Annotated in this window: 49 protein-coding genes, 2 tRNA genes and 4 pseudogenes (1 of these 55 only partly in view); 24 read left to right on the forward strand and 31 right to left on the reverse strand. The window is 42.7% G+C overall.

The window, feature by feature from the left end:
- Both gatA and gatB read left to right on the forward strand, forming a co-directional pair.
- Nucleotides 1-929: the 3' portion of an Asp-tRNA(Asn)/Glu-tRNA(Gln) amidotransferase subunit GatA gene (gene gatA, locus IG80_RS0109525; protein ID WP_032113805.1), read on the forward strand. It extends 559 nt beyond the left edge of the window; only the last 929 of its 1,488 coding nucleotides appear in the window; its start codon lies off the left edge, out of view; the stop codon is at nucleotides 927-929.
- Nucleotide 930: 1 nt separating this feature from the next.
- A complete protein-coding gene (gene gatB / locus IG80_RS0109530; protein WP_032113806.1) occupies nucleotides 931-2,412 on the forward strand; it encodes an Asp-tRNA(Asn)/Glu-tRNA(Gln) amidotransferase subunit GatB in 1,482 nt (493 codons plus the stop codon).
- Nucleotides 2,413-2,529: 117 nt separating this feature from the next.
- Here gatB and mlaD read toward each other — a convergent pair whose 3' ends face one another.
- Both mlaD and IG80_RS0109540 read right to left on the reverse strand, forming a co-directional pair.
- Nucleotides 2,530-2,991, reverse strand: coding sequence for an outer membrane lipid asymmetry maintenance protein MlaD (gene mlaD, locus IG80_RS0109535; RefSeq protein ID WP_032113807.1), 462 nt, complete (start codon nucleotides 2,989-2,991; stop codon nucleotides 2,530-2,532).
- A gap of 16 nt (nucleotides 2,992-3,007) precedes the next feature.
- The gene (locus IG80_RS0109540; RefSeq protein ID WP_032113808.1) at nucleotides 3,008-3,478 is read right to left on the reverse strand and encodes a Dps family protein; all 471 of its coding nucleotides are present in this window, start codon (nucleotides 3,476-3,478) and stop codon (nucleotides 3,008-3,010) included.
- Between the two features lie 213 nt (nucleotides 3,479-3,691).
- Here IG80_RS0109540 and IG80_RS0109545 point away from each other — a divergent pair, with 213 nt between their 5' ends.
- The 3 genes and pseudogenes from IG80_RS0109545 (at nucleotide 3,692) to IG80_RS0109555 (ending at nucleotide 5,605) form a co-directional block, all read left to right on the forward strand.
- Nucleotides 3,692-3,928, forward strand: coding sequence for a hypothetical protein (locus IG80_RS0109545; protein WP_156962155.1), 237 nt, complete (start codon nucleotides 3,692-3,694; stop codon nucleotides 3,926-3,928).
- A gap of 177 nt (nucleotides 3,929-4,105) precedes the next feature.
- Nucleotides 4,106-5,011 (forward strand): annotated as a pseudogene (gene rfbD / locus IG80_RS0109550) (dTDP-4-dehydrorhamnose reductase).
- Nucleotides 5,012-5,179: 168 nt separating this feature from the next.
- Nucleotides 5,180-5,605: a hypothetical protein gene (locus tag IG80_RS0109555; protein WP_032113811.1), complete on the forward strand. Its 426-nt coding sequence runs from the start codon at nucleotides 5,180-5,182 to the stop codon at nucleotides 5,603-5,605.
- A gap of 27 nt (nucleotides 5,606-5,632) precedes the next feature.
- Here the strand turns inward: IG80_RS0109555 and IG80_RS0109560 are convergent, their stop codons facing one another.
- From IG80_RS0109560 to IG80_RS15225, 9 genes are all read right to left on the reverse strand, one after another.
- Nucleotides 5,633-6,067, reverse strand: a complete 435-nt coding sequence (locus tag IG80_RS0109560) for a hypothetical protein (protein WP_032113812.1) — start codon at nucleotides 6,065-6,067, stop codon at nucleotides 5,633-5,635.
- 412 nt (nucleotides 6,068-6,479) lie between these two features.
- On the reverse strand, nucleotides 6,480-7,292 hold the full coding sequence (locus IG80_RS0109565; protein WP_156962157.1) for an enoyl-CoA hydratase-related protein: 813 nt from the start codon (nucleotides 7,290-7,292) through the stop codon (nucleotides 6,480-6,482).
- Nucleotides 7,293-7,302: 10 nt separating this feature from the next.
- Nucleotides 7,303-8,124: a bifunctional DNA-formamidopyrimidine glycosylase/DNA-(apurinic or apyrimidinic site) lyase gene (gene mutM, locus IG80_RS0109570; protein WP_032113813.1), complete on the reverse strand. Its 822-nt coding sequence runs from the start codon at nucleotides 8,122-8,124 to the stop codon at nucleotides 7,303-7,305.
- A gap of 28 nt (nucleotides 8,125-8,152) precedes the next feature.
- Nucleotides 8,153-8,515, reverse strand: coding sequence for a hypothetical protein (locus IG80_RS0109575; RefSeq protein WP_156962158.1), 363 nt, complete (start codon nucleotides 8,513-8,515; stop codon nucleotides 8,153-8,155).
- Between the two features lie 153 nt (nucleotides 8,516-8,668).
- On the reverse strand, nucleotides 8,669-9,406 hold the full coding sequence (locus IG80_RS0109580) for a hypothetical protein (RefSeq protein WP_032113815.1): 738 nt from the start codon (nucleotides 9,404-9,406) through the stop codon (nucleotides 8,669-8,671).
- A 31-nt stretch (nucleotides 9,407-9,437) separates the two neighbouring features.
- The gene (locus IG80_RS0109585) at nucleotides 9,438-10,493 is read right to left on the reverse strand and encodes a hypothetical protein (RefSeq protein ID WP_032113816.1); all 1,056 of its coding nucleotides are present in this window, start codon (nucleotides 10,491-10,493) and stop codon (nucleotides 9,438-9,440) included.
- Nucleotides 10,493-11,545 carry a type II secretion system F family protein gene (locus tag IG80_RS0109590; protein WP_032113817.1) on the reverse strand — a complete coding sequence of 351 codons (1,053 nt, stop codon included), beginning with the start codon at nucleotides 11,543-11,545 and terminating at the stop codon, nucleotides 10,493-10,495. The genes IG80_RS0109585 and IG80_RS0109590 overlap by 1 nt, the downstream gene beginning before the upstream one ends.
- Nucleotides 11,529-13,097 carry a GspE/PulE family protein gene (locus IG80_RS0109595; RefSeq protein ID WP_032113818.1) on the reverse strand — a complete coding sequence of 523 codons (1,569 nt, stop codon included), beginning with the start codon at nucleotides 13,095-13,097 and terminating at the stop codon, nucleotides 11,529-11,531. The genes IG80_RS0109590 and IG80_RS0109595 overlap by 17 nt, the downstream gene beginning before the upstream one ends.
- Nucleotides 13,098-13,375: 278 nt before the next feature.
- Complete coding sequence (locus IG80_RS15225; RefSeq protein ID WP_156962160.1) at nucleotides 13,376-13,579, reverse strand: hypothetical protein; 204 nt, start codon at nucleotides 13,577-13,579, stop codon at nucleotides 13,376-13,378.
- Nucleotides 13,580-13,625: 46 nt separating this feature from the next.
- On the opposite strand from IG80_RS15225, the gene IG80_RS0109600 reads away from it, so the two are divergent.
- Entirely contained in the window at nucleotides 13,626-15,587 is a 1,962-nt protein-coding gene (locus IG80_RS0109600; protein WP_156962161.1) for a transglycosylase domain-containing protein, read from the forward strand.
- 120 nt (nucleotides 15,588-15,707) lie between these two features.
- On the opposite strand, the gene IG80_RS0109605 is transcribed toward IG80_RS0109600, so the two are convergent.
- Nucleotides 15,708-16,067, reverse strand: coding sequence for a DUF488 domain-containing protein (locus IG80_RS0109605; RefSeq protein WP_032113819.1), 360 nt, complete (start codon nucleotides 16,065-16,067; stop codon nucleotides 15,708-15,710).
- Between the two features lie 70 nt (nucleotides 16,068-16,137).
- Here IG80_RS0109605 and IG80_RS0109610 point away from each other — a divergent pair, with 70 nt between their 5' ends.
- From IG80_RS0109610 to IG80_RS0109630, 5 genes are all read left to right on the forward strand, one after another.
- Nucleotides 16,138-16,752: a uracil-DNA glycosylase family protein gene (locus IG80_RS0109610; protein WP_032113915.1), complete on the forward strand. Its 615-nt coding sequence runs from the start codon at nucleotides 16,138-16,140 to the stop codon at nucleotides 16,750-16,752.
- Between the two features lie 241 nt (nucleotides 16,753-16,993).
- Complete coding sequence (pyk, locus tag IG80_RS0109615) at nucleotides 16,994-18,427, forward strand: pyruvate kinase (protein WP_032113820.1); 1,434 nt, start codon at nucleotides 16,994-16,996, stop codon at nucleotides 18,425-18,427.
- Between the two features lie 2 nt (nucleotides 18,428-18,429).
- Nucleotides 18,430-20,220 carry a M3 family oligoendopeptidase gene (locus IG80_RS0109620; protein WP_032113821.1) on the forward strand — a complete coding sequence of 597 codons (1,791 nt, stop codon included), beginning with the start codon at nucleotides 18,430-18,432 and terminating at the stop codon, nucleotides 20,218-20,220.
- 2 nt (nucleotides 20,221-20,222) lie between these two features.
- Entirely contained in the window at nucleotides 20,223-21,542 is a 1,320-nt protein-coding gene (locus IG80_RS0109625; RefSeq protein WP_032113822.1) for an ABC1 kinase family protein, read from the forward strand.
- Between the two features lie 293 nt (nucleotides 21,543-21,835).
- Entirely contained in the window at nucleotides 21,836-22,486 is a 651-nt protein-coding gene (locus IG80_RS0109630; RefSeq protein ID WP_032113916.1) for a protein-L-isoaspartate(D-aspartate) O-methyltransferase, read from the forward strand.
- 338 nt (nucleotides 22,487-22,824) lie between these two features.
- On the opposite strand, the gene IG80_RS0109635 is transcribed toward IG80_RS0109630, so the two are convergent.
- On the reverse strand, nucleotides 22,825-23,622 hold the full coding sequence (locus tag IG80_RS0109635) for a hypothetical protein (protein WP_032113823.1): 798 nt from the start codon (nucleotides 23,620-23,622) through the stop codon (nucleotides 22,825-22,827).
- A gap of 308 nt (nucleotides 23,623-23,930) precedes the next feature.
- Here IG80_RS0109635 and IG80_RS0109640 point away from each other — a divergent pair.
- Nucleotides 23,931-24,007, forward strand: a tRNA-Arg gene (locus IG80_RS0109640).
- 26 nt (nucleotides 24,008-24,033) lie between these two features.
- On the opposite strand, the gene rnhA is transcribed toward IG80_RS0109640, so the two are convergent.
- Nucleotides 24,034-24,525: a ribonuclease HI gene (gene rnhA, locus IG80_RS0109645; RefSeq protein WP_052046342.1), complete on the reverse strand. Its 492-nt coding sequence runs from the start codon at nucleotides 24,523-24,525 to the stop codon at nucleotides 24,034-24,036.
- Between the two features lie 209 nt (nucleotides 24,526-24,734).
- Nucleotides 24,735-25,697, reverse strand: coding sequence for a 4-hydroxy-3-methylbut-2-enyl diphosphate reductase (gene ispH, locus IG80_RS0109650; protein WP_232224387.1), 963 nt, complete (start codon nucleotides 25,695-25,697; stop codon nucleotides 24,735-24,737).
- A 223-nt stretch (nucleotides 25,698-25,920) separates the two neighbouring features.
- Here ispH and IG80_RS0109655 point away from each other — a divergent pair.
- Nucleotides 25,921-26,127: pseudogene (locus IG80_RS0109655) on the forward strand (biotin/lipoyl attachment domain-containing protein); the annotation flags it as partial.
- A 160-nt stretch (nucleotides 26,128-26,287) separates the two neighbouring features.
- Here IG80_RS0109655 and IG80_RS0109660 read toward each other — a convergent pair.
- A complete protein-coding gene (locus IG80_RS0109660; RefSeq protein WP_032113824.1) occupies nucleotides 26,288-27,283 on the reverse strand; it encodes an NAD(P)H-dependent flavin oxidoreductase in 996 nt (331 codons plus the stop codon).
- The gene (locus IG80_RS0109665; protein WP_052046318.1) at nucleotides 27,243-28,523 is read right to left on the reverse strand and encodes an aspartate kinase; all 1,281 of its coding nucleotides are present in this window, start codon (nucleotides 28,521-28,523) and stop codon (nucleotides 27,243-27,245) included. The genes IG80_RS0109660 and IG80_RS0109665 overlap by 41 nt, the downstream gene beginning before the upstream one ends.
- Nucleotides 28,524-28,658: 135 nt before the next feature.
- On the opposite strand from IG80_RS0109665, the gene ubiG reads away from it, so the two are divergent.
- Nucleotides 28,659-29,399 (forward strand): bifunctional 2-polyprenyl-6-hydroxyphenol methylase/3-demethylubiquinol 3-O-methyltransferase UbiG, encoded by a 741-nt coding sequence (gene ubiG, locus IG80_RS0109670; protein ID WP_032113825.1) that lies wholly within the window; start codon nucleotides 28,659-28,661, stop codon nucleotides 29,397-29,399.
- Nucleotides 29,400-29,475: 76 nt separating this feature from the next.
- Here the strand turns inward: ubiG and IG80_RS0109675 are convergent, their stop codons facing one another.
- The 5 genes and pseudogenes from IG80_RS0109675 to pdhA form a co-directional block, all read right to left on the reverse strand.
- Nucleotides 29,476-30,702 (reverse strand): MFS transporter, encoded by a 1,227-nt coding sequence (locus tag IG80_RS0109675; protein WP_052046319.1) that lies wholly within the window; start codon nucleotides 30,700-30,702, stop codon nucleotides 29,476-29,478.
- Nucleotides 30,703-31,141: 439 nt separating this feature from the next.
- Nucleotides 31,142-31,486, reverse strand: a complete 345-nt coding sequence (locus tag IG80_RS0109680) for a hypothetical protein (protein ID WP_032113826.1) — start codon at nucleotides 31,484-31,486, stop codon at nucleotides 31,142-31,144.
- A gap of 154 nt (nucleotides 31,487-31,640) precedes the next feature.
- A complete protein-coding gene (locus IG80_RS0109685; RefSeq protein WP_032113827.1) occupies nucleotides 31,641-32,885 on the reverse strand; it encodes a pyruvate dehydrogenase complex dihydrolipoamide acetyltransferase in 1,245 nt (414 codons plus the stop codon).
- A gap of 11 nt (nucleotides 32,886-32,896) precedes the next feature.
- Nucleotides 32,897-33,874 (reverse strand): annotated as a pseudogene (locus IG80_RS0109690) (pyruvate dehydrogenase complex E1 component subunit beta); the annotation flags it as partial.
- Between the two features lie 24 nt (nucleotides 33,875-33,898).
- Nucleotides 33,899-34,918 (reverse strand): pyruvate dehydrogenase (acetyl-transferring) E1 component subunit alpha, encoded by a 1,020-nt coding sequence (gene pdhA / locus IG80_RS0109695; RefSeq protein WP_232224389.1) that lies wholly within the window; start codon nucleotides 34,916-34,918, stop codon nucleotides 33,899-33,901.
- Nucleotides 34,919-35,099: 181 nt separating this feature from the next.
- Between pdhA and IG80_RS0109700 the strand changes: the two genes are divergently transcribed.
- From IG80_RS0109700 to waaC, 4 genes are all read left to right on the forward strand, one after another.
- The gene (locus IG80_RS0109700; protein WP_032113829.1) at nucleotides 35,100-35,771 is read left to right on the forward strand and encodes a hypothetical protein; all 672 of its coding nucleotides are present in this window, start codon (nucleotides 35,100-35,102) and stop codon (nucleotides 35,769-35,771) included.
- Between the two features lie 71 nt (nucleotides 35,772-35,842).
- Nucleotides 35,843-35,918 (forward strand) — tRNA-Glu (locus tag IG80_RS0109705).
- A 210-nt stretch (nucleotides 35,919-36,128) separates the two neighbouring features.
- Nucleotides 36,129-36,419 (forward strand): RNA recognition motif domain-containing protein, encoded by a 291-nt coding sequence (locus tag IG80_RS0109710; protein ID WP_032113830.1) that lies wholly within the window; start codon nucleotides 36,129-36,131, stop codon nucleotides 36,417-36,419.
- 495 nt (nucleotides 36,420-36,914) lie between these two features.
- Nucleotides 36,915-37,928: a lipopolysaccharide heptosyltransferase I gene (waaC, locus tag IG80_RS0109715; RefSeq protein WP_198027348.1), complete on the forward strand. Its 1,014-nt coding sequence runs from the start codon at nucleotides 36,915-36,917 to the stop codon at nucleotides 37,926-37,928.
- A 353-nt stretch (nucleotides 37,929-38,281) separates the two neighbouring features.
- On the opposite strand, the gene rfaE1 is transcribed toward waaC, so the two are convergent.
- The gene (gene rfaE1, locus IG80_RS0109720) at nucleotides 38,282-39,739 is read right to left on the reverse strand and encodes a D-glycero-beta-D-manno-heptose-7-phosphate kinase (protein WP_032113831.1); all 1,458 of its coding nucleotides are present in this window, start codon (nucleotides 39,737-39,739) and stop codon (nucleotides 38,282-38,284) included.
- Between the two features lie 292 nt (nucleotides 39,740-40,031).
- Here rfaE1 and infC point away from each other — a divergent pair, with 292 nt between their 5' ends.
- The 4 genes from infC (at nucleotide 40,032) to IG80_RS0109735 (ending at nucleotide 41,906) form a co-directional block, all read left to right on the forward strand.
- Complete coding sequence (infC, locus tag IG80_RS0109725) at nucleotides 40,032-40,574, forward strand: translation initiation factor IF-3 (RefSeq protein ID WP_052046321.1); 543 nt, start codon at nucleotides 40,032-40,034, stop codon at nucleotides 40,572-40,574.
- Nucleotides 40,575-40,583: 9 nt separating this feature from the next.
- Nucleotides 40,584-40,796, forward strand: coding sequence for a hypothetical protein (locus tag IG80_RS14715; protein ID WP_052046322.1), 213 nt, complete (start codon nucleotides 40,584-40,586; stop codon nucleotides 40,794-40,796).
- 89 nt (nucleotides 40,797-40,885) lie between these two features.
- On the forward strand, nucleotides 40,886-41,050 hold the full coding sequence (locus IG80_RS15230) for a GNAT family N-acetyltransferase (RefSeq protein WP_156962164.1): 165 nt from the start codon (nucleotides 40,886-40,888) through the stop codon (nucleotides 41,048-41,050).
- 85 nt (nucleotides 41,051-41,135) lie between these two features.
- Complete coding sequence (locus tag IG80_RS0109735; protein ID WP_032113833.1) at nucleotides 41,136-41,906, forward strand: hypothetical protein; 771 nt, start codon at nucleotides 41,136-41,138, stop codon at nucleotides 41,904-41,906.
- Between the two features lie 94 nt (nucleotides 41,907-42,000).
- On the opposite strand, the gene IG80_RS0109740 is transcribed toward IG80_RS0109735, so the two are convergent.
- From IG80_RS0109740 to fsa, 4 genes are all read right to left on the reverse strand, one after another.
- Nucleotides 42,001-42,267: a F0F1 ATP synthase subunit delta/epsilon gene (locus tag IG80_RS0109740; protein ID WP_032113834.1), complete on the reverse strand. Its 267-nt coding sequence runs from the start codon at nucleotides 42,265-42,267 to the stop codon at nucleotides 42,001-42,003.
- 73 nt (nucleotides 42,268-42,340) lie between these two features.
- Complete coding sequence (gene coaD / locus IG80_RS0109745) at nucleotides 42,341-42,826, reverse strand: pantetheine-phosphate adenylyltransferase (protein ID WP_032113924.1); 486 nt, start codon at nucleotides 42,824-42,826, stop codon at nucleotides 42,341-42,343.
- A 5-nt stretch (nucleotides 42,827-42,831) separates the two neighbouring features.
- Nucleotides 42,832-43,617 carry a thioredoxin domain-containing protein gene (locus IG80_RS0109750; protein ID WP_032113835.1) on the reverse strand — a complete coding sequence of 262 codons (786 nt, stop codon included), beginning with the start codon at nucleotides 43,615-43,617 and terminating at the stop codon, nucleotides 42,832-42,834.
- Nucleotides 43,618-43,702: 85 nt separating this feature from the next.
- Nucleotides 43,703-44,353: a fructose-6-phosphate aldolase gene (gene fsa, locus IG80_RS0109755; RefSeq protein WP_032113836.1), complete on the reverse strand. Its 651-nt coding sequence runs from the start codon at nucleotides 44,351-44,353 to the stop codon at nucleotides 43,703-43,705.
- A gap of 79 nt (nucleotides 44,354-44,432) precedes the next feature.
- Here fsa and priA point away from each other — a divergent pair, with 79 nt between their 5' ends.
- Complete coding sequence (priA, locus tag IG80_RS0109760; RefSeq protein WP_032113837.1) at nucleotides 44,433-46,400, forward strand: replication restart helicase PriA; 1,968 nt, start codon at nucleotides 44,433-44,435, stop codon at nucleotides 46,398-46,400.
- A gap of 79 nt (nucleotides 46,401-46,479) precedes the next feature.
- On the opposite strand, the gene IG80_RS0109765 is transcribed toward priA, so the two are convergent.
- Entirely contained in the window at nucleotides 46,480-47,337 is an 858-nt protein-coding gene (locus IG80_RS0109765; protein ID WP_198027349.1) for a class D beta-lactamase, read from the reverse strand.
- Nucleotides 47,338-47,622: 285 nt separating this feature from the next.
- Here IG80_RS0109765 and IG80_RS15235 point away from each other — a divergent pair, with 285 nt between their 5' ends.
- Nucleotides 47,623-47,796 (forward strand): hypothetical protein, encoded by a 174-nt coding sequence (locus tag IG80_RS15235; RefSeq protein WP_156962165.1) that lies wholly within the window; start codon nucleotides 47,623-47,625, stop codon nucleotides 47,794-47,796.
- Here IG80_RS15235 and IG80_RS0109770 read toward each other — a convergent pair.
- The 3 genes and pseudogenes from IG80_RS0109770 to IG80_RS0109780 form a co-directional block, all read right to left on the reverse strand.
- Nucleotides 47,793-48,047, reverse strand: coding sequence for a hypothetical protein (locus IG80_RS0109770; protein WP_032113838.1), 255 nt, complete (start codon nucleotides 48,045-48,047; stop codon nucleotides 47,793-47,795). The genes IG80_RS15235 and IG80_RS0109770 overlap by 4 nt on opposite strands.
- 497 nt (nucleotides 48,048-48,544) lie before the next feature.
- A complete protein-coding gene (locus IG80_RS0109775; RefSeq protein ID WP_032113839.1) occupies nucleotides 48,545-48,847 on the reverse strand; it encodes a hypothetical protein in 303 nt (100 codons plus the stop codon).
- Nucleotides 48,847-49,064, reverse strand: a pseudogene (locus IG80_RS0109780) (RHS repeat-associated core domain-containing protein); the annotation flags it as partial. The gene IG80_RS0109775 and the pseudogene IG80_RS0109780, both read right to left, overlap by 1 nt.

Consider the following 49,064-nt stretch of genomic DNA (forward strand, 5'->3'; position numbering starts at 1 on the left):
GTCAGCCAGCGGCCTATTGCGGTTTAGTTGGGATTAAACCGACGTACGGTCTTTGCTCTCGCCGCGGCATGGTGGCGTTTGCATCTTCTCTTGATCAAGCAGGCCCTCTCACTCACACGGTGCGCGATGCCGCTTTAATGCTCCAAACAATGGCAAGTTATGATCCGTGGGATGCCACCTCAATTGACCAACCAAAACATGACTTTTTGGGCAATCTCACCAATGACATTAAAGGGTTAAAGATTGGCATTCCAAAAGAGTACCTCGAAAATCTCCCCGCCACGACAGCAAAAATCGTGGAACGAGGAATTGAATGGGTGAAGAGCCGTGGTGCGACGGTTCATGAAGTAAGTCTGCCAACCACACCTCATGCATTGCCGACCTATTACATTATTGCTCCAGCTGAGGCGTCTTCTAACCTTGCTCGTTATGATGGTGTTCGTTATGGGTTGCGCGTTGATAGCAGCACCTTGGACGAGCTTTATGAGAATACCCGCTCTGCTGGTTTTGGTTCTGAAGTCCAACGCCGGATCATGATTGGGACTTATGTATTATCGGCAGGTTATTATGACGCCTATTACCTGAAAGCACAACGCCTCAGAACTTTGATTGCCAATGACTTTGCGCGGGTCTTTACCGGCGTTGATTTGTTGCTGACTCCTACGACGCCAAGCTCAGCTTTTGCGATTGATGAAAAGCCAACAGATCCGGTCACCATGTACTTAAATGACATCTTCACTGTTACCGTGAACTTAGCGAATCTTCCAGGCATTTCCATTCCTGCTGGTTTGGATGAAAAAGGACTCCCACTTGGCCTCCAGCTGATTGGACCCGCGATGTCTGAACAACGCCTGTTGAACGCCAGTTTAGCGTTGGAAGAATGTGCTGATTTTGCGTCTCAAGTCAATGATCTAAGAAAGGTCGCCTAACATGTCTGACACAACAAATTACATTGAAGGTCGTACAGGTCTTTGGGAAGTAGTAATTGGGTTAGAAGTTCATGCGCAAGTGAGCTCCAAAACTAAATTATTTGATGGTTGCTCCACTGAATTTGGCGCTGAACCTAATACTCAAATTGGTTTTTTTGGCAGTGCCATGCCAGGCATGCTCCCTATTTTGAATAAGGTATGCGTTGACCAAGCAATTAAAACCGGTCTGGGAATTAATGCCACCGTCAACCAACTTTCTGTTTTTGATCGCAAGAACTATTTTTATGCCGATCTTCCGTGTGGCTATCAAATCTCCCAGTTCACCAAACCAATTGTCAGTGGTGGTTACCTGGATGTCGATTTGGATAATGGCGAGACAAAGCGCATTGGGGTCACCCGCCTCCACCTCGAAATGGATGCTGGCAAAAGCACCCACGACCTTCATCCTAGCAAAACCTACATTGACCTCAACCGTTGTGGCATTGCCCTCATGGAAATTGTGTCTAATCCGGAGATGCGCACCACCATGGAAGCGATGGCTTATGTGAAAAAACTGCGGACAATCTTGCGTTATCTTGGCACTTGTGATGGCAACATGGAGCAAGGCAGCATGCGCGTTGACGCCAATATTTCGCTTCGTCGTCCAGGCGCCCCCCTTGGTACTCGTGCTGAAATTAAGAACGTGAATTCCATCCGTTTCCTTGGTCAAGCATTAGATTATGAAATTGGCCGCCAAATGGAAATTCTGGAAGATGGTGGCGAAATCGTCCAAGAAACGCGGCTGTTTGATGCGGGTAAAGGAATCACTCGTTCCATGCGCAGCAAAGAAGATGCCCATGATTATCGCTATTTTCCAGATCCTGACTTGCCACCACTTCGCCTTACCAGTGCCCGCATTGAGGCTGTAAAAGCAACCTTACCTGAGTTGCCTGACGCCAAGCAAAAACGTCTGATGGATGAGTTTGACCTCCCAAAATACGATGCATCTGTTTTGGTTGGAGAACAAGAAATTGCACATTTCTATGAAGCAGCAGTTGCGGCAAGCAAAGCTACAAACAAAGCCCAAGCGGCCAAACAAATTGCTAACTGGCTGATGGGCGAAGTCTTTGCTGCTCTTAACCGTGATGGCGGTTCAATCACCACTATGACCTTAACTGCAGCGCATTTAGCAGAATTGGTCGACCTGATTTTAGACGACACGATCTCTGGCAAAATTGCGAAAGACGTGTTTTTAAAGCTTTGGGAAACTGGTAAAGCCCCAAGCCAATTGGTTGATGAATTAGGATTGAAACAAATCACTGATACGGGTGCCATTGAACAAGTCATCGATACCATTCTTGCTCAAAACGAAGATAAAGTTGCAGACTACCGTTCTGGTAAACACCAGCTTTTCGGCTTCTTCGTTGGTCTGGCAATGAAAGCCACCCAAGGAAAAGCTAACCCTGGCATCGTCAACGATATTTTAAAGAAAAAACTTGGTTAAAATAAGGGGAGGCTAAGCCCTTCCCTCTCCCCTTTATGTCTTCGTAGCTTTAAAATTTATAAGCAAATCTGATGAGCCCTAAGATGACAGCTGGAGGGGGGAACTTAGTTTTTGCGTTTATTTAGGATCACTTTTAGCATTACTACTGCTAAATAAATATTTTCCAATCAATGCCTCAAAACTTAAAGCCGATTGTGTGTGAATCACGGCGTCCCCATTCTGAAGACTTTCTTCAGCGCCACCAGGGACAAGGGCAATATATTTTCCTCCCATAAAACTTTCGCTGACAATCTCAGCTGAAGAATCTGTGGGAATACGTAAATTAGAAGAAACTGTAAACGAAACAACAGCCAAAAAGGTTGATGGTTCAATTTTTATATTAAAAATTTTACCAACCTTAACGCCGCTTATCTTAACATCGTTGCCAACAACGAGCCCATCAATACGATCAAACTTAGCATGCAGCATAACCCCCTTTTCTGAAACAGTGGAACTGGCCCGATAAGCGATACTCAAAAAAATTCCAGCTACCGCTAAAACGATAGCGCCCATAATGGCTTCAACAACGTTTGATTTCATAACTTAATTAATTTTCTTATTCTAAATGACTACGCAGCATCCATGCATGCTTACTTAAAAGACGAATGCGTTCAACCAATAAATCTGAAGTGCCCACATCGCGTACTGAGTCAGCAATATCCATTATCTCAACACTGCGGCGAATGAGTAATTCATGGTCCAATGTTAATTCTCTTACCATGTCTAGCGCTTCAGGTGAACCAGTTTCTTCTTTAATAGCACTGACAGAGACATATTCAGCAAAGCTGGCAGGCGCATAAAACCCTAAAGCACGAATTCGCTCAGCAATATCATCAGCTCCTGCTTCAAGATCACCATATATGTCCTCGAATAGCTTATGCAATTGTGAAAAGAGGGGCCCCACAACATTCCAATGATAATTCCTTGTTTTCAAATACAAAATTGTTGTATCTGCCAGAATGCGAATCAGCCCATCACTCACAACTTTGCGATCTTTTTTGTCAAGACCGACATCCATTATCGACATTTTGCCTCTCCTTCAATAACCCAACTAAACTCCAAAAAACAGCCTAGAAGATGTTAGTTTTTCAGATAAAGTTACTATACCACACAAATCCTAATTTTTTGTAAAATTCGCTTCTGTACCCAACTGATATTTTATTAAAAATTTACTATTTTTTAATTCCAATAAGAAACACTTAAAGAGGTAACAATATAAAATTTGGGCTTACTGATTGAGATGAGAAGTATTTTCTGGCAATGCCTTATTTTTAGTCTTTGCAGTGTGACCGCTGGCTGCGATTTTTTGCGCCCTAATTCTGAAGACCTCCTCAAGCTGGGATGGGCCAAACAACCTAAATGCCCTAAAGAACCTACCCCCCTTTATTGCTATGAGACCCTGGGCCGAACTGTCTGTCACTCTGCCCCTCTTGATAATCAGAATCGCCTGAGTGGCTATTATGGCCCAAAACCTTAGATTCTTTCGCCCTTAATTCCCACAAAAATTCTTGCATTGGTGGATTGGGAAATTAAAGACGTTTCAACTTTAGCGCTTTACTTCAAGAACGACTAAGTAACCTAAAAAGACTCTAGGCATAAAATTATATTTTCATTACAATGAGCAGAAACTTTATAATAAAAGTCTTATCCCCAGATGATCGTCAAACAAAAGAAAAAAATTATTATTACTGGGGCTAAAGGACAGTTAGGCGCTTCTCTTTGCCGCTTTCGGTGGCCAGAATCTTATTTCATTTACCCGCTAGATCATTCTCAGCTTGATATAACGGATATGGATGCCATTGAAAAGGTGTTGTCTGCTTTGAAGCCAGATTGCATTGTAAATACAGCCGTTTATGGTATGGGGGAAGGGGCAGATACTGAAAAATCATTTCAAACTAATAGTCTTGCTTTATTATCTCTAGCCTCATTTTGTAAAAAAAACCAAATTCCGTTGATTCACTTTTCAACAGACTATGTTTTTGACGGGCAGCAAAAATCTCCTTATAGGGAACAGGATTCTAAAAACCCCTTGAACGTGTATGGGAGCAGTAAATATGCAGGTGAGCTTATTGTTCAACACATTGCCCCTCTCCATATTATTTTAAGGACTTCTTGGCTATATGGCTCTTTAGGAAAAAACTTCATGCGTTGGATTTGGGAATCAAGCCATATGGAAAAAGAACTAACCATTATTAATGATCAAATTGGCTGCCCGACAAACGTGTTAGACGTGGCAGAGACGACAATTAAAATGGTCTGCCAACAGCTAGAAAAACCTCTGGCAGAGGGATGGGGTCTTTATCATTTATGTGGTTAAACCCCGACTTCATGGTATGAGTTTGCTGTATTTATTCTCGATGAAATTTCTAAATATAGGTCTGTAAAGCTAAAGATCAGTCCTATAGCAACGAAGGAGTACAGAGAGAAGTTTCCTAAAATTATCTTGAGACCTCTCTCCTCTGTTTTAAATTGTGATCGAATTCGAGAACAGTATTCAATCCCCCAAAAATGTTGGAAAGAAAGAGTAAAACAAGTTTTAAAGGATTGGGAAACCTTTTAGGGATATCCTCTTGAAAAGATATTCCCAGTTTTAAAGAATACATTTTAAGGAAGCTTTCTGAGAAGAGTAATGCCTCCTCTTTCTTGCCCTTCCCTCCTCACTTAATAATCATATTTTAAGCATTTCCTTCTATATTAATAATAAAATATTCTATTTATTAGGTAGTACATGGAAAACATATTTAAGGCGAGGTATTTTAAACAAGGATTGTTAATAACCGCATTCGCAGTACTAAGTAGCGGCCTCTCCCATTCTTTTCCCCAATTACAGCTCTTACAACAGCAATTACAAGCCGCTCAATCAACACTAGGCCAAGAGCAAGCTGCCCATCAACAAGTTTTACAGAACTTTAACCAGTGCCAGGCAGATAGAGCCGCTGCCGAAAATCAAGCTGCTCAGCTTCGTGGTCTTCTACAACAAACCGACGTGGATCACACGGCGGCTCTCCAACAAGTACAAGCCGTTCATGCAGCCGATCTCCAACAGCAACAACAACAGGTACAAGCGGCTCTTGCAAGGGAACAACAATTACAAGCCGCCCTTCAACAAGCTCAACAGGGTGGAGGTAGTCCTCAACAAATAGCCGTCTTGTAACAAGAAATTCTTCGCTTACAAAATCAGTTAAATCAAGCTGGAGGAGGTAACCCCGGAAATGCCGTTATAGCCAGCGCGCGCAGTGATCGCATAGCCAATACCTCTGGTAAAAATTGCGACTTGGTTACCGTTAAATCCCGGTGTTAAATCTCTAAAAACACTTTGTTCATAAGGACCATAGGCAAAGGATCCCTCCAGAGAAAACACTAAATTTGTATGGCAGGGTACATAACGATAGCCTGCAAATAAAGCGGCCTCAAGACTTGTATCCCTCATTCTCTTATTAGGAAAAAGGGTGAGAGTGAACAAGTTATTACTAATAGAATCTGTTCTTTTACCAAAAAGTTGGGAGACACCAAAGCTTGTTCCTACATAGACCCCCTTATCGTGGAGAGAAGCAGAGGCAACTGAAGAAGTAAAACCTAAAGTAATACCAGCTAACATAATAGATTTAAAAGCCATATTCACGGAGTCTATCTTTCATACTGAATGTCTTAATATTTTTTAATACAAATTTTATTTAAATGATAGATACTGTTCAATGTTTCTTATATTAAGATAAGCAATTTAATTACGGGAGAGAGGTGGTTAGAGACCCAAGGGATATATTAAGGGCGAGAGAGCTAGGTTCTGTGCACCTAATTCATGCAAAGATAATTTTGAGACATTTTTAGCTGAAAATGAGGCCAAATTTCGATGTCGTCGTTTATCTACTTCGAGAAATTTAGGGAAATTTGCAAGCAAATAAGGCCAAAATGAATTGTGGGAAACGAGGTACACAGAGCCTAGACGTTTTGAAGAATATCTCCCCCGCCTGGCTGTCTCCCTTGAACTTGGTTGGAGAGAGACAGGCGGAAGGATTTCTAAACAATCTTTAGCGGTGTTTGAAGGTTGCCGGCCGCTTTTCCGCAAAGGCTGCCATGCCCTCTTGGCGATCTTCCAGGGCAAAGGTTGACTGGAATAATCTTCTTTCAAAGCGAATGCCACCAACAAGTTCGGTTTCTGTTGTATGACGAATTGCCTCTTTAATCATCCGCACTACAGGAGCTGAAAAATGAGCGATCTTTGTTGCCGCTGCTAATGTTTCTTTAAGCAAGTCTGCATCTGGGTATACGCGTGAGACAAGGCCAATTTGTTCGGCTTCTTTAGCCTGAATGATCCGTCCAGTGAGGCACATTTCCATGGCTTTTGTTTTACCAATAAGCTGGGTCAACCGCTGTGTTCCACCAGCACCAGGCATTGTCCCAATAGTAATCTCTGGCTGACCAAACTTTGCAGACTCACCAGCATAAATGATATCACACATCATAGCAAGCTCACAGCCACCCCCCAACGCATAACCTGAAACAGCAGCAAGGACTGGTTTTTCACATTGCGCAAGGCGTTCCCAAGGATGAATGAAGTCTTTATCTGTGACATCACTAAAGGTTAAATGGCGCATTTCAACGATATCAGCGCCCGCGGCAAAGGCTTTTTCACTCCCCGTCACCACAATAGCACCGATGCGAGAATCATTTTCTGCCTGGTCGAGAGCCGCATTTAATTGCTGAATCAGTTTTTTACACAGCGCATTGAGGGCCGCTGGACGACTCAGTCGCAACAACATTACTCGATCATGAAATTCAACCTGAATTAATTCTTCGTTTATCATACCTTGCTCGGCCTTTGAACTTGAGACTGCAGACATGGATATCTCCTTATTTTTGGCACCTCGAACAATAAAATGTCGAGCGACCACTTTGAACTACACGACTTATTGTGCCGTCACATTGAGGTGTTTGACAAGCCTCTCCCGCACAATCGTAAACAGAAAAATGATGTTGAAAGTAGCCGAGCTTCCCGTCAATCTGTTTATAATCCTTCAATGTTGATCCGCCCACCGCAATGGCGCGACGCAATACACCCTGAATTTCGGGCAGCAATCGCTGCCAATCTTGTAAGCTGAGTGAGTTTGATTCCCGAAAGGGGCTAATGCCGGCCGCCCATAAACTTTCACAAACATAGATATTTCCCAGCCCTACCAGTCGCTGTTGCTCTAAAAGCGCAGTTTTAATGGGGCGTTTTGAATTTAAAAATAGCTGATGCGTCATCGCTACTGTCAGATCTGGATCGAGAGGCTCTTTGCCTAACTCTTTACAATAAGGACTTGTCTCCACTTGAGCGGTGGGCAACACGGCCATATACCCAAACCGGCGCGGATCATTATAGGCAAGTATCAATCCAGAACTCACTAGCAATAATAAGTGATCGTGCTTTCCTGGAGTCTCTTTTACTTCATGAAATTTGCCGGACATACCTAAGTGAATCAACCATGTATCCGCCGTTGATAGATCTATTAAAATATATTTAGCACGCCGCCGAATTCCCAAGATGGTGGCGCCTTGCAATCGCTCTGGCATTAAGTAAGGAAAAGGATAGCGCAAATTCTCTCTTCTGAGAGTAATCTCTTGGATCTGCTGATCCGATAAAACCTTTGCCAATTCTTGGCACACAGTTTCAACTTCGGGAAGTTCTGGCATTATTCATTATCCTTAACATAGACTTATGTCAATTTTGTGTCGCAGAGCCTAAGCTTAAAACTATCGTTTTTGCGGGCACCCCTCCCTGGTCTGCTGCGATCATTTCAATCCGATCATGACAAACCTTAACTATTTTATATTGGGAGGGGTTTTCCCCATAGGAAAAGCGTTGGCCATTCAACCACACACACCAACTTTCTTCCCCACTAAAAACAATTCCATCTAGGCGAAGCTTGGCATTTCCTGTTTCTTTTAGGGAGGTTTGTGTTGTTAATTTTGCTTCATCTGTTGCCATGCCAATGGCTTCTAATTCTGCCGGACTCAGCATCATTGAATCGGCCATCGCCTGCACACAAAACACAGCATATAGTAAAATTATTCTTATAGTCATGCTTTAAAGATTACCTTTTAGAGAGTTATACCGATCGCCTTTCACCTCCTCCGACGTCATTGCGAGGAAAAAGTGAGGTGGCAATCTCTTGTCCGTATTCGCGAGGAGATCCTCACGCTTTTTTCGAAGGCTAATGGTGATGATTCTGTAGTTTCAATCACGACCGGGATAGTTGAAGATTAACCATTCAAACTCTATCACAGCTTCGACTAAATGTCCTCCTTGACCAGATTTAATCTGTGACAGCAACATATCATCTAAATCGCGACTGCGGTGCAATTTTACCATCTTTATTCCAAGAACTCCAGTGAGTTTGTTTGATAAATGCTGCAGGAAGGCAAAAATCTGTTCATCGCTCATAGCCGTAATTGTAAGGTTTCCAGGTTTAAAGGAAACTCCCTCTTCTGTCGTCAGATCATGGATTTGACCAGTTTTAAGGGTCACTCCGTACACTCGACATAAGGAATAAAACGCCGTCTTCATTTTAATGTTGGTGAAATGAAAACTAGGTATTAAGAGTTGAAACTGTTTCCAGCGTTCAGTTTCTTGTTGGGGAAGTTTTTGCAATTCATTTTCTAAAGAAATTTGCTGATTTAATGCTTGTTTTGACTGATAATAGGGAACAAGAAATAGTGTCAAACTCCCAAAAATAATTCCCATTCCCCCCATCAAAGCAAGCGATAACGTCATCAGTTTTGTGAGCTGCCACAACCCTTTATCTGTAGGTTTTATTTTCACAGCCAAACCCTTAAATATTTCTTCCAAAGCACCATAATGAGCTTTCGAAGAAGGCTGAATGATCTCCTCTCGATGAGAGAAAAAGATTGCCCCGATATGGCCAAAACCTCGCAAGGATGGTATCTGGCTATAACCTAGCTGGATTTTTTTCATCAATTTCTGCCACACACTTTTCACTTTATACTCATCCTGAGTGTTTCTCCCCAAACTGAAGAATATATTGATGCGGCGTTGATTCTGATTCACGAAGTTTGCTGTCCTGTAAGTGGTTTTCAATCCATTCTCGAATGGTCGGAATTTCAGCGAGAAAATAAGGACTTACAACAAATGCGACCGTCCATTCTCCCTGTTGCCACACCATATCTGTTGCGACGATTTTTCCTGGAAATTGGTGAAACAGGTTTTGGATAGCTGCTGCTGAAAATGCCTTGTTTCTCGATTGGAAAGTAAGGAAATCTTTAAATTGTAATAACTTTTCCCGCTCTTCTACCATCAAAGACTGGGAAGGATTTAAACTTGTCCATGGGTTATAATCGATAACAATTGTGCCGGCCATCCATAAAAAATACAAAGACACCGTTACGCTTGTCGCAATCCCCGCCAATAAACTCCCCACAGTTGCTATATACCGCCGACTTTGCCGCTGCTTGGCAGCCAGCCTCTCTATTAAAGGAAAATCTGGGGTCTCCAAGAGAACCCCATGCCTATGATACACCTCTTCGCGCAGATCAGATTCCTCTAAGACTAGCTGGGTCAACTCTTGTTTATTTTCACCACTATCAATTTCAAAGCCATAACGTCGCAGATATAGTGCAACGTCTTTTAATTGTTGCTGATGATTTTGCCCTTTTGACTGATTCCAGAAAGTAAGCCCGTCTTGCCTCAAGTGAAGATATTTTGTATCAGCAAAGGTCACACAGCTGATCCTCTCAAGAGAAGAAGATCCAGAACCAACCAATTGGGGCAAGAAAAAGACCGCGCGAACAATGCAAGGAGAGTCTAATATTCCTCGTACCATTTGCTGCTGCCAGGTAGTGAGATAGATATGCTGCAAACACTGATGTGTCTGCAAAAACTGAATGGGGTTAATGACAAGAAGAAGCGGTTTCTGGACAAGCTCAGGAATCATCTCAAGGCTTTTCCCCTCCAGACGTGCTCCATCTGTCAGCATCATCACCCAATGATCTGTCTCAAGACACATTACCGCCGCATGCGTGAGTTTATTAAACCATTGTCTCATCAAATGTTCCCAATTTGGGCATACATCGGCAGTAAAATGGAAACGATAACCCAAATCAAAATTGTCCCCATTATCATAATGAGCACCGGCTGAATACTTTGAATACGACGGTCCACCTCAATCTTAAATTGAGCCATTTCAAACTCGACGTATTCAGCCAAAATCATTGGCAATCTTCCCGTCTGTTCCCCAAGATCAAAAAGGACTCCCAAGGTTGGATGGCGCTTTAAAACATCCCTTAACGCAATGGAGAGTTTTTCACCCTGAATTAAGCGATTTTTTCCCTCTTGTAATTGAAACGCACGCCACCTATTGGGAACAACCTTGATTGCCTGGTGCAAACTGATAAGCACATCCACACCCGAATCTAAAAGAATTGTAAAAACACGGATAAAAGTAACCATAATCAGTTTATCATAGAGCCTCCCAAATCCAGGTAGATGGAGGAGCTGTTTTTGGAAAAACAACCGATAACTCTCAAGATTTGGCACCTTCAATTTTAAAGTCAGATAACTGATTATTCCCAGCCCCAAAACTCCCGCCATCACATGGGGAACAACTGTCGCAAAACTAAGCAGGAGTCTTGTAGACAGCGGAAGTTCGTGAATGCCGAGTGAGGCAAGGTAGCCCTGCAACTGAGGAATAATATGCTGACACACCAGATAAAATAACAGCCCCATCACCCCCAATAAAATTGATGGATACCGCAGCGCACTCGCAATGGTTTGTCTTGTTTGCAACTGCCATTTTAGGTGCTCAGTAATCATAGAAATGACTTGTGGGTAATCCCCCTTTTTCTCAGCAATCGCAATCATTTCAACCACATCAATACCAAAAATGTCCTTGGCTTGACTCAAAGCATGACTTAATTTTTGACCACTTAAAAGATGAAGCTCAATCGTTCCTAATATTTCTGGCCACGGTTTTTTGTGAAGCACTTTGGCAAGCTCGCGAAAAGCCAATACAAGGGGTAAACCTGCACTTAAAAAATGCTTCAAATAGCTCCAGAATAGGATCATTTCTGGTAATTTGGGTTTAGAGTGAGGCCACATCGATATCTCCCAGAACACGCCGTAATTCTGCCTCGTTGGTTATCTTTGCGTCAATCAATGCTTGTGCCTGCAGCAGTAAAGTCACATGACCTGTCTGCTGCCCCCATTGTTGCAGAAGATGGCGATCAGCTGTCGTGGCAAGAAATTGACGTAAAGCAGCATCCACCAGTTGAATCTCTGCTATCACCCGCCGCCCCCTATATCCACTATTTGTACATGTTAGGCAACCTTTCCCACGACAACTCCCACATAATTGCCGCACCAACCGTTGGCTCATCATACCCAATAAGGTACTTGATAAACTGAGTGGATCTACGCCCAACTCCTTTAATCTCAAAGGAATAGAAGACACATCATTCGCATGTAAAGTTGCCAGCACTAAATGCCCTGTAAGGGAGGCCTGAACTGCTAAATGCGCTGTTTGGCTATCGCGAATTTCTGAAATATAAAGGACATCAGGATCATGCCTCAATAAAGCCCGTAAAACTTCTGCTATCTGCATTCCACCGGGTTGGATTTCACTTTGACGAATACCAGGGATAACATATTCCACCGGATCTTCCACAGTGACTACATTGCGACTGGTCCATTCAATTTCGTTTAATAATGCATAAAGTGTGGTGGTTTTCCCCGATCCTGTAGGCCCAGCAATTAAAAACAATCCTTGGGGCTGTTGAACAAGGTGCTGTAGTCGTTCTGATTGATATTTAGGAAATCCAAGTTGTTGGAGCTGCAGCATTCCTTTTGTTTTACGTAAAACACGAATCACCACACTCTCGTCATGGATGGTTGGCACCACCGATAAACGACAATCGAGAGGTTCCCCGCCAATCATAAAATCAAAGCGGCCATCTTGTGATTTCCGAGTCTCAGAAATATCAAGCTTGCCCACAAGTTTTAAGTACACAGCTAATCGTTGCCAAACATCGGCATGTAATATCTGCTGCTTTTGTAAGATACCGTCAACGCGATAATAGAGCTGGACTAATTTTGGCTCCGGCACAAAGTGGATATCTGAGGCATTTTTTTGAACTGCTTCACTCAAAATTGTATAAAGAAGCGGCTCAACTGCTGTCTCTAGTGTTTTCGGCTGTAGGGAGACTTGCCCTTGATATTGAGCAAAAATTTCTCGCAAAGTAGCAAGGTAAAAAACAAGATCCCACTTGTCACTTAATAAGCGATGTAGCTGATCTTTAATAAAAATATTTTCAGGGTCGGCTAAAGCGATATGGAGTCGATCCCCTTCAGTTCTAAACACCAGAGCATTCAGCTTCATGCCTCTCTCTAAAGGCAATATCTTCAAACACTCTGCGGCCACCTGACCCTTGCTCAAATCAACGTAGGGGTAGTTTAAAAATTCTGCCAGTAATGGATAGAACTCTTCTACTTTTAAAAAACCTAACTCCAAGAGAATATCACCCAACAAGCGGTGATAACGTTTTTGTTCGCACAGGGCTACCTCTAACTCACTCTCACTGACTACCCCTTTTCGGATAAGATAATCGCCTAAACGATCGCGCGGTGGAAGAGAGGAAGAACTGTTGGCATGCATGAGTAAAAATGAGTTATGTTTTTGCTTGAATTTAACGATTTTAATTTTTTAAGCAATCTAATTTTTACTTCCCCCTTTTTTGGAGAAAGGATAAAACTGATTAATTAAAAAGAGGTTGTTTCTTAAAAAAAAATGATTATACATAGACTAAGCTGAGTTCAGCATAAGGGAATTTCTCCCCTATCATCGTTGAACTATAAAAAATTAAGTATTACACTTTCAAGGTTCGTCTTCCAGTTCGATATTGAGTATACAGTGCAAAAAAAACCCCCAAAACTTTACGTCACCGATCGTCCAGCTTTTTCATCGCGTAAAAAAAAGTCGCGTGGTTTTTCGTTGCCCAAATTCAATTTTGTAGGCGTCATAAAAGTCCTTAGTTCTCTTTTTTCGAAGAAAAAAACACACTCTTCCCAAACGCCGTCTAAGCGGCCTAAATCTCCCCGTAAAAAAGGTGGTGATAAATTCTCCATTAAATGGGTCATTTTTAAAACCTTTGCGACTCTATTTATTTGGCTTGGATGCCTTGGCATGATTGGAATTCTATGGTTCAGCTACGACCTTCCTGATGTGAATCATCTCCAGGCAAGCGTTCGCAAACCAGGAGTTACCGTCCAGGCGCAAGACGGCACTATCATCGGCACCTATGGTGATCTTTACGAAGATATGGTCAAAATTAGCGAACTTCCCCCTTATGTACCACAAGCTTTCATGGCGATTGAAGACCGTCGGTTTTACAGCCACTTTGGTGTCGACCTTATTGGTCTTGTTCGCGCAGCCTACACAAACTATAAAGCCAATCGGGTTGTTCAAGGTGGGTCGACTTTAACGCAACAGCTCGCCAAAAATTTCCTTTTTACGCAAGGAATGTATGACATTCAAGATCGGTCACTCCGCCGTAAAGTCCAAGAAGCGATTATGGCGTTGTGGTTGGAATGGAAATTTACCAAAGAACAAATCTTCACCATATACCTCAACCGCGTCTATTTTGGCGCAGGTACCTATGGGATTGAAGCAGCTTCCCGCAAATATTTTAATAAATCTGCTCGCCAGCTGACTGTTTATGAAGCAGCTGTTATTGCTGGCCTTCTTAAAGCACCCTCTCGCTATTCACCAACCAATAGTCCGAAAAAAGCCCGAGAACGAGCCACCATTGTACTCCATCAAATGGCAGACGCGGGTTATATTAAGTCAGTTGGTGAGTATTTGCATCAGCAAGATCAGATGCAGCAAGATCAAATTAACCTGCAAGGCAGCCGATTCTTTGCCGATTGGGTTTACGAAAATATTCCAGGACTTATTGGCGCCTATGACCAGGATCTTATTGTTCTCACAACCTTTGATCCTCGTATTCAAAAGCATGCTGAAGATGCCACAAAAGAAACCATGGAAAAGCTGGCGAAAGAGTATAAGACCACAGAAATCTCGCTGGTTGCCATGACACCTCAGGGTGCTGTTAAAGCAATGATTGGGGGAATGAACTATAATAAGAGCCAATATAACCGCGTCACCCAAGCTTTACGTCAACCAGGTTCTGCTTTTAAACCTTTTGTTTATTTGGCCGGACTTGAGGCAGGCATGAGCCCTGATACCATTTTTTCTGATGACCCAGTGTCTATTGGCAAGTGGGCACCGAAGAACTTCCGGAAATATCAATCTATTGGTGAGATTACGATGCGACAAGCTCTCACCAAGTCCGTCAACACAGTTACTGTCCGCATTGCCTTAGAAGTAGGCGCTAAGAAAATTGGTGGAGTGGCGCAGCGTCTCGGGATTACCAGCGATATGATCCCTGATATGAGTATTAGTTTGGGGACAACTGAGGTAACCTTGTTGGAGCTTGTCTCCGCTTATGCTACCTTTGCCAACCAAGGAAAAAGCGTGTGGGCTTACGGAATTTCTGAAATTCGTAATAGAGATGGTGATATTCTTTATCAGCGCGAAAACGTTACTGAAGATCAAGTAATTGATCCAAAACATGTCCGACAAATGAATGATATGTTGATGAACGTGATAAATCATGGAACAGGCCGTGCTGCGCGCCTTAAATGTGGAAGTCCTGGTAAGACCGAGGGAGCACTCCCCATTCAAGTTGCTGGCAAAACAGGAAGTAATGCGGATAAAGATGCCTGGTTTATTGGCTTCACGCAGGAGCTTGTCGCCGGTATTTGGACAGGGAACGACAACAATGCTCCGATGATCAAAAATTCAACGGGCGGTCGCATACCCGCCCAGACCTTTAGTGCCTTCATGTCCCCCATTACGTGTGACAATCCGCCAGCGGGCTCTTTATTACCTGCAGGGGATTCAACTGATAGCTTCGCCCCTTATGATGAACAAGGCGAACCACTAGCAGAATCAATTGTTGCTGGTAAAGGAAAATCGGTGCCCGATGTCGCTTATGCGCCCCCTGGCTCCTCGGTCTTTGATGAGCCAGCTTCCGACGATAGAGCTGCTTTTGATAATTTATTAGATCAAGCAGCTCAGGATTAATATACTGTTCGCCTTTTAGGATAAGGAAATTAGGCCGAGCAGATGTGTGTCGATGTTTTTTACTGAACTGACAAGGATGAGAAGCACCTATCTATAGGAAGCGTTGCAAAGACAAGAACCCTAAAGGGGGAAGGTGCTCAGTATATACTCTTTAAGAGCGTTGGCATTATTGATCTTGTCTCCTTTAGCGCTATAAAGAAGCGTTACATTTTTGGTCTTTAGGAGCTCAATGATTGGGTGTAATAAAGTTTGCTTAGCAGTGAGTTCCTCATGATAACGCTTACAAAACTCGTCCCATTTTGTGGGGACATGATTAAACCATTTGCGTAATGACGCACTTGGTGCTATTTCTTTAAGCCAGAGATCTATTTTGGCATCTTCCTTTTTGATGCCTCGAGGCCAAAGACCATCGACTAAGATCCTGATACCATCTTTATTCTCAACGGGTTGGTAAATCCGTTTAATATTTAATTCTGTCATGATTTAAGTTCTGTGAGCCTCAGTCCAATCATTGTAAGAAGAGACTATTATGGTCTTTAAACGATTAAAAATGAAAAAATGTAATTTAGTCATTGAAGATTCCTCTTTTGAAGCCCATTTAAAAGCGCTTCGATCGTGCCAGAATTGTATTGCCACCCTCCCGTTAGGGCCCAATCCAATTGTCCAGCTGTCTCCTCGCGCGCAGATCCTTATTATTAGCCAGGCACCAGGGACAAGAGCACATGAAACAAGCACGACATTTAACGATCCAAGCGGCGACCGCTTGCGAGAGTGGCTCAAGATGGATCGACAGCAATTTTATAATCCGGAAGAGATTGCCATTATGCCCATGGGATTTTGTTATCCAGGGCGTAATCCTAAAGGAGGAGATTTGCCGCCTGCTTCTGTCTGCGCCCCCCTTTGGCATCAAAAAACATTAAACTACCTACCTAACATTCAACTAATCCTTCTGGTTGGACAATATGCACAAAAACATTATCTGGGTGATAGGCGTAAAAAAACGCTGACCCAAACAGTCAAAGCCTGGCAGGAATTTTTGCCTACGTATTTTCCTTTGCCTCATCCCAGTTGGCGCAATATTGGCTGGTGCGCTGCCAACGAGTGGTTTGAAAAGGAAGTTCTCCCTGAGTTACAAGACAAAGTATGGTCAATTTTGAAACCTTAAAAAGTGGACACTTTTCTTCTTAAGGACCAAGAATTTTGGTTCCTGGGCAGGAAAATTGGAAGAAATCAGAGTGTACGTAAGGGTATAGGAGGATCTCGACCAACTTTTTGACGGCCTCCGGGGGCAAAAGACGACGATTTCGAAGAGGTCTATTGAAAAAATTAACTATCCATCCCCCTCATTCTTAGCTAGTATACCTAGGTATAATCAGGCTATAAGAAACTATCGGGTTGAGTTAAAGATGCTCCGTTCACGAAAAGCTAAAATTGTTGCCACTCTTGGGCCGGCCAGCAATACTTATGAAACCATTAAAAATCTCCATGTTGCCGGTGCGGACGTTTTTCGTTTAAACTTTTCCCATGGAACTCACGCAGAACATCAACAGGTTTATTCAATTATCCGCGATATTGAAGCTGAATTTAAGTCGCCCATTGCCATTCTAGCTGATCTTCAGGGGCCTAAAATTCGCATTCATGAGTTTGAAAATAAATCCATTATGCTTGCTGAAGGCCAGCAATTTATCCTGGATAACGATCCTGCTCTTGGAAACAAAACACGCGTATTTTTGCCCCATCCTGAGCTTTTTCAGGCAATTACCCCTGGCCTTGATTTATTGCTTGATGATGGAAAAGTCAGACTTCACGTCATCAGAGTCACGGCAACCAAAATTGTCACAACAGTGACGGTGGGCGGGGCCTTATCTAATCGCAAAGGCCTCAACATTCCCGGGGTCACACTGCCTATTTCGGCCCTTACCCCCAAAGATCGAGAAGACCTTGATTTTGCCTTAAGTCTGGGTGTAGATTGGGTCGCCCTATCATTTGTCCAACGACCAGAGGACATTATTGAAGCCAAACACATCATTCAAGATCGGGCGCTATTGGTGGCTAAAATTGAAAAGCCAAAAGCACTTGAGCATCTCGTTGAAATTGTCACTCTCACCGATGCCGTCATGGTAGCGCGCGGCGATCTTGGCGTTGAAATGCTCCCTGAAGACGTCCCGAGCGCTCAGAAAAGAATCATCCGTCAGTGTCGTGAACAGGGAAAACCCGTGATTGTGGCAACGCAAATGTTAGATTCTATGATTCACACACCCTCCCCCACCAGGGCTGAAGCTTCAGACGTGGCAACCGCTATTTACGATGCAGTAGACGCGGTGATGTTGTCTGCTGAATCAGCGAGCGGTTCTTATCCAGTTGAGGCTGTTTCCATGATGCATCGCATCATTAAGCAAGTTGAAGAAGATCCGTTTTACTCCTCCATGGCACAGCTCTATCGCCCGACACCCAGAGAAAGCGTCAGCGATGCACTTACAGCGGCCGCTCGTAAAGTGGCTCAAACGATTAAAGTCAAAGCTATCGTCACTTTTACGGAAACAGGAACAACGACATTAATGGAGACCAGAGAACGGCCAAAATCGCTGATCATGGGTTTAACACCAAATCAAAATGTGGCCCGCAGGATGGGATTATTCTGGGGCACCTACCCAGTCCTTGCCAACCAAATTACCTCATTTCAGGAGATGATTTCAACCGCATGTAAGGCAACTTTGTCGGAAAAAGTGGCAGATGTTGGTGATCGGATTATTATTTTGGCAGGCGTTCCCTTTGCCCAAAGCAGTGGTTCCAATATTATGCGCGTTATCGAACTGGAAGCAACTTGTCAGGAGGACTAAGCATGTCACAATTAAACGCAACCGATCTTCCGCGCTGGGATTTAACTGATTTTTACCAATCAATTGATGATCAAGCCATTCTTGCGGAACTGGCGCAGGCAGAACAATTAGCAAAATCGTTCCATCAACGGTTTGAAGCAACCTTTAAGAGCGATAGTTGGTCGCCGACTGATCTTGTTGCCGCCATTGAAGCCTACGAACAAGTTGAAGAATTAATGGGTAAACTGATTAGCTATGCTTATCTCAATTATGCAACTCATTTGACGGATTCGAATGTCGTCAAATTTTTCCAAATGATTCAAGAAAAGATCACTGCTTTTTCAACGCATTTGATTTTCTTTACCCTAGATCTCAATAAAATTGATGAAGCTATTCTGCTGCAAGCCTATGGATCAAATGAGAGTTTGCATCATTATAAGCCGTGGATCGAGAGCTTACGTTTGTTCCGACCGCATCAACTTGACCACAACCTTGAACAACTTTTCCATGAAAAATCTCTTACCAGCCGAAATGCCTGGGTGCGTCTTTATGATGAAACTTTAGCCAGCCTCACTTTTACCTATGAAAATCAATTACTGCCTCTCGCCCAAATTCTAGATCTCTTAAGCCATAAAGAATCACAAGTGCGTAAAACAGCAGCTCTTTCTCTCAGCGAGGGATTAAAGCAACGCCTTCCCCTCTTTGCTATGGTGACCAATGTCTTGGCTAAAGATAAAGAGATTGAGGATACTTGGCGTCAATATCCCCACTCGGTAGCCGCCCGTAATCTTTCCAACCAAGTGGAAGATGAGGTGGTAAATGCATTGGTTGAGGCGGTAAAGCATAATTATAAAAATCTGTCGCATCGTTATTATCAGCTTAAAGCTAAATGCTTGAGGGTTGATAAACTTGACTATTGGGATCGTAATGCTCCCCTGCCAGAAGCAGAGGACAAGCCCATTGCCTGGGATGAGGCAAGGCATATTGTTTTAGAGGCTTACCAAGCATTCTCTCCAGAAATGTCGGAAATTGGGACGCGCTTCTTTACTAAAAATTGGATTGATGTACCGGCTTTAGCCAGCAAACAGTCGGGCGCCTTTGCCCATCCTACTATTCCTTCCGCCCATCCCTATATTCTGTTGAACTATCAGGGCAAACTTCGCGATGTGATGACGCTGGCCCATGAATTAGGGCATGGAATTCACCAGGTTTTGGCATCTGATCTGGGACTGTTTTTAAGTAGCACTCCCCTCACCATTGCTGAAACAGCCTCCGTGTTTGGCGAAATGCTGACCTTCCGTTCTCTCCTTCAGAAAACGACTTCTGTTTCGCAAAAGCGCAGTTTGATTGCTGCTAAAATTGAAGATATGTTGAATACGTCCGTCCGTCAGATTGCCTTTTTTGAGTTTGAACGCGAAGTGCACAATCGTCGCAAAGCAGGAGAACTTTCCGTTGAAGAACTCAATGCGATTTGGATCGAAACACAAGGTGAAGCGCTTGGGCCATGGGTCAATCTTGATCCAGCTTTGATGCCTTACTGGTCCTATATTTCCCATTTTATTCATGCACCGTTTTATGTGTATGCCTACGCGTTTGGAGATTGTTTGGTCAACTCGCTTTATTCGGTTTATCAACAAGGGCACCCTGATTTTGCCGCCAAATATCTAAAGCTTTTACAAGCGGGTGGCAGCAAGCGTCACCACGAACTCTTGGCTCCGTTTAATCTGGATGCGCGGGATTCAGAATTCTGGCAAAAAGGCTTAAATGTCATTATTGGTCTGATTGACGAATTTGAAACATTGATGGATGCCTAAACGTGTTTCAAGATGACTCAACTCTCTTTGGTCGCTTTAAACGTTATGCGCGTGTTTCCAGCGCGATGACGGGCTTAGCCACTCGGCTTGCCGGTGAAAAATATTTAGGGGTAGAAATCGATCGCGAACAACATGCCAAAGACCTGCAGCAACTTTTAGGAGGCCTCAAGGGTCCTCTGATGAAGGTCGCGCAGTTTTTAGCAACTGTCCCCGGCGCTCTCCCCCCTGAATATGCTGAAGAGTTATTGCAGCTGCAATCCAACGCTCCAGCAATGGGCTGGGCCTTTGTCCGGCGACGCATGGCCACAGAATTGGGCGTCGATTGGCTCACCCATTTTACTGAGTTTTCAGAAACGGCTAATGCTGCGGCCTCCCTTGGCCAAGTTCATAAAGCAACCTTATCCACAGGACAACAAGTGGCGTGTAAACTGCAATATCCCGATATGGAATCGGCCATTGATGCGGATTTAAATCAATTAGGCATGATGTTATCGGTCTATCGCAGTTGGAATAACGCCATTGAGACTTCTGACATCAAGCATGAAATTGAAGAACGCTTACGGGAAGAATTAAACTATCTCCAAGAAGCTAAAAACCTTAAGGCGTACAAAAAGATTTTCGTCAATAAGTCAACTGTCGTTCTGCCAGAGGCCCATGATGATCTCACAACACGTCGTTTACTCACCATGTCATGGATTGAAGGCAATCCGATTCTGAGTTTTACTGAGGCCCCTCAAGAAACACGCAACCAAATTGCTCAGAAATTATTTCATGCTTGGTACTATCCTTTTTATCGCTATGCTGTGATTCACGGGGACCCTCATCCAGGAAACTACAAAATTTTGCCGGGTGGTGATATCGGGTTGTTGGATCTCGGGTGCATTCGTCGCTTCCCTAGTACCTTTGTCAAAGGTGTAATTGATCTTTATACTGCTCTTCTTCATAACAATCGCGATCAAGCAGTGGCTGCCTATGAATCCTGGGGCTTTACGAATCTCACCAATGAGGTGATTGATATTATTACCGAATGGGCCAAACTGTTATATGATCCCTTATTGGATGACAAAATACGACCAATCCAAAATGATCTGATGGGCACCGTCGGCTGGGAAACTGCCAATCGCGTCCATGAGCAGCTCAACAAAACAACCGGCATCAAACCGCCGCGAGAATTTGTCTTTATGGACCGCGCTGCCGTTGGCGTTGGATCTGTGATAATGAGGCTGGGTGCGCAGGCAAACTGGTACCAAATTTTCCAAGAACTTATCCAAGATTTTAATGCCGAAGCTGTCGCCAGCCGCCAGCAAGAAATATTGGGATAATCTTTATCATACCTTCCTAGAAACCGCGGAGTTCAAACATTTCATCAGAACACAAGGATGTTTTCCGTGGACCATTTAGAAGAAAAAGATAATTGATGCGCTAGTGAATTGTGTTTGATTCTTCAGCCGAGAAAGGGTCTTTCCTCCCCTTTAATGTAAAAAATATTCAATAATTTAAGTGGTATAAGTTTAATAAAGAGTGATTAAATAAAATTGATGGACAATTACCATGTTTTTATTGGAGAAGAATGTTTTATTTTATTGCCCTCCTAATTGTTGTAGGAGAACCAAAAATGCAGAATGAAAATTTATTTTATGAGTCTCAAAGAACCCGGATGGTTCATGATCAAATTGAGAAACGAGGTGTTCATGATCCAGAAGTATTGAGAGCCTTGAAAGAAGTCCCTCGCCATTTATTTGTCCCTCCCCACCTCAAAGAACTTGCTTACGTAGATTCGTCTCTTCCTATTGGCTATAGCCAAACTATTTCGCAGCCTTATATTGTAGGCTTTATGAGTGAAGCGATTCAGCCCAAACCCACGGATCATATCTTAGAAATCGGAACCGGTTGTGGGTATCAAGCAGCTGTTCTTTCTCGCCTATGTCAAAAGGTTTTTACGATTGAAATCATCGAACCCCTTGCGCAACAAGCTCAAAAACGTTTAAAAGAACTGGGATATACTAACATAGAGATGCGTCAAGGAGATGGTTACGCTGGCTGGCCTGAAGCGGCACCATTTGATGCCATCATTCTGACAGCAGCGCCTGAGAAAATACCAGATCCTCTTTTACAGCAACTAAAAGTGGGGGGTAGAATAGTTCTCCCCGTTGGGAATTATTATAATCAGAAACTTCTACGCCTCATAAAGACAGAGGATGGCTTTCAAGAAGAAGAGCTTATAGCTGTACAGTTTGTGCCCATGACAGGCCAAATTCAGAAATAATAATGCTTTAAAAGAATTTTCAGAAGGAAAACGAGGCTAATCTCTCTGCCATATTCACACGGAAGGGAAAACTCCTTATCTCCTGCATAACAATCTTATCAAGGAAGGGTTTACCTGGAAAGCTGTTACATTAGAAGCAGAGCAAAACACTCCTCAAAAGTGTTGGAAAGTTAACGAAGATAAAACGGCCAATGGCAAATATCCACATATAGTAAAGATGCATATTTATACTCACCCGGATGGCGCGGTTGATAAACTATGAGGGGAGAGAAATCTTCTCCCCCGCAGCTTATGCTTAACTTACGAATAAAAAGGGGGGAAAAACGCCCCCTTCTCCCTTACATAATTGTGCAACAACCACACTTCGTTGGGGTTTTTTTAATAATAGCTTCCTTACCAAGTGCTGCGTCGTTAATCCACGGAAGAAATTCTTTTGATGAAAAATCTCTTGGCAGGTAATTGGCTGCAAGACGATCAGAGGAATTTAAATATCCTAATTGAATCAAACAAGCAGCTACCATTTCACTGCAAAAGAGGCTCGTCAGATTTTCTTTTTTATTGTTACGATCTATAGCATCAATCAGAGCTTGAGCGCTCTTTTCATAGGATTTTCCAAGATTGTCATTAACATATTTAATAACAGCCTCAGAGGACGGTGACTTATCATTAAAGATAAATTGGCGTTGGGCGACCTTGCCATTGTACCCGTCAACAACTTCTTGCCAAAGATGAATTTGAACTTGCGGCCACACACCTTTCACGATGTCAGAAGCCGCCCCTGTCGATTCAAAACCATACAGAGATTGATCTTTTTCATCTTTCAAAATAAGGCCACAGTGTGACCAATCACTATCTGTTGCTGTTCTAATAAAAGTTCCCACCCAATCATTTGCTGAAAACAGTGCGATTCCCCAAAGATTAAGTGGACGCCCTTCAATAAGTTGTTTCTCTTCCTCAAGAAACTCTTTGTTGCCAAATTGGAGTGTTTCTTCGACTTGTTGAAGTATGGTGTTTGGAAGGTTTGATGCTTGGATGTCGTTATTTTTCTCAGCACCTATAGCTGCAGAAAAACTTGATAGAACAATAAGAAAACTGAATAATTTGGGAAGAGGAACAAATTTTTTGTGATACCACATGAGATGACTCGCTTTCTTTTTAAAAAATACGAAAATACACTCTCTTGATATCAGGTATTGTTTAAAATTTAGTTGATTTGCGTCGGCCCAAGCGGATCAATAAGCTGGGATGCCTCTAGAATCCACGAGGAAGCTATTTCCTAGTGATTAAAGGGGAAAGAAGCGACCATAAAAAACCGCCACTGACTATAAATTTTAATTTGGAATAAGGTAATGATGTTTTTTTCAAACTAGATTTGACTGCGCGTTAATTTTAATTGGTAATCTTAGATAAAATTAGCTATAAAGGAGACGATCAGTATAATCATGCACCCGTAGCTCAGCTGGATAGAGTGTTGCCCTCCGAAGGCAAAGGTCGGACGTTCGAATCGTCTCGGGTGCACCATTTTCTTCTATCGAATTGACGTTAATTTAAATCATCTGCATGCGTTGAGCGATAACAGCTTGTCGCGCGAGCGCGTCGGCCCGTTCGTTATATTCATGACCCGCGTGCCCTTTCACCCATTGCCAATGAATATCATGTACTGTCATTAAATGATCAAGCTCGAGCCATAAGTCTTGATTCTTGACGGGCTTTTTATCCGAAGTTAACCAGCCATTTTTTTTCCAATTTATCATCCAACGGGTAATCCCATCTCGCAGATACATACTATCCGTGTAGATTGTTACTTTGGCTTTGAGCGGAATGGCTTTTAAGCCTTGAATGGCCGCCATCATTTCCATGCGATTATTCGTTGTTTGCGCTTCACCACCATTGAGATCCGATTCCAGTGTTAGATAACAAACAACAGCCCCCCAACCACCCGGACCAGGATTACCACTGCATGCCCCATCAGTATAAACGTCTACTTGGGGCAATGAATTTTTTTCTAGTTCAGCTAATTTTGTAAGGGCATCAGCCATTTCAACCATCGAAGGGATGTTCATTTAAACTGTCATTCTTTCTTTAATAGCGCCAAGAGCATCTTGTAGAGAATATCTTATGGTTCTATAACTTGCCCTAGATGAGGGTACCTTCGCAAGTAAATTGTATACCGTTTCACTTGTTTTTCTCAGACTCATGCGCAACAAAATCTCTCCTCTGGTAGGTCTATCTTTGGATAAATGAAGATCTAACTCCTCAATTGACCTGGAATATTAAAATAAACATCTTCTTCTACCACTTTGATTTCAGCAAGGGTCACACAAAAATGATCCCGGCAAGCGTCAATCACTTCTTCTACCAACACTTCAGGTGCTGACGCACCCGCGCTAATTCCTAATCTTTTTTTATTCTGCAACCAGGCCCAATCAATTTCCATAGCACGTTGATAAAGACGTGCTTCCGCGCAGCCATTATTTTTAGCAACCTCCACTAACCTTACAGAGTTAGAGGAATTGGGAGCCCCAATCACAATCAACGCATCTACGGTTTCAGCTAACTTGCGGACTGCCAATTGTCGATTGGTGGTGGCATAACAGATATCTTCTTTGCGGGGTCCATAGATTTCTGGGAAGCGCGCCTTCAAAGCAGCAATAATTTCAACCACTTCATCCACTGATAAAGTTGTCTGCGTGGCATAAGCAAGATCATTGCCTTGAAGCGCTGATGGCAATGTCGCCACATCCGCCACTGTCTCAACTAGCCATACCGACCCTTCTGGAACTTGGCCCATTGTTCCAATCACCTCAGGATGTCCCTTATGACCAATCAACAAAACAGTGCGCCCTTCTGCATGATGATGCTCCACCTCACGGTGAACTTTACTCACCAGTGGGCAAGTTGCATCAAAGTAGTGTAAGTCTCTTGCCTCTGCATCGGCAGGCACTGATTTTGGCACTCCATGAGCTGAAAAAATGACATGCGCATTGGCTGGTACTTCGTCTAGTTCTTGAACAAACACAGCGCCCTTAGCTTCCAACTGATTCACCACAAACTTGTTATGAACAATCTCATGACGCACATAAACCGGCGCACCATACTTTTCTAAAGCCTTATCAACAATAGTAATGGCCCGCTCAACACCCGCACAAAATCCACGAGGGGAAGCAAGAACAATTATTAATTCAGGTTTGGGCATGACCAACTGTTGCATTTTTATCTCAATTTTTCTAAATTTTGAATATTGCTCCTTTGATATAAGCATGCCTAGTCAAGAAAACAAGTGAAGATACATTCAACTATAGCGATTTTAACCTCCCAAGCATCATCTCTTCTCAATTCTTTAACCAGTTACTAGAGCAAGAAGAAGTGAAACCCATTGGTCTCAGTGCTCGGGATACTTTAAGACTTGAAGCAGGATTTTGTCTTCACGGTTCGGCAAAAAAGTATTTAAAGGTGGTGAAGTAGCCGTTGTGGAATCTGTAAAAGCCGCAAGCGAAGTTTACATCCCGGCTTCTGGTGAGATTGTGGAAGTGAACGAAACCCTTGTTTCTTTTCCAGATTTGGTGAACACATCGGCGGAAAAAGAAGGTTGGTTTTTCAAAATTAAACTCGTTGACGTCATGTTGAGAGATTTTAGCTAGAGTAAATTGAGCCGTAAAACTAATAGTATTTAAAACTAATAGTATTTAAGTCCTGCAAGATCCCCCATTCTTCCAAAAATGAGGGCCCTAGAGCCTAAGCTACATTTATTATAGCTACCCCTCTAAATTGATCGATTTAGGAGGGGATAACTCTACAAGTTCATTGCAAATAAACACTGGCCTGTTCGATAAGCTCATTGATAATTTCTTTTGTGGGTTGTTCTGCGGTAACCATGCCAACGCTTTGACCCGCCATAACGGATCCTGTTTCAATATCGCCTTCGACAACAGCACGACGCAAGGCGCCTGCCCAAAAATGTTCAATTTCCAGCTGAGCTGCTTTTTGCTCAAGCTCACCATTATTTACTTTCACGATAATTTCTTGTTGATACTTGGTAAAGTCTTGGGTGGCTTTATTTGCCAGGGCTCGCACTGGGATGACGGGGAAACGGCTGTCAAGCTGAGCGGAAACAACAGCATTACGCGCATTAGCCTTAATAAAGGCATGTTTGAATTTAGGATGAGCTTTTGATTCCGTCGCACAAACAAACCGAGTACCGAGCTGGCACCCAGACGCGCCCATTTTAAGGTAAGTACCAATTGCTTCGCCTCTACCAATGCCACCCGCTACGAAAATGGGAACATCTTTAAGATGGGGCAAAATTTCTTGCGCAAGGACACTGGTGGAAACAGGTCCGATATGACCACCTGCTTCATGCCCTTCAATCACCAAAGCGTCAGCACCTAATTTCACCAGTTTCTGCGCAATGGAAAGGGTTGGAGCAAAACAAATCAATTTAATGTTGGCTGATTTAATTTTTTTGATGGCCTCAGCAGATGGCAAACCACCAGCAAGGACGATATGACCCACATTGCGTTCAATACAAACGTCAATCAAATCAGAAATTTTAGGATGCATGGTAATGAGATTGACACCAAACGGCTTATTAGTTAAAGCTTGCGTGCCTTTGATTTCTTCATTCAAAAGCTCAGGCGGCATGGCGCCACTGGCAATAACACCAAAGCCACCCGCATTAGAGATAGCGGCCACAAGATTTCTCTCGGAAACCCAAGACATAGCACCCCCCATAATTGCTGTCTCTGTGCCGAGGAAATCACAACCGCGTTGCCATAGTTTCTTTAGTGTCTGACTCATTTTTTTGATCCAATTCAAAATTTGCGTGAAATATTTGCATTACGCCTGCTGCTACTTCTTCCTTTACCCCAAAACTAATACGTGTACTGGAAAAATGCGTCAGACATGACGATGTATTTATTTGTTTTATAACCTCTAAAAAGTGTTCTGTCAGCCCCATTTTGCCTAAGAAGCTCAATCCTATAATAGATATTTTGGCAAAATCTGGCTCAATATGTAACCCTTTATATAAGGAGTAATAGTAATTTTTTTCAAGGGCCTGGATGGTTTTTGCAAAATCTGCTTTTTGTACCATGAAACTAATTCGTGTGCCCTCGTCCCCTTCTAGAATAGAAAAAGAATCAGTTTCAACCGTCGCAGATTTAATTGTTTTCCGCAACGAATGAAACAGTTGTGCTGTAAAATTATGTGTCTCCAGATGAATTATTACCCAACCAATGCTGTGAGTAATGCCGCTAATACGCGCAATATTAAGTGGTGGACTGCCAATAATATCTGTTCCCGGATTGTCATTAAAGCTTGAGAGAACGCGCACATGAACTTGATGTTTTAAGGCAGTTTCAACGGAACGTGAATGTAAAACTTTAGCCCCTTGAGCAGCTAATTCGAGCATTTCTGAGTAGCTAATTTGTTCTAATTTTCGGGCAAAACTTACAATGCGAGGATCAGCAGTATAAACCCCATCCACATCAGTATAGATATCACAGCGATCAGCTCTAAGGGCAGCAGCAATTGCAACTGCTGTGGTATCTGAACCACCACGTCCAAGAGTGGTAATGCGACGGGTAGAAGTGATTCCTTGAAAGCCAGCAATGACGGGAATAATTCCTTTTTCCAAACACGCTTCAAGCTTTTTCGGATCAATCGATAAAATCTGGGCATTGGTATGATCTGAAGTTGTCTTAATCGGGATTTGCCAGCCCATAAAAGATCGAGACTTGAGGTCAAGTTGTTGAAGCGCTAAAGATAAAAGGCCTGTGGTAATTTGTTCGCCAGTGGAGGTTACTGTGTCATGTTCAGGACTGTTGAGCACATTAGAAAATGCTTTGGTATAGCCGACAAGCTGATTGGTGACTCCCGCCATAGCCGAGACGACAACGGCAACTTGATGACCAGCCTCTACCTCCCGTTTAACCTTCAGAGCGACATTTTCAAGCCGTGCAATGTCTGCAACAGAGGTGCCCCCATACTTTTGAACAATACGCAATTTAATTCCCGTCGTTGTTTCTTTTGCGTGCATTTATGATTAAGATAGACTCAAAATACTTGAAGAGTCGAGATTTACGAAGCTAGAAATCGACTCTTCAAGTATTTTGAGTATAAGTTTATTCTTACACAATTTAAAGACTAAGACGCAAGCAGTGAGTCACATACTATGCAACAAACAACTCTGAATGACGCTGAAATTGAGCAATTTTCCAAAATTAGCCATGATTGGTGGGATGAGAATGGGCCTTTCAAACCTCTCCACGATTTAAACCCGACTCGGTTGCACTATATTGTCGAAACACTCAAAGCACATTTAAGTGAAATTGCTGACACTGCAAAGCCTTTGGCGGGTGTTCGCTTACTTGATATTGGGTGTGGTGGTGGGTTGATTAGCGAACCGATGTGCCGCTTAGGTGCTGATGTTGTGGGCGTGGATGCCAGTGATTCAACCATCGAAGTTGCCAAAAATCATAGCCAGAAAATGGGTTTGACAATCGACTATCGCAACACCTCTATCGAAGCCATGCATGCCGCAGGAGAAGTGCCTTTTGATATCATTTTGGCTTTAGAAGTAGTCGAGCATGTCGCAGATGTTCAGGCGTTTATTGATTATTGCTTAAAACTATTGAAACCAGGTGGTGCCCTTATCCTGTCAACAATCAATCGGACTTGGAAGGCTTATGGAATTGCCATTATTGGGGCTGAATATATCATGCGATGGCTACCACGCGGAACCCATGATTGGAATAAATTTCTAACGCCAGCTGAACTTGCCAACTCAGTACGGCTAGCCGGTGGGCTTCCTAAAAATATCAGTGGAATGAGCTTTTGTCCCCTCACCTGGACATGGTCATTGGGGCAGGATTTAGATGTGAATTACCTAATGTACTCTGTTAAGATAGATTAAGAATTCTTCTTTCGGATAATTAATGTCGGTTGGACAATAATAAAAATACTTTCTCTATTGCCCAACTAACGTACAATTAACAAAGTACCACTGTCTCATTTTTCTTTGGACGTATGAGGAGGAGCATTATTAAAGCAATAATCGCGACAATCATGGAACAAAGGAAAGACATTGATTCGCCAAAATAATCAGCAATTAAACCAGCACTACTATTGGAGATTAAGACTGAGCAAGCGCAGATCAAATAAAACATGCCAAAACCCGTCCCGCGCAAATCTTCAGGAACACTGTCAGCCACCAAGGACATAAACAAGCTTTGGGTGACAGCCATTTGGATACCACATAAAGCAACCCCAGCAAGGACAATTTCAACGTTCCAGGCATAGGCTAACATCAAATCCCCGGCAATCAAGCAGCAAAAACCTAAAGCTAATACATTATAGCGACCAAACTTGTCAGATAAACGACCAGCAGGATAGGAAAATAATGAATAGGTTGAGTTATAAATTAACAAAATAAGCGGCGTGTTTTTACTCGATAAACCAAAGTTTTGGTGCGCATGCAGCACCATAATCGCTTCGCCAAGCTGAGCAATTAGAAAAACGCCCACAACAATCATCAACATCCAGTAGGTACGACCTAAACGAGGGATATCAGAAAGATGGATTGGCTTGCGGATTTGTTTATCTTTTGGGTGCATGTTTTGTTCTGGTTCACGAATCATAAAAGTCATGATAAGAACGGCAATCAGCGCAGGTATTGAGGCAAACCAGAAAACGAGTTGATAGTCATCATTGTTCCAGTACATTAATATCAAACCAAATAAAGCACCGAAAAATGATCCAGCCGTCCCAAGGCTAATGCGCAACCCATAACAAGCCCCACGAATGGGTTTAGGAGATAAGTCACCTACAAGGGCATCGCGAGGCGAGGCTTGAATCCCATTGCCGAGACGATCGAGGATTTTGGCGGCAACAACAGCATGAAAGGTGCTGAACATCGCCATGAGAGGTCTGCTAAATAGAGATAAAGTATAGCCAATAATAATAATGTATTTACGGCGCCTCAAATAGTCGCTAAACACCCCAGAAAGTAGCTTGGTCAGGAAGGAGAGTCCCTCAACAATTCCTTCTAAGATCCCGATCCAGCTGGTGGCAACCCCCAAGACAGATTTCATATAAACAGGAACAAGGCTTCGAATCATAACAGATGAAAGATTCACGAAAAAAACGGCAATACCAAGCCCCCAAATCGCTGTTGGGATGGAGGGCAGTTCTTGATTCTCGTTCTCTGAATTAGCCATCAACTCTCTCGGTTTTTAAATGTTGTTTATTGAGTTTTTTGAAGATAAGGTATGGGCGCGCGTGATTGGGAAAGAAGAAGAAAAGAAATAGAAAATGAGTAGGGATACCCTTCTCCTTCAGAAGATCTTTTGCCACGAAATATTGCCAATTTCTTTAAAAAAGTTTGCGGGAAGATAGTACCGCAAATTACGCCTAATTTATACCAGAACAATGCCTTTTAATCAGGTAGTTGTCAAGAATAATGATACGGGTATTTCTGGCTATTAAACTTATAAATTTTTAAGTATTTTGTCTTAATCTTAACGCCACAAATGAGTTACAGATTAAAAGGAGTGAGGAGAAATTTTCTTAAAGAGTTTTCTCATTGTTTTGATGTGTAGAATTTAGCGCCCCCCAGAAGGGCGCTTTCTACCTCTGTTGATGGGACAGTGGTCCACCTTATTTTTTGAGCTCTATCTCTTTTTGAGCTATCTCTGTTTTGGCAAGCTTATCTTGCATCACCTTAAGCTTTCCTTCTAACTTGGCAATTTCAGCATCCTCTTTGCCACCTTTATTGGCTTTTGATATCTTTTCCTTATCTAGCTTAACCTGAAGTCTCGCGATCTGTTTTTTCATTTTGACTTCTTGTTTATGACGTAATTTGTCAGGAGACTTTTTTTCCACTTTATCCAAATAAGATTCTAGATTTGTCACCTGCTTCTCAATGCGATTGACACTCGCATAAGCAATATTACCGCCCAAGAATACTATTAAAAGAATTCCTGCCAACAATTTCTTATTCATATTCCCTCTCCCATATCTTTGATGATGTATCAAACCATAAGATAGGACTCAATTCTTAATCAATGGTAAATTTATTTAAAATAAAGGGAGAATATTTAATAAAAAATGGCTCTTACATAAGAGCCATTTCATAAAATGATAAGAGAAAGAAATCTTAAACAAGCAAACTTAATGGATCTTCGATAAGTTCCTTAAAGGCGACCAAGAAACGAGCTCCCACCGCACCATCAACCGCGCGGTGATCGGCAGACAGAGTACAACTCATCACGTTAGCAACTTTAATCTCCCCGTCTTTCACAACCGCGCGCTGCTCCCCTGCACCAACAGCTAGGATACAAGCTTGGGGGGGATTAATGATGGCACTAAACTGCTTAATACCATACATTCCGAGATTGGAAATGGTAAAGCTACCGCCCTGATAGTCTTCCGGAGCAAGTTTGCTAGCACGCGCTCTTTCGGCCAACACCTTCACTTCACCAGAAATGTCTTTCAAAGATTTAAGATTGGCTGAGCGCACCACAGGGGTCACAAGACCCCCATCAATCGCAACTGCCACACTAATATCAGCTGCCTCAAACTGACGGATAACGGTATCCATCCAAGCAACGTTGGCTTCGGGCACTTTAATTAAAGCCAAAGCACACGCTCGAACAATAAAGTCATTGACTGAGAGTTTGCCAGCCTCAAGCCTTTGGTTGACTTCTGTCCGTAACTTTAATAACGCATCCAGTTCGCAATCTATATTTAAATAGAAATGCGGCACTTGTTGTTTAGATTCAGTTAACCGACGAGCAATGACTTTGCGCATATTATTTAATGGCAAATCTGCATAACCCGCCTCACCATAAACAACCCCTTGAGTTGCTGCAGCTGATTTCTTAGGTGCTATAGCAGCTGCTTCCACATCTGTTTTGACAATCCGTCCGTGAGGACCTGATCCCGCCACTAACTTAAGATCAACATTATGTTGGTCGGCCAGGCGACGCGCCAGTGGGCTTGCAAACAAGCGGTCACCAGATGCTGTTGCCGCCCCACCACTTTGAGCAGCAACTGCAGTCACTATTGTTAGATCTGGGGTAGGCGCGGCTGTCTGTTGGGGAGAAGTAGAATTTTCTCCTGCCGCACTAACAAGCGCGTCAATACTAGAGGCATCTTCCCCTTCTTCCAGCAATACAGCGATGAGGCTGTTCACCTTGACGTTTTCTGTGCCGGCTGCCACCACGATTTTGACAAGCGTTCCTTCATCAACGGCTTCCACTTCCATTGTGGCTTTATCGGTTTCAATTTCTGCTAAAACTTGACCTGCTTTTACGGTATCACCTTCCAACTTTAACCAACGAACAAGGTTCCCTTCGGTCATAGTTGGACTTAAGGCAGGCATCAAAATTTTTACTGGCATTAAGAGATTCCTTACAGTTTATAGCAGGCAGCCTGAGCTGCTTTAATGATTTTCTCTACATTAGGGAGTGCTAGCTTTTCCAAATTTGCGGCATAAGGCAATGGCACATCTTCGGAAGCCACACGAATGGGCGGTGCATCTAGATAATCAAAGGCCTCTTCACAAACCATCGTGGCAAGCTCGGAGCCTACACCCGCAAATGGCCAACCTTCTTCAACGCTGATCAGACGATTGGTTTTCATCACTGATTTCACAATAGTGTCCTTATCAAGCGGCCGAATAGTGCGAAGGTCAATTATTTCGGCGTCAATACCAAGTTTTGCCAATTCTTCAGCCGCCTCAAGGGCCATTCCCACGGTGATAGAGAACGCTGTAATTGTCACATCACGCCCTTCACGCACAATCGCAGCCTTGCCGATGGGCACAAGGTAATCGTCATCTTTAGGCACCTCGAAAGAACGCCCATACATCAATTCATTTTCTAGGAAAATCACGGGGTTGGGATCCCGAATCGCGGACTTTAATAGCCCCTTAGCGTCAGCTGCTGAATAAGGAGAAACAACTTTTAAGCCTGGGCAATGCCCATACCAACTGGCATAACATTGGGAATGCTGCGCGCCAACGCGAGAAGCGGCGCCGTTGGGGCCTCGAAAAACGATAGGGCACCCCATTTGACCACCTGACATATAAAGCGTCTTAGCAGCGGAGTTAATGATATGATCAATAGCCTGCATGGAAAAGTTGAATGTCATAAATTCAACAATCGGCCGTAACCCCAAAAAGCCTGCCCCTACGGCAAGACCAGCAAAACCATGTTCGGTAATCGGTGTGTCAATGACACGCTTATCACCAAACTCATCCAGCAACCCTTGGCTAACCTTATAAGCCCCTTGGTATTCGGCTACTTCTTCGCCCATTAAAAGAACAGAAGTGTCTCGGCGCATTTCTTCGGCCATCGCATCCCGCAAGGCTTCACGAACAGTCATTGTTTGTGTCATTATATGTGTCCTCTTTTATGCGTCAATCAACACATCAGTGTACAATTCACCAATTTCTGGCTCAGGTGACGTTTGAGCAAACTCAGCAGCTTCTTGTACCATTGCCTTAATTTTCTTATCAATGGCTTTAAAACCCTCGTCATCTACTATCTTATTGGTCTCGAGGAATCCACGTATTTTTTCAATGGGATCATGCTGTTCACGGATCGTCTCCACTTCTTCCTTGGACCGATATTTAGCGGGATCTGACATAGAGTGGCCCCGATATCGATAGGTTTTGATGTGCAACAATGTCGGACCTTTGCCTGACCGCGCATGCTCCACCGCCCATTCTCCTGCCTCGCGTACAGCAAACAGATCCATCCCATCGACAACTCTGCCCGGGATATCATAAGCCTCCCCACGGCGATAGAAATCAACATTGGCTGAAGCACGTTTTGTGGATGTTCCCATGCCATATTGGTTGTCTTCTACGATGAATACAACGGGGAGTTTCCACAAAGATGCCATATTAAAAGCCTCATAGACTTGGCCCTGATTTATCGCTCCATCGCCCATATAAGCAAGGCTGACACCCCCATCTTGCTTGTATTTATGGGCAAAGGCCATTCCTGCACCAATAGGGATTTGCGCTCCCACAATACCATGACCACCAAAGAAGTTTTTCTCGCGGCTAAACATGTGCATGGAGCCACCTTTTCCTTTGGAATAGCCCCCACTGCGTCCAGTCAATTCTGCCATCACCCCTTTGGGGTCCATATCACAGGCCAGCATATGACCATGATCGCGATAACTAGTGACAACGGTGTCCGTTGATTTAAGAGCAGATTGCAACCCAACAACAACGGCTTCTTGACCAATATATAAGTGACAGAAGCCGCCAATCAGCCCCATCCCATAAAGTTGGCCTGCTTTTTCTTCAAAGCGGCGAATTAACAACATGCTCTCATAAGCATGAATAAGCTGGTCTGTTGAGTAATAGTTATTGATAGCCTCTTCGCTACCAACAGATTTTTTAGTCATTATATTCGTCATTATATAAGTGCACCTATCGCGAAATGTTCGAGAGATCTTTCTACTTTCCTACCCTGATTTTACCAAATATGCAATTCTCCTGTTTGTTTAATAAGAGGTTAATGTTCAGAAATTTACGAAAAATCAAGTAAATAGGGTTACTCTTATGGGTAGTATTTAAATAGAAAAAGGACTGCCTATCATGAAAAAACACCTCTTTTTGGCCTCTATCCCCTTGCTGATGAGTACCAGTTTTGCTGAGCCAATGGCTGTGGGGGCTGAACAAATGAGGCAACCTTCACAAATGGGGGCGCAGAATATGGAGAGAAAACCACGGCCAGGTGAAGTTATCCCGACTGTGCAAGAAGCAACTTTCAGATTAGAAAGCTTAAAGAAATTAACCTGGGTTTTGCAACATCGAATTGCTACCCTCCAAGATTGGAACAAAAAAACTCTTTTCCAAAATAATGCATTTATTATCATAGAAACACTCCAAAAAATTTATGCTAAATCAGGCCTAAAATCGCGAGCATTAGCAAATTCCCCAGAGGCCCGGGTAGACCAGTGGGAACAAGAAGGTTACATCAACACCGCAAACGTTATCCATCAACTTAATATGGGCACTTGCAAAGCAGTTATCGAACAGGCAATCCAAAGCTACAAAGTAAGAGCCAGGGGCATTAAAGGGTTAATGTGGAAAAATAAAAAAGCAGCTCAAACACTTATTGGCCAATTGGAAGACGCCTGCAAACAAGCCAACAATCGCCTTTTACTCCTCCAAAATAACCCGCAAGTCCTGAGCAATGCTCTTAAGTTCAATGCCCTCTATAGTGAATTGAGAGCACTTCTCAACTCGGGAGGAAAAACAAAATAAGGAGATTATTTATTCATAATAAATAACCCTTGCAGTTGCATAGGTTTGCTTTTATAGTCATGGTGTCTGATGTCCCCATCGTCTAGAGGCCTAGGACACCACCCTCTCATGGTGGGAACACGGGTTCGAATCCCGTTGGGGATACCATATTTTATGGAAAAGACTTTATTAGTTAGTATTAGTATTATGCCTCGTTGTTGAAAGTCAGTAAGTTTGTTCGAGTATTTCTTTTCATGCTTTAACCGAGTTTTAACAACCTGTCGCCCTATAATCATGAGGAGTGATACGGTTGCGTAACGGTTGATGCGTTATAAACGCTAAATTGTCAGCGCGTCGTAGCATGTTTAGGAGGAAATTGTGAACAAGAAACTTTATGTAAGTAACCTACCATTTGGCTTAACCAGTGAAAGCCTCAATGATCTATTTCAAAACTACGGTGCTGTTTTATCTGCAAAGATTATTACAGATCGTGATACCGGTCGCAGCAAGGGATTCGGTTTCGTTGAAATGGAAACTGAAGATCAAGCTCATGAAGCGATTGACAAATTAAACGGTCAAGAAGTTCAAGGTCGCACCATCACTGTAGCAGTTGCAAAACCGCAAACAGAACAACGCGCACCACGTCCAGCACGTCGCTTCGAACGTTAGTTTTCAGGTTCTCTTGAACGTTTGTAGTTGCGTGTGATTCAGAGCCGTTTTTAATTAAAGATCATTTCAAATTTTGCAACAGTAATTTATTTACTTTAGAAAATTTGAAAGGATTTATAGATAAAAAAGGTCAAAAATAAGCGCCTCTCATCAAACATTCAAGAGAACTAGTCTCCCCCTTTTCTATGCCTGCTGTCTGTGACTCGACAGTTTATCTCTAAAATGTTTTTCACCTTCAGCACTGAACAGTTGCCTTCTGTGCATTTCATTCACGCAAAGATGTTTTTGAGACATTTTTAGCTGAAAATGATGCCAAATTTCGATGTCGTGTTTATCTACTTCGAGAAATTTGGGGAAATTTGCAAGCAAATAGGGCCAAAATGAATTTGGGGAAATGAGGGGCACAGAGCCTAACACTTGACAGCTAAAAAGAGTAAAACTAGAGTTCGCATGAGCCTATTTTTAGTTGAGACCAGGATGACCAGAAGGAAAAAGATGATAAAGAGAATTCTTATTGTAAAAGTTACTTCTCTGGGAGATGTGATAGAGGCACAACCAGTTGTTTCTGATCTTCACCGTGCTTTTCCTGGCATTAAGGTTGATTGGGCTGTAGATAGTGCATTTGCAGATATTGTTAGATGGAATACTGGGGTGGATCGGGTACTGGATGCTCCGCTTCGCCGTTTCAAAAAAACTCGTAACTGGTCGGACTTTCAAAAAATCTGTGGGTCCGTCGCGACGTTACGCGAAGAATTTTACGAGGTCGTTATTGACATACATGGCGTTTATAAAAGCGCGATTATTTCTTTCCTGCCCCGCTCTCAGCGTCGTTTTGGTTATCCCCCCTCCCATTTAGGTGAACGGGGCGCCAGATTTGCCTATACGCATTATTTCGATAAACCATGCAGCTCTGTTAATGCATGGCATGGAATGCGCCTCAGTGTTGCTCAAGCATTAGGCTACTCAGTCGATTACTCCCCGCATTATGGTCTAACCATCCCTGGATCAGTGAAGTGTATCAGCCTAGAAAACTCAAAACCCATTGCTATGCTGTTTCACGCAACTTCCAAAGACATTAAAAAGTGGCCGTCTGATCGATGGATTACTTTTGGTCAAAAACTCACCGCACAGGGTTTTCGCGTCCTATTACCATGGAACTCGCCCCAAGAATATGCAGAAGCAGTAGAGATTGTAGCTGGTGTGCCTGGCGCTGAAATATTACCACAACTCACGCTCACTGAATGCGCTCAACTTATTGGCGTATCTGCGTTGGTGGTTGGTATGGATACAGGCCTCGTCCATCTTGCCCATGCCTTAGAGAAACCAACAGTGATGATTTTTACGGTCACCTCGCGCCCCCATTTTGGCATTGAGCTACCAGGGCGTTCAATTTCTGTAGGCGATGAAGATGTCGTCCCAACTGTTGAAGAGGTATGGGATGCCACAAAAAACGTATTACCTCAAAGAAATGCAATCACTTATGAATCTCTGGAGGCAAGTGGCAGTTAATTCATGCATTTAAGACCTAGATTTATGCCCGTTGGCAAAGGCTTGTAATGGCGCAAATAGTGCATCATTTTCTGTCCTTAGCTCAAGCTCAAACGCCTGTTAATTTACGGCTTTAAAGTACATTGACTCTTATCAGTCTCCTCATTTTTGCGGAAAAGAGAGGCCTGTAACTTGAATATCCTGACTGTCTTTAAAGGCTTGCAACACGGCTTTTACATTTAATAGCGTTAGGTTAAACCTACTACCTAAGGGTGGGTTTTCACTTACAAAACTCATATCCATCGTAATTCAAAATTCGTTCAACCCTCATATTTAAAATTATTAGATCTCGAATCCCGGCGGGCATAATAACCTTAACCAACTGCTTGTTCTTTCATTTTTTGCACTAGATTAGTTGTACTTTGTCCCTCTTTAAGCTGCACTAGATGAACGCGGCCCCCATTGCGCAACACTAGATCAGCCCCCACAACTTGATCAACAGTATAATCAGCTCCTTTAATCAACACATCGGGAATAATTGTTTCAAGCAAGTGCAATGGCGTCTCTGTCCCAAACAAAATCACAGCATCAACAAGCTCTAAAGCGGCGAGGACTAAGCTTCGCACCTCTTCAGCCTGAATCGGCCGCTCTGGACCTTTGAGCTGCTTGATTGACTCATCTGTATTGACGGCCACAATCAGGCGATCGCACTGCTGTTTGGCTTCTTGAAGCGATCTTAGATGGCCCGCATGCAGCAAATCATAACAGCCATTGGTGAAACCAACCTTGAGATTCTGATGGCGCCAAGATTGAACGACTGTCTCCAATCGGGAAAGAGGTAGAATTTTTTCTTCATAGGTATTGATTGGCTTCAAGGACAAGGCATGCTGTAATTCTTCTGGCGTTACCGTTGCTGTCCCTGCTTTGCTTACGACCACACCTGCCGCTGCATTCGCAAGAACGCACGAGGTATTAACGTCCACCCCTTTACTAAGAGCAATGGTTAATGTGGCAATCACCGTATCACCGGCCCCTGATACATCGAACACTTCACGTGCCGTTGCTGTGGCATGCATTTGCTCATCTTTTGTGACAAGGGTCATCCCTCCAGCTCCTTGTGTCACCAGTAAGCCTTGCAATTGGAATTGATCAATTAAGCCTCGTGCTGCTGAAACAAGCTCCTCAGGTGCGGTAATTTTTTTTCCACAAACCTCCCTAAACTCTTTAAGATTGGGAGTAATAAGAGTCGCGCCTGTATATTTTATATAATCGCCACCCTTAGGATCCACAATTACCGGCACATTATGAAGACGCGCCGTTTTGATAACAGCCTGACACAATTCTGGAGTTAAAACTCCCTTACCATAATCAGATAAAATAATTGCTTTTACGCTCCTGATTTGCGTTTCAACAAACGCTGCAATTTCTGCAACTTGGGCGGCTGTTATTTGACAAACCATCTCATCATCCATCCGCAACAACTGCTGCCCATTAGACACATAGCGAGTTTTTATGGATGTTTTAGGTGATTTGACAAAAAAAGTCTCACCCTGCGCACCGATAATTTCTTGGATGCGGTGGCCGCCTTTATCCTCACCAATGGCGCTGATGATCACAGGGTGGACCAAAAAGCTGGTAAGATTATTCACCACATTACCAAGCCCCCCCAACATTTCAAACTCTGACTGTAAATGCAGGACAGGGACTGGCGCTTCCGGCGAAATGCGACTGACGTTCCCATACACATATTTGTCCAACATAATGTCGCCAATACAAAGAATACGACACTCAGATTTTTCAAAAAAAGCAGCAGCTTTTTGTAATATTTGCATGGAACTATCGCTCTGTTTTAATAATTTTTTTATATTATGAAGGGTACGTTTTTATTTTTAGCCACAACATACTAGCACTTTGTGGTCTTAAACTACTCTTAATATTGGCATTAAACAAATAAAATCTACTTAAAAAAGCGCGCCTACAAGAGGGCCATTTGTGAAAATTTTGTATCCATTATGATACTAATATTAGTTTTTTATTTTCAGAAGCTTAAAAATACTGGTTTGACATGGCAAAAACATATAGTATAAGGGTGTTGCATTCTTTATAGTAAATGGAGATTAGTCTATAGTTCGTCCTCATAATAATGCCCCAATCAGTAAAGATGGGCCCCGTGTTAATAACGAAATTACCGCAGCTAAAGTTCGTTTGATTAATGAAGCGGGAGATATGATCGGTGTTGTCACCCGCTTGGAAGGCCTTAAAATGGCTCAGGAAGCTGGTCTTGACCTGGTTGAAGTCTCTCCAAACGCTGAACCGCCTGTGTGTAAAATTCTTGACTACGGCAAATACAAGTATGAATTACAAAAGAAAAAAGGCGAAGCTAAGAAAAAGCAAAAAGTCATTGAAATTAAAGAAGTTCAATTACGACCTGGTATTGATGAAAACGATTTTCAAGTGAAGCTTCGGGCCGTTCATCGATTTTTGCAAGAAGGCGATAAGGTTAAGGTCACTATGCGTTTTCGCGGTCGTGAAGTCGCACATCATGAATTAGGTATGGAAGTATTGGTTCGTATCCGCGAATCAGTAGAACCTACTGCCAAAGTAGAAAATACGCCTAAACTTGAAGGCAAGCAAATGATTATGGTCATCGCTCCTATTGCTAAATAAATACATCGGATGATTACCATTGTCCCCTTAAAATTCTTTCCAGAGCAGACTTCAATTATGGGGCAGCTTTGGTTTGATGCCTTAGGGCGACTTTGGAATCCGTCCCTGAGTCACCCACAAATTCTTCATCGGTTCATAGATCACTTAAATGACGATCAGCTACCAATGACTCTCACTGCCGTTGAAAATAACTTCCGCTTGGCAGAGTTTCTCTCAGAATAAATGAATGGAATTCGCTCTGATCTTGCCCCTTGGCTTGGCTCCCTTTGTGTTGCCCGGTCCCATCAAAAAAGAGAATCGGTGAACAATTAGTGACAGCTGCAAAACGGCAAGCCCGAGAAATGGGATTTAACACTTTGTATCTATTTACCTTTGATAAGACACTTCCTTCTTGGTATCAACGGTTGTGCTGGCAAGAAAGCGGCCAAGATAGCTTTAACAACTTTCCAGTTACTGTCATGCAGATCCAACTATAATCCATTAAATTGTACTCCATTTATTATTTCTTTACCTTTTTGCTCTACCTTTTCCTAAAATTCATATTTATTAAAGGTTACAGTCATGAATTATACGTCTGTCGCATTTCTTATGGTCTGTTCACTGATTTTTGCACCGCACATGGCCTATTCAGCAGGGTGGGACTCCGGCAATATTAGCAAAACGCTTATTAACCCTTCCCAGACAACTCAAAATTTACTTCCCTCTCAGCCCCAACCAATACCTCACCAGAAATGGCAACCCGCTCATAAATTTAATTGTGATACGAAGTGTACAGATATTGTTGCCATGGAATGTCAGGGAGAAAATGACACAGGTTATTATCAAACATGCTTAAATACGTGTAGCCCTCATTTAAATCAAAACCAAGCTTTTCATCAAGCCATACAAATCTGTAAAGCAAAAATTCACCAAACAAGACGCTATCTTGGGAAAGTTATTGGCATCAAATACAAGGATCTGGAGAATGGGCATCAATCAAAAGATGTGAGAGGTTTTTTTGTTCAAATTTTAAATCAAAAAAATGAAGAGTTCCAAAATCCCTCAATTGTTGGGGTAAATGATATGGTTTTCTTACCCTATGTCGTTGTAATTAAACCCCATCTTGTTACAGATCCCACTGTTCGCAATAGCAATGGAACACCGATTGATAACTTAGATGTTACTCCAAATACCCTTATTGAGTTTAATAACGTATCCTGGGTCCCCATGCCTTTGACGAATGGTCAAAATAAGATATCGCTTCATGCCATCTCCGCTAGACCTTCCACAGTAAAAGATCTTTCCACCGAGGAGAATCCATCAATTACTATCTCTAGCCACCGCCTTCCATAATCTTTCCCCCAAACGGGAAGGAGAATTCAAGGTGAGAGACAAAAACGGCGGAAGATATCTAAGAGAATCGAACTCAATCAATTAATTAAAGAACTTATCCGTTAATTAATAATTGGCAAACATTGTTCTGAATATTAGCAAAACCACCGGTGATTTTAATTTCCTCGCTGATGGTTTGCTGATTATCACGATAAATCTTAACCAGACCTTCTTTAAGGGTCACGATAAACGGCGCGTGATTTGCTAGAATACCAAACTCACCCTCGCTGCCTGGAACAACCGCAAAGACCACATTTTGATTCAATAAAGTTTGTGTGGGGGAAAGGATAACAATTTTAAAGCGATTTTCTTCTGTAGTCATATCTATCTTTCCTTTAAATATTAAGAATTTGAGCTATCTTCATTGCGGCGCATATTGATAAGTACTACATTGCTTATAAAAACTTTTTTTGCAAGCACATCGCCACATATTCTGGCACAAAATCATGCACCTTCCCGTTATATTTAGCTACAGACTTCACCAGGCTTGAGGAGACAAAATGATAACGATCCCGAGCCATCAAAAAGACAATTTCTAGGTGAGATGCCAAACGTTGATTTGCACTCGCCATCTGAAACTCATAATCAAAATCAGATGCTGCCCGTAACCCCCGAATAATCATCGATGCCCGCATATTAAGTGCATGTCCAATTAATAAACCTGAAAAACCAACAACCTCACAATTCGCTGGCGCCGAAGCCTCTTTCAAAACGGTCTTAATCATCTCAACTCGCTCATCACTTTGAAAAAGCGGCTCTTTTTCATGATTGTGGGCAACAGATATGATCAACTTATCAACCATTCCCGCTGCCCGCAAAATAACATCCAAATGCCCCCAAGTAATTGGATCAAAAGTCCCGGGGAAAATGGCAACTCTCATGGCACTCAAGAAGCTTTGATTGCATCAACCAAAAGTTTCTTCAACCCTTCTTTATCACCAACTTGAACCAAGCGAGCACCATTCTTGTCAGACAAGATAACAGTCGGCGTTGCTTCAAGACCGATTTTTCCAGCCAATTCTTTGGTGTTTTTAAGCTGATTCTGCACAGCCTCACTTTTCGTAGCAGCTTCTAGTTTAGTCACATCATACCCAGCTTCCTTAGCTAAACTCATGAAGAGGGCATTATCCATTGATTTTTCACTTTTCAAAACCTTCTCAGAAAGCACTGTAAACTTCGCTGGGTCTTGAGTACTTGCTGCAACAAGACCTGCAGAAACGATTTCAGAATTTTGTCCCAAAATTGGCCACTGACGCACCAAAATACCAAGCTTATCTTTACCTGGAAGCTCTTTTTCAATGTCACCCAAAGCCAGCTCAAATAAGCGGCAATGTGGACAGTTCGGATCCACGAACAAAACCAGCTTCACCGCTGCATCGGCCTTCCCCATCACAATGGCATTTTTAGAATCAGACAATTGATCTTTAGAAGACGTAATGCTGTCTTGGACCTTTTTCAGAGCCTCTTTTTGCTGTTGTTCAGTAAAAGCTTGCAACGATTCAACCACAACTTTTGGATTGTTCTTTATATACTCACCAATGGCTTTATTAAGCTCTTCTTTTTGCCCAGCTGCAAGACCAGCTATTGCAGTCCCTGCTTTAGCATCTTCAGTGGTTTTAGCAGCCATCGCGGCGGTTCCGAGCATTGCAAAAAGACCCAATGTTTTTAACATAAGAAATTCCTTGGATAAAAATTTAGTTAATTTAATGTTACTTTACCTTTAGAAATCTCCCAAGTAAAAATTTGAAATTTACAAATTAAATTTCGAGACCGCTTTTTTTCCAGTCTTTCATAAAGGCATCTAACCCAAGATCTGTCAGCGGATGCGTATAAAGTTGGCGGAAAACTTTTCCTGGAATTGTCACCACATCTACACCAATTTTAGCTGCTTCATAAACATGCTGCGGATGACGAATAGAAGCCGCCAATATCAATGTATCAAACGCATATGTTTCATAGACTTTTGCAATATCCTCGATCAACTGCATCCCATCAGCACCGCAATCATCAAGACGACCCACGAATGGAGAAACAAAAGTAGCCCCTGCTTTGGCTGCCAAAATAGCTTGATTCAAAGAGAAACACAACGTGACGTTCACCATGATATCCTCAGCAGATAAAGCTTTACATGCCTTCAATCCTTCCACTGTGAGCGGTACTTTGACAGTGACATTTTCGGCGATCTTGGCAAGCTTTCTTCCTTGAGCAATCATCCCCTTGGCGTCCAAGGCAGTAACTTCAGCACTCACTGGCCCTTCAACAAGCTTAGTAATCTTGGTGATTAATTCTGAAAAGCTCATCCCACTGGCAGCCACCAAGGAAGGGTTAGTTGTGACACCATCTACAAGGCCTGTGGCAGCCAATTCTTCGATTTCTTTAAGGTCGGCAGAGTCAAGGAATATCATCATTTATCTTGATCCTTTATTGGGAATATGTTGTTTTGATAGTGATACACCTAGATCAGTTACCGAACAAGATAAAAAACCAATGCAACACACTGTGGAAGTCCTCCTACCCCTTGGCGTCAAGACGCCCTTTACCTATGCTCTGCCTGCGGAGATGGGGTTACTGTGCGTTGGTGATATTGTACTGGTTCCATTTCGCGGTAAAGAGCTGTGGGGAGTTGTCTGGCAACTCGACACAAATCCTTATAAGGGCGAGCTAAAATCAATCCGACAGAAAGCAGAGTTGCCGCCGCTTCCCGACCAATTCGTGACTTTTTTAAAACGGATTGCTGATTATAACTATTTTCCCCTTGGCCTTAGCCTCAAGCTTACTTTAAGCCAGACCTTTCTTGAGACTAAAAAAACCAGAAAATTTGTTGATCTTACCCCCCTTCAGTTGGACCATCATACCCCTATTTTTTCCGCCGAGCAACAGTACGCCATCGACCATATGGTTACTGCTATTGACACCCATCGCTTCCAGCCGATTGTCCTCGACGGGATTACGGGCTCCGGCAAAACTGAAGTTTACTTGGAAGCCATTCATCAAACAATTAAGACAGGAAAGCAAGCGCTCGTTCTGCTTCCTGAAATTGCGCTTACCAATCAGATGTTGGCACGGTTTGAAAAACGGTTTGGCAAAAGCCCACTTCTGTGGCATTCCAATGTCAGTCCCACATTTAAGCGACAAACATGGCAGGCCGTTTTAAAGGGCGAGGCGCAAGTGATTGTGGGAGCAAGATCTGCTCTATTCTTGCCCTTCCCGAATCTTGGCCTTATAATTATTGACGAAGAACATGATGGATCTTACAAACAAGAAGATCAAATCACCTATCATGCCCGCGATATGGCCGTGTTGCGTGCCAGTCTTGAGCAAGCGCCGATTGTCTTGGTTTCCGCTACGCCATCTCTCGAAACCGTACAAAATATCGAGGCAGAACGCTATCAGAAACTCACCCTTTCTACCCGTCATGGCGGCGCCGTTCTACCCTCCATCCACCCCATTGATATGCGTCAACAACCAAAAGGATGGCTCTCACCCCCCCTTCTCAACGCGATTCAAAAAACCTTAGAGCGCCAAGAGCAGGTGATGCTTTTTCTGAATCGCCGTGGCTATGCCCCCTTAACGTTGTGTCGTCAGTGTGGTCTGCGCCTCACCTGCCCGAGCTGTGCCGTTGCCTTGGTGGAACACAAACATCATCAACGGCTGTGCTGCCACCATTGTGGCTATAGCCAAACACGTCCGAAAAATTGCCCTGATTGCGGCGCAGAAGATAGCTTTATTCCTTGTGGACCTGGGGTTGAGCGTGTCCATGAACAGGTGTGCAAACGCTTTCCCTCTGCGCGTGTTGAAGTGCTCACCAGTGACACATTGACGTCGGTTGACTTATTAAGTGAGGTTATTGAGAAAATCCGTCGTCACGAAGTTGACATTATTATCGGCACGCAGCTGCTCGCCAAAGGGCACCACTTTCCCCTCATCACTCTTGTTGGCGTAATTGATGCAGACCTTGGCTTAAGTGGCGGTGATTTACGGTGCGGAGAGCGCACTTATCAGCTACTGCACCAGGTATCGGGTCGCGCAGGACGTGAAAAACATCTCGGTCATGTCCTCTTGCAAACCTACTCACCTGACCATCCGGTGATGCAAAGCTTATGCCAGCAAAATCGTGATCAATTCAATAAATTAGAGCTTGTCGATCGCCAAGAGCATCATATGCCGCCCTTTAGCCGACTGGTGAGCCTCAATCTGGGGGGGCGCGACCAAACCCTGGTGGCAGAGACAGCGCGTCAATTAGGATTTAAAGCTCCCAAAGTAGACGCCGTCCAGATCTTCGGCCCCGCGCCTGCGCCTATATCTTATCTTCGAGGCAAACATCGTTGGCGTTTCCTCCTCAAAGCGGATAAAGCGTATCCCATTCAACGGCTGCTCGACCATTGGTTGAGCCAGGTCAAACTGCCTTCTAGCATTACTCTGGATGTTGATGTGGATCCCCAGAGTTTTTATTAAAAAGATTCGGAAGGGAATTGTACCAAGATCCCCCGATAGGTTACTTTTCAGTTTTTTGTCCCAATTTCCATAGCTATTTCTACAAAAAATTCCATAAATTCTTTTTGGCAACTTCCTTAGCGGTAAGCCCAACAGATTTTTGAGGGGGTATATCCGTCAAATCAAGGGTTGGATCCGTCATATCGAGATATTGAGCAAAAATGATTCGTTGCTCATCCTTTTCAATCCATCCGACAAACCACCCATTACGCCCAGCACCGCCACCGGTTTTACCATATAGCTTCCATCCTGCCCATTCTTCATTCCGATTCATAATTTCCCTAGTTTTTTCCTGGGTTTCTTTGGATAAATCAAGCTTATTAGCACATAATTTTTCAAGGAATTCCACTTGCTCACGGGGGGAAATTTCAAGAGATGTCCCTAACCAACTATTTAATAGACCATCATCTTTACCTGGTGTCCCAGAAACATCCATATTTCCATAGTTTAGTCTTGATATATACCCTTGAAACTTCTCTCTTCCAAGACGTTCCGTAATTTGATGGGAAAACCAAACAACAGAATATTTCATAAATGTTTCTGGTGTATGATCTTGGCACCAACTATATTCTAACCCTTTCTCGCGTGTATACCAGTCTTGAAAATTTTCTTCATACTCTTCCTTAAAGTGCCATATCGGAGAATTCTTGGTTTTTAAAATTTCTTCATTGAATCCCATAAGAGCTAGTGGAACTTTAAATGTCGAAAAGGGGGAATGGCGGTCATCGTATTTTCCAATCTCTTGGATAATTTCATTATCTCGTTTTGCTATGAAACCAGAAATAGCATTTTGATTTCTTTCGATTTCTTCAAGCTCAGTAGCGTTGGATACATTTGGTAGATTGAAACCTATCGCAATAAGGACTGTTGCAACTAAATTCAATAATTTCTTTTTCATTTTATCTTCTTTCATAATTGCCAACAATGATAAATCTACGTGTTCAGATTTATCTATTGGTTATATGGTGTTTTAAATATTGCCTTCAATGAATTTATTCCTCGATTCCCAAAAAAGTACTTTCTCCAAATCAATAATTAATTTGTCAATACCATCATCAACTATCATTTGGAACAAATACGCGCTAAAGAGTTTTTGGAGGGTGAAGAGAGGTTAAGAAAAAACAGATAAATTCATTAAATTATCTTATAATACAAATGTCTACAAATAAAAGAGTCCCCACTAATGAATAAAAATAAACTCTTAAAGGTGTGGTTACTGACCACTGTTCTTAGTCTGTCCACCTTTGCTACGCTAGCAGAAGAAGAGGGAAACAAGGATAGAGATTACGCTCAAAGGAAGAGCGTCACCTATCTCAAAGCTGAGCACCTTCTGATAGGTGAAGATAAAATTAATTAATCCTGATGATAATTCATTGGTCCCCTTTTTATACTTATGGTGATAGGATCAGAGTCATCGTTCAAATCTGCAACAACGCGGTTCCATGCAGACCGCATAAGAATATCGCCTGCATTCGCAAGATTCACTTTTTGTTGATTATAGAACTCAATTAAGTTCTGGAGCCTCTTTCTTCTTATCGCTCCAATGGGTAGTTCGGTTTGTAATTTTTTAACAACTGTCAAATCAAATTCTTTAATCGGTGTTGGCACATGATCTCTTTGCCCACATCTATCTTGATTGTTGCACCGACAACCGCATTGCCGCTCTTTTGGTTCGAGAGATATCTGAAAAGCGCCACAACTGGCTCCACCAGCATCCCTTCACGCGTTTCATTGGTAAACTTTTGGGCCGAGACATGCACACCGGCAAGGCGGGCTGAGGAGGTGTTATTGGTAAAGTGAATGTTTCTCGCCGCCCCATCAACAAAGCCGGCGTAATGACAGGCGTTTCCGTGTGGTCGTGCTTCGAGCTACTGGAAAATGTTTTGCGCTGAGTTTCGCTGATGCTTTAAGCAGATTTTAAAAAATAAAAGCTATTTACAATTTCAAAAGATCAAAAAAGGAAGCTGCGGTGCAGCAAGTACGCAGACGGGTTCCAGACTAGTGTTAAAATAATAGAGTAGCTATACCCCCCACGAAATACAGAAAATTCCTTTTTCCTCTTTTTCATACTTCTAAAAGGAGGAAGGCTGGAGAGAAATTATTTCTTAACAAGGCAAATAACTTAGTTTTCTTTCGCTGAAATATTTTATTTTTGCCCCTCCAGGAATAAGAGTTTTGAGCTTACTAGCAATCTCTAAGCCTTGGTTATCTAATGCTTCCATAACATGGGCATATATATTTCTTTGTTCCTTAGAGAGAGGAATAAATTTTTTATATGCGAAATGCCAAATATTAATTTCTTCAATAAAGTCTTTAGGTAAATTCAAATCTTCTAATTCAATTTCACCATTAAATTCATCTTGTATGCATGAGCCCGAATAACTTGGTGATAAAATTAAATATTTCATTATTTTTTTCCTATAAATGTTCGATGAAAAATAACTTGCGTTTCTGGGTTTAAAGCTATTTCAAAAAAACCGCTTTTTCCATTTAGTGTACCAGTCTTCTTATATAATAATGCTCCATCTTGCTGTATTATCGGCTTTGTTTTTAATATTATTTCATCGTATGAATAGGGAAAATTATGTGCCACTGGGTCTTGTAATGCTCTGGTTCTAATTCTTG

It is taken from the genome of Candidatus Paracaedibacter symbiosus (assembly GCF_000757605.1).
In the GTDB taxonomy this organism is placed as follows: Bacteria; Pseudomonadota; Alphaproteobacteria; order Paracaedibacterales; family Paracaedibacteraceae; genus Paracaedibacter_A; species Paracaedibacter_A symbiosus.

Coding starts and splice junctions, on each gene's coding strand:
- IG80_RS15235 (WP_156962165.1), top strand. CDS start 47,623: ATGAATAAAAATAAACTCTTAAAGGTGTGGTTACTGACCACTGTTCTT.
- ispH (WP_232224387.1), bottom strand. CDS start 25,697: ATGCAACAGTTGGTCATGCCCAAACCTGAATTAATAATTGTTCTTGCT.
- IG80_RS0109600 (WP_156962161.1), top strand. CDS start 13,626: ATGATTGGAATTCTATGGTTCAGCTACGACCTTCCTGATGTGAATCAT.
- IG80_RS0109775 (WP_032113839.1), bottom strand. CDS start 48,847: ATGAAATATTTAATTTTATCACCAAGTTATTCGGGCTCATGCATACAA.
- gatB (WP_032113806.1), top strand. CDS start 931: ATGTCTGACACAACAAATTACATTGAAGGTCGTACAGGTCTTTGGGAA.
- IG80_RS0109740 (WP_032113834.1), bottom strand. CDS start 42,267: ATGACTACAGAAGAAAATCGCTTTAAAATTGTTATCCTTTCCCCCACA.
- IG80_RS0109660 (WP_032113824.1), bottom strand. CDS start 27,283: ATGAGTCAGACACTAAAGAAACTATGGCAACGCGGTTGTGATTTCCTC.
- pyk (WP_032113820.1), top strand. CDS start 16,994: ATGCTCCGTTCACGAAAAGCTAAAATTGTTGCCACTCTTGGGCCGGCC.
- coaD (WP_032113924.1), bottom strand. CDS start 42,826: ATGAGAGTTGCCATTTTCCCCGGGACTTTTGATCCAATTACTTGGGGG.
- IG80_RS0109635 (WP_032113823.1), bottom strand. CDS start 23,622: ATGTGGTATCACAAAAAATTTGTTCCTCTTCCCAAATTATTCAGTTTT.
- fsa (WP_032113836.1), bottom strand. CDS start 44,353: ATGATGATATTCCTTGACTCTGCCGACCTTAAAGAAATCGAAGAATTG.
- IG80_RS0109620 (WP_032113821.1), top strand. CDS start 18,430: ATGTCACAATTAAACGCAACCGATCTTCCGCGCTGGGATTTAACTGAT.
- IG80_RS14715 (WP_052046322.1), top strand. CDS start 40,584: ATGATTACCATTGTCCCCTTAAAATTCTTTCCAGAGCAGACTTCAATT.
- mutM (WP_032113813.1), bottom strand. CDS start 8,124: ATGCCAGAACTTCCCGAAGTTGAAACTGTGTGCCAAGAATTGGCAAAG.
- rnhA (WP_052046342.1), bottom strand. CDS start 24,525: ATGGCTGATGCCCTTACAAAATTAGCTGAACTAGAAAAAAATTCATTG.
- IG80_RS0109630 (WP_032113916.1), top strand. CDS start 21,836: ATGCAGAATGAAAATTTATTTTATGAGTCTCAAAGAACCCGGATGGTT.
- rfaE1 (WP_032113831.1), bottom strand. CDS start 39,739: ATGCAAATATTACAAAAAGCTGCTGCTTTTTTTGAAAAATCTGAGTGT.
- IG80_RS0109580 (WP_032113815.1), bottom strand. CDS start 9,406: ATGAAAAAAATCCAGCTAGGTTATAGCCAGATACCATCCTTGCGAGGT.
- ubiG (WP_032113825.1), top strand. CDS start 28,659: ATGCAACAAACAACTCTGAATGACGCTGAAATTGAGCAATTTTCCAAA.
- IG80_RS0109680 (WP_032113826.1), bottom strand. CDS start 31,486: ATGAATAAGAAATTGTTGGCAGGAATTCTTTTAATAGTATTCTTGGGC.
- waaC (WP_198027348.1), top strand. CDS start 36,915: ATGATAAAGAGAATTCTTATTGTAAAAGTTACTTCTCTGGGAGATGTG.
- IG80_RS0109555 (WP_032113811.1), top strand. CDS start 5,180: ATGGAAAACATATTTAAGGCGAGGTATTTTAAACAAGGATTGTTAATA.
- mlaD (WP_032113807.1), bottom strand. CDS start 2,991: ATGAAATCAAACGTTGTTGAAGCCATTATGGGCGCTATCGTTTTAGCG.
- IG80_RS0109565 (WP_156962157.1), bottom strand. CDS start 7,292: ATGTCTGCAGTCTCAAGTTCAAAGGCCGAGCAAGGTATGATAAACGAA.
- IG80_RS0109750 (WP_032113835.1), bottom strand. CDS start 43,617: ATGTTAAAAACATTGGGTCTTTTTGCAATGCTCGGAACCGCCGCGATG.
- IG80_RS0109685 (WP_032113827.1), bottom strand. CDS start 32,885: ATGCCAGTAAAAATTTTGATGCCTGCCTTAAGTCCAACTATGACCGAA.
- IG80_RS15225 (WP_156962160.1), bottom strand. CDS start 13,579: ATGACCCATTTAATGGAGAATTTATCACCACCTTTTTTACGGGGAGAT.
- IG80_RS0109605 (WP_032113819.1), bottom strand. CDS start 16,067: ATGACAGAATTAAATATTAAACGGATTTACCAACCCGTTGAGAATAAA.
- IG80_RS0109575 (WP_156962158.1), bottom strand. CDS start 8,515: ATGACTATAAGAATAATTTTACTATATGCTGTGTTTTGTGTGCAGGCG.
- IG80_RS0109665 (WP_052046318.1), bottom strand. CDS start 28,523: ATGCACGCAAAAGAAACAACGACGGGAATTAAATTGCGTATTGTTCAA.
- IG80_RS0109735 (WP_032113833.1), top strand. CDS start 41,136: ATGAATTATACGTCTGTCGCATTTCTTATGGTCTGTTCACTGATTTTT.
- IG80_RS0109675 (WP_052046319.1), bottom strand. CDS start 30,702: ATGGCTAATTCAGAGAACGAGAATCAAGAACTGCCCTCCATCCCAACA.
- IG80_RS0109585 (WP_032113816.1), bottom strand. CDS start 10,493: ATGAGACAATGGTTTAATAAACTCACGCATGCGGCGGTAATGTGTCTT.
- IG80_RS0109765 (WP_198027349.1), bottom strand. CDS start 47,337: ATGAAAAAGAAATTATTGAATTTAGTTGCAACAGTCCTTATTGCGATA.
- IG80_RS0109540 (WP_032113808.1), bottom strand. CDS start 3,478: ATGTCGATAATGGATGTCGGTCTTGACAAAAAAGATCGCAAAGTTGTG.
- IG80_RS0109610 (WP_032113915.1), top strand. CDS start 16,138: ATGAAAAAATGTAATTTAGTCATTGAAGATTCCTCTTTTGAAGCCCAT.
- IG80_RS0109560 (WP_032113812.1), bottom strand. CDS start 6,067: ATGGCTTTTAAATCTATTATGTTAGCTGGTATTACTTTAGGTTTTACT.
- pdhA (WP_232224389.1), bottom strand. CDS start 34,918: ATGACGAATATAATGACTAAAAAATCTGTTGGTAGCGAAGAGGCTATC.
- IG80_RS0109545 (WP_156962155.1), top strand. CDS start 3,692: ATGAGAAGTATTTTCTGGCAATGCCTTATTTTTAGTCTTTGCAGTGTG.
- priA (WP_032113837.1), top strand. CDS start 44,433: ATGCAACACACTGTGGAAGTCCTCCTACCCCTTGGCGTCAAGACGCCC.
- IG80_RS0109590 (WP_032113817.1), bottom strand. CDS start 11,545: ATGTGGCCTCACTCTAAACCCAAATTACCAGAAATGATCCTATTCTGG.
- IG80_RS0109700 (WP_032113829.1), top strand. CDS start 35,100: ATGAAAAAACACCTCTTTTTGGCCTCTATCCCCTTGCTGATGAGTACC.
- IG80_RS0109595 (WP_032113818.1), bottom strand. CDS start 13,097: ATGCATGCCAACAGTTCTTCCTCTCTTCCACCGCGCGATCGTTTAGGC.